58 protein-coding genes and 1 riboswitch (1 of these 59 running past the window's edge) are annotated in these 53537 nt (G+C 69.7%); of the genes, 23 read left to right on the top strand and 35 right to left on the bottom strand.

Features of this window, described 5'->3' with window-relative positions; translation table 11 throughout:
* Positions 1-216 precede the first annotated feature (216 nt).
* The 4 genes from V6S85_RS20780 (at position 217) to V6S85_RS20795 (ending at position 3712) form a co-directional block, all read left to right on the top strand.
* On the top strand, positions 217-951 hold the full coding sequence (locus V6S85_RS20780; RefSeq protein WP_334350104.1) for an ABC transporter ATP-binding protein: 735 nt from the start codon (positions 217-219) through the stop codon (positions 949-951).
* Entirely contained in the window at positions 948-1706 is a 759-nt protein-coding gene (locus V6S85_RS20785) for an ABC transporter permease (RefSeq protein ID WP_334350105.1), read from the top strand. Before V6S85_RS20780 ends, V6S85_RS20785 begins: the two co-directional genes overlap by 4 nt.
* A 123-nt stretch (positions 1707-1829) precedes the next feature.
* Positions 1830-2621: a hypothetical protein gene (locus V6S85_RS20790; RefSeq protein ID WP_334350106.1), complete on the top strand. Its 792-nt coding sequence runs from the start codon at positions 1830-1832 to the stop codon at positions 2619-2621.
* Positions 2621-3712 carry a DUF2336 domain-containing protein gene (locus V6S85_RS20795; protein WP_116568901.1) on the top strand — a complete coding sequence of 364 codons (1092 nt, stop codon included), beginning with the start codon at positions 2621-2623 and terminating at the stop codon, positions 3710-3712. The genes V6S85_RS20790 and V6S85_RS20795 overlap by 1 nt, the downstream gene beginning before the upstream one ends.
* A 116-nt stretch (positions 3713-3828) precedes the next feature.
* Here V6S85_RS20795 and V6S85_RS20800 read toward each other — a convergent pair whose 3' ends face one another.
* The 9 genes from V6S85_RS20800 to trmD all read right to left on the bottom strand — a co-directional run bounded on the left by V6S85_RS20800 (position 3829) and on the right by trmD (position 12472).
* Positions 3829-5751, bottom strand: a complete 1923-nt coding sequence (locus tag V6S85_RS20800) for a methyl-accepting chemotaxis protein (RefSeq protein WP_334350107.1) — start codon at positions 5749-5751, stop codon at positions 3829-3831.
* Between the two features lie 102 nt (positions 5752-5853).
* Positions 5854-6906, bottom strand: coding sequence for a 3-isopropylmalate dehydrogenase (gene leuB, locus V6S85_RS20805; protein WP_116564912.1), 1053 nt, complete (start codon positions 6904-6906; stop codon positions 5854-5856).
* A 1-nt stretch (position 6907) separates the two neighbouring features.
* Positions 6908-7210, bottom strand: a complete 303-nt coding sequence (locus V6S85_RS20810; protein WP_116564910.1) for a putative quinol monooxygenase — start codon at positions 7208-7210, stop codon at positions 6908-6910.
* A 138-nt stretch (positions 7211-7348) separates the two neighbouring features.
* Positions 7349-7957 (bottom strand): 3-isopropylmalate dehydratase small subunit, encoded by a 609-nt coding sequence (leuD, locus tag V6S85_RS20815; RefSeq protein ID WP_334350108.1) that lies wholly within the window; start codon positions 7955-7957, stop codon positions 7349-7351.
* Between the two features lie 12 nt (positions 7958-7969).
* Positions 7970-8899, bottom strand: coding sequence for a hypothetical protein (locus V6S85_RS20820; protein WP_334350109.1), 930 nt, complete (start codon positions 8897-8899; stop codon positions 7970-7972).
* The gene (leuC, locus tag V6S85_RS20825) at positions 8896-10329 is read right to left on the bottom strand and encodes a 3-isopropylmalate dehydratase large subunit (protein ID WP_334350110.1); all 1434 of its coding nucleotides are present in this window, start codon (positions 10327-10329) and stop codon (positions 8896-8898) included. The genes V6S85_RS20820 and leuC overlap by 4 nt, the downstream gene beginning before the upstream one ends.
* 430 nt (positions 10330-10759) lie before the next feature.
* Positions 10760-11224: a hypothetical protein gene (locus V6S85_RS20830; RefSeq protein ID WP_116564904.1), complete on the bottom strand. Its 465-nt coding sequence runs from the start codon at positions 11222-11224 to the stop codon at positions 10760-10762.
* A 124-nt stretch (positions 11225-11348) separates the two neighbouring features.
* On the bottom strand, positions 11349-11732 hold the full coding sequence (gene rplS, locus V6S85_RS20835) for a 50S ribosomal protein L19 (protein WP_109100148.1): 384 nt from the start codon (positions 11730-11732) through the stop codon (positions 11349-11351).
* Positions 11733-11734: 2 nt separating this feature from the next.
* Positions 11735-12472, bottom strand: a complete 738-nt coding sequence (trmD, locus tag V6S85_RS20840; RefSeq protein ID WP_334350111.1) for a tRNA (guanosine(37)-N1)-methyltransferase TrmD — start codon at positions 12470-12472, stop codon at positions 11735-11737.
* A 302-nt stretch (positions 12473-12774) separates the two neighbouring features.
* Between trmD and rlmN the strand changes: the two genes are divergently transcribed.
* The 3 genes from rlmN (at position 12775) to V6S85_RS20855 (ending at position 15425) form a co-directional block, all read left to right on the top strand.
* Entirely contained in the window at positions 12775-13980 is a 1206-nt protein-coding gene (gene rlmN / locus V6S85_RS20845; RefSeq protein WP_334350112.1) for a 23S rRNA (adenine(2503)-C(2))-methyltransferase RlmN, read from the top strand.
* Positions 13981-14128: 148 nt separating this feature from the next.
* Positions 14129-14554 (top strand): DUF350 domain-containing protein, encoded by a 426-nt coding sequence (locus V6S85_RS20850; protein ID WP_116491072.1) that lies wholly within the window; start codon positions 14129-14131, stop codon positions 14552-14554.
* Between the two features lie 28 nt (positions 14555-14582).
* Positions 14583-15425 carry a S1 family peptidase gene (locus tag V6S85_RS20855; RefSeq protein ID WP_116564898.1) on the top strand — a complete coding sequence of 281 codons (843 nt, stop codon included), beginning with the start codon at positions 14583-14585 and terminating at the stop codon, positions 15423-15425.
* On the opposite strand, the gene V6S85_RS20860 is transcribed toward V6S85_RS20855, so the two are convergent.
* Positions 15422-15826, bottom strand: a complete 405-nt coding sequence (locus V6S85_RS20860; protein WP_334350113.1) for a hypothetical protein — start codon at positions 15824-15826, stop codon at positions 15422-15424. The two genes, V6S85_RS20855 and V6S85_RS20860, sit on opposite strands and share 4 nt — an antisense overlap.
* A 152-nt stretch (positions 15827-15978) precedes the next feature.
* Positions 15979-16863, bottom strand: coding sequence for an oxygen-dependent coproporphyrinogen oxidase (hemF, locus tag V6S85_RS20865; protein ID WP_334350114.1), 885 nt, complete (start codon positions 16861-16863; stop codon positions 15979-15981).
* A 232-nt stretch (positions 16864-17095) separates the two neighbouring features.
* Between hemF and V6S85_RS20870 the strand changes: the two genes are divergently transcribed.
* The gene (locus V6S85_RS20870) at positions 17096-17437 is read left to right on the top strand and encodes an endonuclease domain-containing protein (protein WP_334350115.1); all 342 of its coding nucleotides are present in this window, start codon (positions 17096-17098) and stop codon (positions 17435-17437) included.
* A 134-nt stretch (positions 17438-17571) separates the two neighbouring features.
* Here the strand turns inward: V6S85_RS20870 and V6S85_RS20875 are convergent, their stop codons facing one another.
* The gene (locus V6S85_RS20875; RefSeq protein ID WP_334350116.1) at positions 17572-18513 is read right to left on the bottom strand and encodes an electron transfer flavoprotein subunit alpha/FixB family protein; all 942 of its coding nucleotides are present in this window, start codon (positions 18511-18513) and stop codon (positions 17572-17574) included.
* Positions 18513-19259 (bottom strand): electron transfer flavoprotein subunit beta/FixA family protein, encoded by a 747-nt coding sequence (locus V6S85_RS20880; RefSeq protein WP_116564890.1) that lies wholly within the window; start codon positions 19257-19259, stop codon positions 18513-18515. Before V6S85_RS20880 ends, V6S85_RS20875 begins: the two co-directional genes overlap by 1 nt.
* Before the next feature lie 245 nt (positions 19260-19504).
* Here V6S85_RS20880 and V6S85_RS20885 point away from each other — a divergent pair, with 245 nt between their 5' ends.
* Positions 19505-19771 carry a hypothetical protein gene (locus V6S85_RS20885; protein ID WP_116491066.1) on the top strand — a complete coding sequence of 89 codons (267 nt, stop codon included), beginning with the start codon at positions 19505-19507 and terminating at the stop codon, positions 19769-19771.
* 18 nt (positions 19772-19789) lie between these two features.
* Here V6S85_RS20885 and V6S85_RS20890 read toward each other — a convergent pair whose 3' ends face one another.
* The 3 genes from V6S85_RS20890 to V6S85_RS20900 are packed head-to-tail and all read right to left on the bottom strand — an operon-like array spanning position 19790 to position 20586.
* Complete coding sequence (locus tag V6S85_RS20890; protein ID WP_165828711.1) at positions 19790-19951, bottom strand: hypothetical protein; 162 nt, start codon at positions 19949-19951, stop codon at positions 19790-19792.
* 31 nt (positions 19952-19982) lie between these two features.
* Complete coding sequence (locus V6S85_RS20895) at positions 19983-20321, bottom strand: DUF6481 family protein (protein WP_116564888.1); 339 nt, start codon at positions 20319-20321, stop codon at positions 19983-19985.
* 55 nt (positions 20322-20376) lie between these two features.
* Positions 20377-20586, bottom strand: coding sequence for a cold-shock protein (locus tag V6S85_RS20900; protein WP_116564886.1), 210 nt, complete (start codon positions 20584-20586; stop codon positions 20377-20379).
* 300 nt (positions 20587-20886) lie between these two features.
* Between V6S85_RS20900 and V6S85_RS20905 the strand changes: the two genes are divergently transcribed.
* A complete protein-coding gene (locus V6S85_RS20905; RefSeq protein WP_116564884.1) occupies positions 20887-21156 on the top strand; it encodes a hypothetical protein in 270 nt (89 codons plus the stop codon).
* A gap of 198 nt (positions 21157-21354) precedes the next feature.
* Here V6S85_RS20905 and V6S85_RS20910 read toward each other — a convergent pair whose 3' ends face one another.
* The 7 genes from V6S85_RS20910 to V6S85_RS20940 all read right to left on the bottom strand — a co-directional run bounded on the left by V6S85_RS20910 (position 21355) and on the right by V6S85_RS20940 (position 28589).
* Positions 21355-21564 (bottom strand): cold-shock protein, encoded by a 210-nt coding sequence (locus V6S85_RS20910; protein ID WP_116564882.1) that lies wholly within the window; start codon positions 21562-21564, stop codon positions 21355-21357.
* A 66-nt stretch (positions 21565-21630) separates the two neighbouring features.
* Positions 21631-23415: an SLC13 family permease gene (locus V6S85_RS20915; RefSeq protein WP_334350117.1), complete on the bottom strand. Its 1785-nt coding sequence runs from the start codon at positions 23413-23415 to the stop codon at positions 21631-21633.
* 67 nt (positions 23416-23482) lie between these two features.
* Positions 23483-25327 (bottom strand): CHASE3 domain-containing protein, encoded by a 1845-nt coding sequence (locus V6S85_RS20920; protein WP_334350118.1) that lies wholly within the window; start codon positions 25325-25327, stop codon positions 23483-23485.
* A 95-nt stretch (positions 25328-25422) separates the two neighbouring features.
* Positions 25423-26643, bottom strand: coding sequence for a CCA tRNA nucleotidyltransferase (locus V6S85_RS20925; protein WP_442885725.1), 1221 nt, complete (start codon positions 26641-26643; stop codon positions 25423-25425).
* A gap of 167 nt (positions 26644-26810) precedes the next feature.
* Positions 26811-27467, bottom strand: a complete 657-nt coding sequence (locus V6S85_RS20930) for a CoA pyrophosphatase (RefSeq protein ID WP_334350120.1) — start codon at positions 27465-27467, stop codon at positions 26811-26813.
* A complete protein-coding gene (locus V6S85_RS20935) occupies positions 27464-28024 on the bottom strand; it encodes a DUF1285 domain-containing protein (RefSeq protein WP_334350121.1) in 561 nt (186 codons plus the stop codon). The genes V6S85_RS20930 and V6S85_RS20935 overlap by 4 nt, the downstream gene beginning before the upstream one ends.
* A 43-nt stretch (positions 28025-28067) precedes the next feature.
* On the bottom strand, positions 28068-28589 hold the full coding sequence (locus V6S85_RS20940; protein WP_334350122.1) for a GNAT family N-acetyltransferase: 522 nt from the start codon (positions 28587-28589) through the stop codon (positions 28068-28070).
* Between the two features lie 263 nt (positions 28590-28852).
* Here V6S85_RS20940 and V6S85_RS20945 point away from each other — a divergent pair, with 263 nt between their 5' ends.
* The gene (locus V6S85_RS20945) at positions 28853-30115 is read left to right on the top strand and encodes an MFS transporter (protein WP_334350123.1); all 1263 of its coding nucleotides are present in this window, start codon (positions 28853-28855) and stop codon (positions 30113-30115) included.
* Positions 30116-30221: 106 nt separating this feature from the next.
* Here the strand turns inward: V6S85_RS20945 and V6S85_RS20950 are convergent, their stop codons facing one another.
* A complete protein-coding gene (locus tag V6S85_RS20950; protein ID WP_334350124.1) occupies positions 30222-30701 on the bottom strand; it encodes a GNAT family N-acetyltransferase in 480 nt (159 codons plus the stop codon).
* Between V6S85_RS20950 and V6S85_RS20955 the strand changes: the two genes are divergently transcribed.
* Complete coding sequence (locus V6S85_RS20955) at positions 30700-31026, top strand: TfoX/Sxy family protein (RefSeq protein ID WP_116564867.1); 327 nt, start codon at positions 30700-30702, stop codon at positions 31024-31026. The genes V6S85_RS20950 and V6S85_RS20955 overlap by 2 nt on opposite strands.
* A gap of 4 nt (positions 31027-31030) precedes the next feature.
* Here V6S85_RS20955 and V6S85_RS20960 read toward each other — a convergent pair whose 3' ends face one another.
* Entirely contained in the window at positions 31031-32122 is a 1092-nt protein-coding gene (locus tag V6S85_RS20960) for a Fic family protein (protein ID WP_116564865.1), read from the bottom strand.
* 75 nt (positions 32123-32197) lie between these two features.
* Entirely contained in the window at positions 32198-33055 is an 858-nt protein-coding gene (locus V6S85_RS20965) for an SDR family oxidoreductase (protein WP_334350125.1), read from the bottom strand.
* Between the two features lie 135 nt (positions 33056-33190).
* Between V6S85_RS20965 and V6S85_RS20970 the strand changes: the two genes are divergently transcribed.
* Entirely contained in the window at positions 33191-33892 is a 702-nt protein-coding gene (locus V6S85_RS20970) for a class I SAM-dependent methyltransferase (RefSeq protein ID WP_334350126.1), read from the top strand.
* 128 nt (positions 33893-34020) lie between these two features.
* On the opposite strand, the gene V6S85_RS20975 is transcribed toward V6S85_RS20970, so the two are convergent.
* Positions 34021-36375, bottom strand: coding sequence for a TonB-dependent receptor (locus V6S85_RS20975; RefSeq protein ID WP_334350127.1), 2355 nt, complete (start codon positions 36373-36375; stop codon positions 34021-34023).
* 338 nt (positions 36376-36713) lie between these two features.
* Positions 36714-37295: a dihydrofolate reductase family protein gene (locus V6S85_RS20980; RefSeq protein WP_116564857.1), complete on the bottom strand. Its 582-nt coding sequence runs from the start codon at positions 37293-37295 to the stop codon at positions 36714-36716.
* Positions 37296-37507: 212 nt separating this feature from the next.
* On the opposite strand from V6S85_RS20980, the gene V6S85_RS20985 reads away from it, so the two are divergent.
* The 8 genes from V6S85_RS20985 to V6S85_RS21020 all read left to right on the top strand — a co-directional run bounded on the left by V6S85_RS20985 (position 37508) and on the right by V6S85_RS21020 (position 45022).
* Positions 37508-38590 (top strand): site-specific DNA-methyltransferase, encoded by a 1083-nt coding sequence (locus V6S85_RS20985; protein WP_116491050.1) that lies wholly within the window; start codon positions 37508-37510, stop codon positions 38588-38590.
* Between the two features lie 10 nt (positions 38591-38600).
* Positions 38601-38993 (top strand): hypothetical protein, encoded by a 393-nt coding sequence (locus V6S85_RS20990; RefSeq protein ID WP_334350128.1) that lies wholly within the window; start codon positions 38601-38603, stop codon positions 38991-38993.
* Positions 38994-39184: 191 nt separating this feature from the next.
* A riboswitch (glycine riboswitch) is annotated at positions 39185-39276 on the top strand.
* Between the two features lie 158 nt (positions 39277-39434).
* Positions 39435-40547 (top strand): glycine cleavage system aminomethyltransferase GcvT, encoded by a 1113-nt coding sequence (gcvT, locus tag V6S85_RS20995; RefSeq protein ID WP_334350129.1) that lies wholly within the window; start codon positions 39435-39437, stop codon positions 40545-40547.
* Between the two features lie 15 nt (positions 40548-40562).
* Positions 40563-40928 (top strand): glycine cleavage system protein GcvH, encoded by a 366-nt coding sequence (gcvH, locus tag V6S85_RS21000; protein WP_116564851.1) that lies wholly within the window; start codon positions 40563-40565, stop codon positions 40926-40928.
* Positions 40929-41103: 175 nt separating this feature from the next.
* Entirely contained in the window at positions 41104-42447 is a 1344-nt protein-coding gene (gcvPA, locus tag V6S85_RS21005) for an aminomethyl-transferring glycine dehydrogenase subunit GcvPA (RefSeq protein WP_334350130.1), read from the top strand.
* On the top strand, positions 42444-44015 hold the full coding sequence (gene gcvPB / locus V6S85_RS21010; RefSeq protein ID WP_334350131.1) for an aminomethyl-transferring glycine dehydrogenase subunit GcvPB: 1572 nt from the start codon (positions 42444-42446) through the stop codon (positions 44013-44015). Before gcvPA ends, gcvPB begins: the two co-directional genes overlap by 4 nt.
* Positions 44016-44146: 131 nt before the next feature.
* Positions 44147-44560: a hypothetical protein gene (locus tag V6S85_RS21015; protein ID WP_334350132.1), complete on the top strand. Its 414-nt coding sequence runs from the start codon at positions 44147-44149 to the stop codon at positions 44558-44560.
* A 21-nt stretch (positions 44561-44581) separates the two neighbouring features.
* Positions 44582-45022: a hypothetical protein gene (locus V6S85_RS21020; RefSeq protein WP_116564843.1), complete on the top strand. Its 441-nt coding sequence runs from the start codon at positions 44582-44584 to the stop codon at positions 45020-45022.
* A gap of 240 nt (positions 45023-45262) precedes the next feature.
* Here V6S85_RS21020 and V6S85_RS21025 read toward each other — a convergent pair whose 3' ends face one another.
* From V6S85_RS21025 to V6S85_RS21045, 5 genes are all read right to left on the bottom strand, one after another.
* Positions 45263-45769 carry a F0F1 ATP synthase subunit B gene (locus tag V6S85_RS21025; protein ID WP_116564841.1) on the bottom strand — a complete coding sequence of 169 codons (507 nt, stop codon included), beginning with the start codon at positions 45767-45769 and terminating at the stop codon, positions 45263-45265.
* 13 nt (positions 45770-45782) lie between these two features.
* Positions 45783-46316 carry a F0F1 ATP synthase subunit B family protein gene (locus tag V6S85_RS21030; protein ID WP_116491042.1) on the bottom strand — a complete coding sequence of 178 codons (534 nt, stop codon included), beginning with the start codon at positions 46314-46316 and terminating at the stop codon, positions 45783-45785.
* 114 nt (positions 46317-46430) lie between these two features.
* Positions 46431-46655 (bottom strand): F0F1 ATP synthase subunit C, encoded by a 225-nt coding sequence (locus tag V6S85_RS21035; RefSeq protein ID WP_101713756.1) that lies wholly within the window; start codon positions 46653-46655, stop codon positions 46431-46433.
* Between the two features lie 48 nt (positions 46656-46703).
* On the bottom strand, positions 46704-47465 hold the full coding sequence (locus tag V6S85_RS21040; RefSeq protein WP_116564839.1) for a F0F1 ATP synthase subunit A: 762 nt from the start codon (positions 47463-47465) through the stop codon (positions 46704-46706).
* A gap of 5 nt (positions 47466-47470) precedes the next feature.
* The gene (locus tag V6S85_RS21045) at positions 47471-47842 is read right to left on the bottom strand and encodes an AtpZ/AtpI family protein (protein WP_116564837.1); all 372 of its coding nucleotides are present in this window, start codon (positions 47840-47842) and stop codon (positions 47471-47473) included.
* Between the two features lie 314 nt (positions 47843-48156).
* On the opposite strand from V6S85_RS21045, the gene V6S85_RS21050 reads away from it, so the two are divergent.
* Complete coding sequence (locus V6S85_RS21050) at positions 48157-48540, top strand: DUF6481 family protein (RefSeq protein WP_116564835.1); 384 nt, start codon at positions 48157-48159, stop codon at positions 48538-48540.
* Between the two features lie 102 nt (positions 48541-48642).
* Positions 48643-49434 carry a TSUP family transporter gene (locus V6S85_RS21055; RefSeq protein ID WP_116564833.1) on the top strand — a complete coding sequence of 264 codons (792 nt, stop codon included), beginning with the start codon at positions 48643-48645 and terminating at the stop codon, positions 49432-49434.
* Between the two features lie 166 nt (positions 49435-49600).
* Here V6S85_RS21055 and smc read toward each other — a convergent pair whose 3' ends face one another.
* Entirely contained in the window at positions 49601-53047 is a 3447-nt protein-coding gene (smc, locus tag V6S85_RS21060; RefSeq protein WP_334350133.1) for a chromosome segregation protein SMC, read from the bottom strand.
* Between the two features lie 15 nt (positions 53048-53062).
* Positions 53063-53537: the 3' portion of a thioredoxin domain-containing protein gene (locus V6S85_RS21065; protein WP_116564830.1), read on the bottom strand. The gene runs 140 nt beyond the window's last position; only the last 475 of its 615 coding nucleotides appear in the window; its start codon lies off the right edge, out of view; it ends in the stop codon at positions 53063-53065.

Raw genomic sequence — 53537 nt, forward strand, 5'->3', positions numbered from 1 at the left:
GCCGCCCCGGACCAATTGGATCTCCACGTCACGGCCACCCACCTTTTCCCGCACGACCAGAGCCCAACCGGGGTCGGGGGGGGGGGGGGGGGGGGGGGGGGGGGGGCGGGGGGGGGCGGGGGGGGGGGGGGGGTGGGCCCGGCCGGCTTCTGAGCGGCGGTCGCCCCCTCCACCGGCTTCGCCGGTCCCCCTCCCCCGTTGCACGGGGGAGGAGAATTGAACGCGATCGCCTCCCTCTCCGCCGTCGAGGTCGACTACCCGCGCGGCCGGGCGCTGGGGCCAGTCGACCTGTCGCTGGCCGCCGGCGAGGTGGTGGCGCTGGTCGGGCCGTCGGGGTGCGGCAAGTCGACGGCGTTGCGGCTGCTGGCCGGGCTGGAGGCGCCGACGCGCGGCAGCGTCACCCGGGCGGCCGGCAAGGGCGAGACCTCGGTGGTGTTCCAGGCCCCCACCCTGGCGCCGTGGATGAGCGCCGCGGCCAATGTCGCCCTGCCGCTGGAGCTGGCCGGCATGCCCAAGCGGCAGGCCCGGGCCAAGGCGCGCGAGGCGCTGGCGAAGGTCGGCCTGGACGGAGCCCAGGACGCCCGGCCGGCCCAGCTGTCGGGCGGCATGGCCATGCGGGCCTCGCTGGCCCGGGCCCTGGTCACGGCCCCTCGGCTGCTGCTGCTGGACGAGCCCTTCGCGGCCCTGGACGAGATCACCCGCCGAGCCCTGGCCGACGACGTGCTGGCCCTGTGCGCGGCGCTATCGCCGGCCGTGGTGTTCGTCACCCACAATGTCGAGGAGGCCGTCTACATGGCCGGCCGGGTGGTGGTGCTGACCCCGGGGCCGGGCGTCGCGGCCGGCGAGGTGATGGTCGAGGGGCCGCTGGTGCGGCCGGCGGGGTTTCGCACGACGGCGGCGTTCCGCGAGACCGTGGAGGCGGTTTCCGCGCTGCTGGAGGCCGGCCGATGACCCGCCGCCTGGCTCCCATCCTGTTCGTGGCCTTCCTGCTGGCGGCCTGGGAAGGCGCCTGCCGCGCCCTGCACGTGCCGGCCTACCTGTTGCCGGCGCCGTCGCAGGTGGCCAAGGCCCTGGTCGAGGCCGGGCCGCTGCTGGCGCTCAGCGCCTGGGGCACGCTGTCGACGGCGCTGGCGGGGCTGGTCCTGGCCGCCGTCATCGCCCTGGCCCTGGCGTTCTGCGCGGCCCTGAAGCCGATCGTCGAGGACGCCTTCGCCCCCGTCGCGGCGATCCTGCAGGTGACGCCGGTGATCGCCATCGCCCCGCTGGTGACCATCTGGGCCGGCATCGACCATCCCGGCCGGGCGGTGACGGCGCTGGCCGCCGTGATCGCCTTCTTCCCGATCTATTCGGGCGCGATCGCCGGGCTGAAGGCGGCCGACCCGGACCTGTCGCGCCTGTTCGACCTGCACGGCGCCAGCGGCTGGCAGCGGCTGTGGCGCCTGCGCCTGCCCTCGGCCCTGCCGGCGATCCTGGAAGGGCTGAAGGTCGCCGCCGGTCTGGCGCTGGTGGGCGCGGTGGCGGCCGAGTTCGTGGCCGGCTCGGGATCGAGCCAGGGCCTGGCCTGGCGGATGCTGGAAAGCTTCAACCGCCTGCAGACCGCGCGGGGCTTCGCGGCGCTGGCCGTGCTGGCCGCCATGGGCGTGGCGCTGCACGCGGCCCTGGCCGCGGCCGAGGCCCGGCTGCTGGCCTGGTGGCGGGGGCGGTAAATCCCTCTCTCGAAGAGAGAGGGATTTCGGTCGCATCCCCGACCGTGCCCACGGCGCCGTTAGGCGGCGATTAAGCGGCGTCGGCTAGGGTTCGCAGACTGACAAGACTCCGTCCGGACCGGCATGCGCCTCGTTCTGCCCCTGCTGCTGCTCGCCAGCGTCGCCGTTCCGGCGCACGCCGAGGACGCGCGCGAGAGCCGCTACGGGCCGCGCAGCCCGCGCGCCCAGGCCGCCGCTTCGGCCTATCGCGGGCCGATGCTGGGCTGGGCCGGCAAGGTGGAAGCGCCCACGGCGCCGCAAGCCGCGCAGACCGCTTCCCGCGCCGTCGAGCGCCCCGCGCCGATCGCCGCCTGGGCCGGCTACGCCAACGCCCCGGCCGCGCCGCCGCCCCCGCAGCAGGTCCAACCGCAGCCGCGCTACGGTCCGCAAGGCCCGCCGCGGGTTGCGCCTGCGCAGGTTCCCCAAGGCGCCCTGCCGACCAGCCTCTACAGCCCGCCCGTGGCCGCCGCCCCGATCGCGCCCGCCGCGCCGCGCGTCTATCCCTCGAGCGAGCTGGCCGGTGGACCGCCGCCTGTCCAGACGCCGCAGCCCCTTCCCCTCCCCCTCCCCGCCCCGGCGCAGGTCGCCGCCGCGCCGGCCTACGCCAATCCGCGCGCCGCCGAGGGCCTGGCGCCGCGCACCTATTCGGTGGGCCGGATGTTCGGCCTGACCCCCGACCAGATCGCCGCCCCCGGCCCGCCCAACACGGTGCTGATGGCGGTCGACCCGGCCGCCGTGGCCACCGCGCCGGCTGACGACGAGCCCCAGCACGGCTCGGCCGACTGGCTGGCGGAGGCCGCCCGGGACGCCGGCCGGGACATGTCGACCTCGGCGTCGCGGAAGAAGAAGACCACCGCCCAGGAGAGCGATTTCTGATGCTGCAATCGCGGCTGCATGACCTGATCGCCCTGGCCGACGAGCCCTCCAGCGCCAAGCGGCGCGAGCTGCTGCGCGGGGTGACCGACCTGTTCTTCACCGCCGACGACCACGGCGCGGTGGAGATGGGCCTGTTCGACCAGGTGATGGGCCAGCTGGCCGGCGAGATGGAAGAGGCCGTGCGCGTCGAGCTGGCCGAGCGCCTGGGCCAGTCGGCCGCGCCGCCGCCGAGCCTGACCCGCAACCTGGCCGCCGACAGCATCGCCGTGGCCCGCCCGATCCTGACCGGCGCGACCCCGCTGTCGGACGCCGACCTGCTGCACGTGGCCCAGACGCAGGGCCAGGAGCACCTGCGGGCGATCTCCAGCCGGGCCCACGTGCCCAGCGCCGTCTCCGACGCCATCGTCGCGCGCGGCGACGACGACACCCTGGGCGTCCTGATCCGCAACGAGGGCGCGCAGCTGTCGCGCGCCGCCCACGAGACCGTGGTCGACCGCGCCGCCGCCAACCCGGCCCTGCACGAGGCGGTGATCGACCGCCAGAGCCTGCCGATCGACCTGCTCAACGAGATGTATTTCGTGGCCGAGGCGCGGCTGCGCGACCGGATCATGGCCCGCAACGAGAGCGTCGACCCGGCGGTGCTGGAGGCGGCCCTGGCCGCCGGCCGCAACCGCCTGGCCGCCCGCGACGGCGCTCTGCCCGCCGACTACGACGCGGCCATGCACGAGCTTGGCCTGATCAAGGCCCGGGGACGGATCACGCCCCAGGCCCTGGCCAGCATGCTGCGCGCCAAGCAGACCAGCCTGTTCCTCTGCGCCCTGTCGGACATGGCCGACATCGACTTCCACACCGCCCGCAAGATCCTCGAGCGCAAGGAGCTCGACGGCCTGGCCGTGGTCTGCAAGGCGGCCGACTTCGACCGCGCCCTGTTCCTGACCTTCGCCCTGCTGATCCTGGATCCGTCCGACGAGGTAATGGGCAAGGCCAAGGCGTACGGCGAGCTCTACGCCGCCCTGCCCCGCGAAAGCGCCCTGCGCACCATCCGCTTCTGGCGCCTGCGCCGGACGACGGGCGCGGTGGCGGCGGCCTAGGAAAACCTGACCCCTCTCTCGAAGAGAGAGGGGTCAGGAACGAAAAAGGGGAGCGTCCGTAGACGCTCCCCCTCCGGCCCTACGGGCCACCTCCCCCGGAGGGGGAGGATCAAGTCCTAGAACTCTTCCCAGCTGTCGACGGCCAGGGCGGCCGAGCCTTCGGTGGCGAAGGCGGCGGCGCGGGCCTGGGCGGCGCGGGCGGGACTGGCGGCCGGGCGCGAGGCCGGGGTGGCGGCCCGGGGCGCCGAGGCGGCCATGGCGGCGCCGGCGACCTTGAAGCGGCCGACCTGCACGGCCAGCTCGCCCGCTTCGCCCTTCAGCGAGTGGGTGGCGGCGGTGGCTTCCTCGACCATGGCGGCGTTCTGCTGGACCACCTGGTCCATCTGGTTCACCGCGACGTTCACCTGGTGCAGGCCGGTGGACTGCTCCTGGGCGCTGGCGGCGATCTCGCCGACCAGGGCGTCGATGCTGGCCACCTGGTCGACGATGGCGCGCAGGGCCTCGCCGGTCTGGCCGACCAGGGACACGCCGGCCTCGACCTGCTGGGTCGAGGTCGAGATCAGGCCCTTGATCTCCTTGGCCGCTTCGGCCGAACGCTGGGCGAGCGCGCGGACTTCCTGGGCGACGACCGCGAAGCCCTTGCCCGCGTCGCCCGCCCGCGCCGCTTCCACGCCGGCGTTCAGGGCCAGAAGGTTGGTCTGGAAGGCGATCTCGTCGATGACGCCGATGATGTTGCCGATCTGGCCCGAGGACTGCTCGATGCTGGCCATGGCGCCGACCGCCTGGTCGACGATGCGACCCGAGCGCTCGGCGCCGGTGCGGGCGCCGGCCACCAGGCTGGAGACTTCCTTGGCGCCCGAGGCGGTCTTGCGGACCGTGGCGGTGATCTGGTCGAGGGCCGCGGCGGTCTCTTCCAGGCTGGCGGCCTGCTGCTCGGTGCGGCGCGACAGGTCGTCGGAGGCCTGGGCGATCTCTTCCGAACCGGCGCGGATGCCGCCGGCGGCGCCGTTGATGCCGCGCATGGCTTCTTCCAGGCGGGCGGCGGCGGCGTTGAAGTCGGTCTTCAGCTGTTCGGCGTCGGGGGCGAAGGCGGCGGTGATGCGGAAGGTCAGGTCGCCGTTCGACAGGTGTCCGAGGGCCTCGGCCAGGGCCGACACGGCGATGGCGTCCTCCTGGGCCTTGCGGGCCTTCTCGGCCTCGACGCGGGCGCGTTCGGCCTCGGTCAGGCGGCGTTGCTCGACGGCCTCGTCTTCCAGGCGCAGCTTGTGGATGGCGGCGTCCTTGAAGCTCAGCACGGCCTGGGCCATCTGGCCGACCTCGTCCTTGCGGCCGACGGCCGGGACCTCGATGGTGTTGTCGCCCGAGGCCAGGCGGCGCATGGCGGCGGTCATGGCGGCGACCGAGGCGCCGATGGTGCCCGACAGCATCCAGCCCATCAGGCCGGCGATGACCAGGGCGGCGACGCCGCCGATCACCAGCGACAGGATGGCCATGTCCATGGCCTGCTTCATTTCCTTGGCGCGCAGGGCCACGCGCTCGCTGGCGGCGGCCGTCAGCTCGTCCTGGATGGCGCGGATGTCGTTGAGGCTCTTGCGGCCCATCAGCTCGCCGGCGGCGATGCGGCCCATGACCGGGTCGTTGGCCATGGCGGCCTGGGCCGGCTCGGCGATGGTCTTGCGCCATTCGCCCATCGCGCCGCGCAGGCGCTGGATGCGGGCCTTCTGTTCGGGAACCGTGGTCTTGCCCTCGAAGGCGTCGAGGGCCTTGTCGAACTGGTCGACGCTTTCGGTGTAGGTCTTGGCGAAGTCGGCGTCGCCGAGCAGGGCGTAGGCGCGCAGGGCGTTCTGCTGCTCGAGCACCAGGGTCATCATCACCTCGGCCTCGGTGGCCAGGGAGAGACTGCGCTGGTTGGAGACCGAAGCGGCCTCGATGCGCTGCAGGCTGGTGAACACCACCGCCGAGGACACCACGAAGGCGATGATCAGGGCGCTGAACGCGATCCCCAGCTTCGCCGATATCTTCAGGTCGTTGAAACGCATTTCGCCCAGGTCCCGACTTATCATTTGATGAGTGCAGGAACTGGGCGAAAAAACTTAAGCAGAAATTGTAAAACGCCGAAATAACGGCGCTATTCTACTTATTCAGATGCGACACAATACCGCATCACCCATCTGAACAGTAGACAGTTCACCTCCAAGATCACGGGTGCGCGCGCCCGAATCGAGAGCGCCCTTGACCGCGGCGAGCAGGCGGTCGGCGGCTTCGACTTCCTTCAGGGACCAGCGCAGGGCCATCTCGAACGACAGGATGGCGGCCAGCGGATTGGCCAGGCCCTTGCCGGCGATGTCGGGGGCCGAGCCGTGGATCGGCTCGTACAGGCCCGGCTTGTTGGGATCGCCGATGGCGGCCGAGGGCAGCATGCCCAGCGAACCGGTCAGCATGGCCGCGGCGTCCGACAGGATGTCGCCGAACAGGTTGTCGGTGACGATGACGTCGAACTGCTTGGGGGCGCGCACCAGCTGCATGGCGCAGTTGTCGGCCAGGATGTGCTCCAGCTCGACGTCCGGATACTCGCGCTTGTGCAGTTCGGTGATCACCTGCTTCCACAGCAGGCCCGACTCCATGACGTTCGACTTCTCGGCCGAGTGGACCTTGTTCTTGCGGCCGCGGGCCAGCTCGAAGGCCACGCGCCCGGCGCGCTCGATCTCGCTGGTGGTGTAGAGGGCGGTGTCGTAGCCCTTCTTCTGGCCGTCAGGCAGCACATCGATGCCGCGCGGCTCGCCGAAATAGACGCCGCCGACCAGTTCGCGCACGAACATGATGTCCAGGCCCGAGACCAGCTCGGTCTTCAGGCTGGAGGCGCCGGCCAGGGCCTCGAAGCAGTAGGCCGGACGCAGGTTGGCGTAGACGTTCATCGCCTTGCGCAGGTTCAGCAGGCCGGCTTCCGGGCGCAGGTGGCGCGGGGCGTCGGCCCACTTGGGACCGCCGACGGCGCCCATCAGCACCGCGTCGCTGGCCAGGGCGCGGTCGCGGACCTCGTCGGTCAGCGGCGTGCCGTGGGCGTCGTAGCTGGCGCCGCCGTAGATGGCTTCCTCGACCACCAGGCTGGGCACGAGGGCGGCCGCCACGCGGCGCACCTCCGCGCAGACTTCCGGACCGATGCCGTCGCCGGGGAGCAGGAGAAGCGTAGCCATTTCAGATCTCGCGATAGGCGGAAACGTCGAAGGAGGACATGCGGCGCTCGTACACGCCGAGCTCGGCGCAGGCCGCGCGCCACGCGGCCATATGCGGCGAAGCGCGGTGGAAGGCCAAGGCCGCTTCGTCGGTGAAGTGCTCGAAAACCCGGATCAGCCCCGGATCGAGCGGATCCTCGGTGAGCGCATAGGCCAGGCAGTCCGGCTCGCCCCGCGACCCGGCCACCTGGGCGGCCAGGTGCGGACGCAGGTCTTCGAGACGCTCGGGCGCGATGCGGATGGAGCCGGCGAGGATCAGGGTCATTCTGGAGCTCTCCCCCTTCCCCCTTGATGGGGGAAGGGTCGGGGGTGGGGGTGGAAGCCTGTCAGGATGTAGCGCGAACCGAGCCGCCGCAGTCCCCCCCACCCCGGCCCTCCCCCATCGAGGGGGAGGGAGCGCGCCTCAGTTTTCCAGCCAGGGCTGGCCGATGGCGCGCTTGCTCTCGAACACGTCGATGTCGGTCGCGTGCTGCAGGGTCTCGCCGATGGCGTCGAGACCTTTCAGCATCTTCTCCTTGCGCACCGGATCGATCTGGAAGCTGAAGGTCTTGCCCGAGGGCGAGACCACCGTCTGGGCTTCCAGGTCGACGCTGACCATGTGGTTGCCGCCCTTGGCTTCGTCCATCAGCACCGCGACCTCGTCGGCCGCCAGCACCACCGGCAGCAGGCCGTTGTTGAAGCAGTTGTTGTTGAAGATGTCGGCGAAGCTGGTCGAGATCACGCACAGGATGCCGAAGTCCATCAGCGCCCACGGGGCGTGCTCGCGCGAGGAGCCGCAACCGAAGTTGTCGCCGGCGATCAACACCGACGAGCCCTTGTACTCCGGGCGGTTTAGCACGAAGTCGTCGATCGAATTGCCCGCCGGGTCAAAGCGGAAGTCGAAGAACAGCCCCTTGCCCAGACCCTCGCGCTCGACGGTCTTGAGGAACTGTTTGGGGATGATCTGATCGGTGTCGATATTGGCCAGCGACAGGGGCGCCGCGCGGCCGTCGAGACGGGTGAAGGCTTGCATGTCCAGCCTCTCCTAGTTCTTCAGGGTCTGGGTGATCACCCAGCGCTCGGTGCGGCCGCTGAGCCGGCTCGACCGGGGATCGGTGATGGCGGTCTTGCTCTCGCAATCGGCCCGGACCGGCAGGCCGGTCTTCAGGTTAATCTCGTAGAGGCAGCCGCTGGTGTTCTCGAGCTTGGCGTTGGCCATCATCGCCTTGAAATCGGGCTTTGGCGTCTCGGCCGGCATCTGGGCGATCAGCCCCTGAATGAGCTGGGTGATGACCGCCGTGGCCGATTCCGGATCGATCGACTGGCTCCAGCGCACCACGCCGACGCCACGCGGCTCGTCGATCCGCTCCACGACGACGACGCCATTGGCCTTGATGGGACCGCCGCCCAGCGGGCTGGCGACCTGATCGTCATAGGTGAACGGCTTGCCCACCTCGAGCTCGATGTTGACCGCCGCGCTCAGCATGCCGTCTTCCTTGAGCATCAGGTCGGCCGCCTGCTCGGGGCTCATGCGACCGAACATGCTGGTCATGCCGCCCATCACCTTGACCACGTCGGGGTCGTTCCCGGCGAGGGCCTGCAGGACCTTGGTCATGTCGGCCACGACGGCGGGCCAGTCCTCGATCGCGGTCGGGGCCAGGCTTTCGTCGGCCTTGTAGACATAGGTGCGTGACAGCATGCCTTCGAGCGCCGACTGCACCTTGGCCTGGTTCTCGGCCGGGCCGATCTTGGGCAGCTCGGTCGAGGTCGGCTTCAGGGTGACGCGATAGCCCTCGCCGTCGGCCTCGACCGTCTTGGCGTAGACCGTCCGGCTGGTCAGGGGCTGGCCGGCCTCGCCTTCGCGGAGGTCCTCGCGGGTCTTGACCACGGTCATCTCGATCTGCGCCTTGGCGGGCAGGTCGAGCGGCGCGGCGAAGACCTGGGCCGCGGCGAGGGCCAGGGTCAGCAGACTCATTCGAACAGCGTCCGCACGTCGACCAGGTGACCGGCGATCGCCGCCGCCGCCGCCATGGCGGGCGAGACGAGGTGCGTGCGGCCGCCGCGGCCCTGGCGGCCCTCGAAGTTGCGGTTGCTGGTCGAGGCGCAGCGCTCGCCCGGCTCCAGGCGGTCGGGGTTCATCCCCAGGCACATCGAGCAGCCCGGCTCGCGCCAGTCGAAGCCGGCGGCCTTGAAGATGGCGTCCAGGCCTTCGGACTCGGCCTGTTCCTTGACCAGGCCCGAGCCCGGCACGACCATCGCCTTGACGTGCGGCGCCACCATGCGGCCGTGCAGGAAGGCTTCCTGCACCACGGCGGCGGCGGCGCGCATGTCCTCGATGCGGCTGTTGGTGCACGAGCCGATGAAGACGCGGTCGATGCGGGCTTCGCTGATCGGCTGGCCGGCGGTCAGACCCATATAGTCCAGGGCCCGGTGGGCGGCGGCGCGCTTGTCGGCGGTGCCAAAGCTCTCCGGCTCGGGAACATTGCCGGTGATCGGCACGACGTCCTCGGGGGACGTGCCCCAGGTGACCATCGGCACGAGGGCCGCGCCATCGATGACGACGGTGCGGTCGAAGACGGCGCCTTCGTCGGAGAAGAAGGTCTTCCAGTGGCTGACGGCCATGTCCCAGGCCGCGCCCTTCGGCGCGGCGGGCTTGCCCTGGACATAGGCGAAGGTGGTCTCGTCGGGCGCGACCAGGCCGGCCTTGGCGCCGCCCTCGATGGTCAGGTTGCAGAGGGTCATGCGGCCCTCCATCGTCAGGCCGCGCACGGCCTCGCCGGCGTATTCGATGACGTAGCCGGTGCCGCCGGCCGTGCCGATCTCGCCGATGACGGCCAGGGCGATGTCCTTGGCGGTGACGCCGGGGCCCAGCTGGCCGTCGACGCGGACCAGCATGTTCTTGGCCTTCTTCTGGCGCAGGGTCTGGGTGGCCAGCACGTGCTCGACTTCCGAGGTGCCGATGCCGTGGGCCAGGGCCCCGAAGGCGCCATGGGTCGAGGTGTGGCTGTCGCCGCAGACGATGGTCATGCCCGGCTGGGTGCGGCCCTGCTCGGGACCCACCACGTGGACGATGCCGTTGCGGATGTCGCCCATCGGGAAATACTCGATCCCGTTGTCGGCGACGTTGCGGCCCAGCGTCTGAAGCTGAAGACGCGCCTCCTCGTCGGCCACGGCGTCGACGCCGGCGGCCTGGTTCTCGGTCGGCACGTTGTGATCGGCCACGGCGAGCGTGCGGTCGGGCCGGCGCACGGGGCGACGCGCGGCGCGAAGGCCGGCGAAGGCCTGTGGCGTCGTCACCTCGTGGATCAGGTGCAGGTCGATGTAGAGGATGGCCTCGCCGTCGGTTTCGTTGACGACGTGGGCGTCCCAGATCTTGTCGTAGAGGGTCTTTGTTGCGCGGGTCATAGCGATCCGCATCTAGGCCCGATGGGCGGGCGCGTAAAGCGATGAAACGCCGAAAATCCGCTGTGTGACCGCCACGCAGCGATCGATCCTGCCCCGAGGGGACGCGGAAACAACGTCCAGGCGCACATTTCTTGCCCCGAAGCCTGTCCTGGAGGCGGGAACGCGACGGTCGCCTTGGTCCCCATCCCGGCAGGACGAGGACCATTGAACGCAACCTCGAACGACTAAGGGCGCGCCGGTCGTAGTGACCTGTCGGCGCGCCCTGGCATCGTTTGTACACTCCAGGGGCCGATGGCTCCGCCTGAAGAGGGCCGTCCACTAGAAAGGAGACGGTCTGGAAGCCCGCCGTGTCTGAACAGCGAGGGTGAAATCATCATGCCACAGAACGACGATCCGTCAAGATGCGTGCTTATGCACAAAGCTTGGCCGTTCAGCGGGCCGAGGCCTTGCCGTCCTCCTCGCGGACGCGCTTGAGCAGGCCTTCCCAGGTTCCCTTGGGCACGGGCCGCATGCTGAGCAGGATCTGATCGCCCCGGCCGTCGCAGTTCCAGTCGGCGATCACCAGCCCGGTCTTGGGCACATAGAAGGCGCCGGCGTCGATGACGCGGTCGCCGTCGCGGTCGACATAGAGCCGACCATTGACCTTGTAGAAGGTCATGCCGTGGATCGCCCGGACGAGGTTCATGTTCGAGCGGCGGATCCAGGCGCCGTCGTAGCCGCCGGCGAAGAAGATGCGGATCTCGTTGAGGTCGATCTCCATCCCGCGCCGGCCGTTGGGCGCCAAGAGCTCGGGCTCGTCCCGGGTCCTGGGCAGGTCGGGAAGCGTCACCGGCGCTCCGGCCGCGGCCAGAACCGCGACCGCCAGCAGGCCGGCCGCCTTCGTCATGCGCCGCATGGTCCCCTCCCCGAAGCTCACCCCAGGATTGCACGCAACCCTGGCGAGGAGGCAACCGCAAAAGCAAAAGGCCCCGGCGTTTCCGCCGGGGCCTTCGAACACTTCGCCGTAGCGAGCGAGCTGCTTATTCGGCGTCCTTGCGGACGTTGACGCGCTCGGCGATACGGGCCGACTTACCGCGACGGTCGCGCAGGTAGTACAGCTTGGCGCGACGGACGACGCCGCGACGCTTGACTTCGATGCTTTCGATGCTCGGCGAGAGCAGCGGGAACAGACGCTCCACGCCTTCGCCGAACGAGATCTTGCGGACCGTGAAGCTCTCGTGGACGCCCGTGCCCTGGCGGGCGATGCAGACGCCTTCGTAGGCCTGAACGCGCTCGCGCTCGCCTTCCTTGATCTTCACGTTGACGCGCAGGGTGTCGCCGGGACGGAATTCCGGGATCGCGCGGACGGCCAGCAGACGGGCCGATTCTTCTTGCTCGAGCTGAGCGATGATGTTGATCGCCATGATCATTTCTCCTTGGGCTTACCCGTTTTCGGGCCGCCTTTTGCCTGTTGATTGGCGAGATGCGCTTCCCAGAGATCGGGACGCCGCTCGCGGGTCGTTTCTTCACGCATACTGCGCCGCCACTGGTCGACCTTCTTGTGGTCGCCCGACAGCAGCACCTCGGGGATGTCGAGCCCTTCGAACGTCCGCGGCCTGGTATACTGCGGATGCTCGAGGAGACCGTCCTCGAAGCTTTCTTCCAGCGTGCTCTCGATGTTCCCCAGCACACCCGGGGCCAGCCGAACGCACGCCTCGATCACCACCATCGCCGCCGCCTCGCCACCGGCGAGAACCGCGTCTCCGACGGAGACCTCCTCGAACCCGCGGGCGTCGAGCACCCGCTGGTCCACCCCCTCGAAGCGGCCGCACAGCACCACGACGCCAGGCGCCTTGGACCACTCGCGAACGCGCGCCTGGGTCAGGGGCCTGCCCCGGGCGCTCATGTACAAAAGCGGCCGCCCGCCGATGTCCACGCTGTCGAGCGCAGAGGCGATGACGTCCGCTTTCAGTACGGCTCCCGCGCCGCCACCCGCGGGGGTGTCGTCGAGGAAGCCGCGCTTATCCTTGGAAAAGGCGCGAATGTCCAGTGTTTCCAAACGCCACAGGTCGGCCTCCTTCCAGGCGGTCCCGATCATCGAGACGCCGAGCGGGCCGGGAAAGGCCTCGGGGAACATGGTCATGACGGTGGCGGTGAACGGCATGGGCGCGGTTTAGCGGGATGAGGGCCAATTGTCGAAGGGGGCCGAAGTCGCACGCGAAGATCCTCCCCCTGTGGGGGAGGTGTCCGCGAAGCGGACGGAGGGGGGAGCAGCTGACGACGATCCACCGCCTCGAAAGCTGAAAACGCCCCCCTCCGGCCCTCCGGGCCACCTCTCGCGCAGGGGGAGGATCTTCGTGGACCGGGCTCGCCAGCCGCGACCAACCGCCTTTTTGGAAAACCGGCCCACATCTGCTATATCCCCGCCTCGACCCCGCACATTCCTCGAATTTCCCGGACCGCCCCTTGAGCGTCACCCTCGACCTGTCCCGCGTTGCGCCCGCTGAAAAGGCCGACGCGGCCAAGCCGCCCGTCAACCTGTCGGGCCTGACCCGCCCGCAGCTGATCGCCGCCCTGACCGAGAGCGGCGTGGTCGAGCACGGCAAGGCCAAGATGCGCGCCACCCAGGTGTTCCGCTGGATCCACCACCGCGGCGTCACCGACTTCGCCCAGATGAGCGACGTGGCCAAGGAAACCCGCGCGCGGCTGGCCGACACCTTCACCATCGCCCGCCCCGAGGTGGTCGAGCGCCAGGTCTCCAAGGACGGCACCCGCAAGTGGCTGATCCGCATGGCCCCGGGCATCGAGGTCGAGACGGTCTATATTCCGTCGGTCGGCCGGGTCGGCGCCCTGTGCGTCTCCAGCCAGGTCGGCTGCACGCTGAACTGCAGCTTCTGCCACACCGGCACCCAGCCGCTGGTGCGCAACCTGACGACGGCCGAGATCGTCGCCCAGGTGCAGATCGCCAAGGACGACCTGGCCGAATGGCCGTCGGACAAGGAAGACCGCCTGCTCAGCAACATCGTGTTCATGGGCATGGGCGAGCCGCTCTACAATCTGGGCCAGGTGTCGGACGCCATCGAGATCATCAGCGACAACGAGGGCATCGGCATCTCGCGTCGCCGGATCACGGTGTCGACCTCGGGCGTCGTGCCGATGCTGGAGAAGCTGGGCGAGGCGACCCAGGCCATGCTGGCCATCAGCCTGCACGCCACCAATGACGACCTGCGCGACGTGCTGGTGCCGCTGAACAAGAAGTACCCGATCGCCCAGCTGATGGAGGGCATCCGCGCCTATCCGGGCCTTTCGAACGCCCGCCGGGTGACCTTCGAGTACGTGATGCTGAAGGGCGTCAACGACAGCCCCGACGAAGCCCGCGCCCTGGTGAAGCTGATCAAGGGCATCCCCGCCAAGATCAACCTGATCCCGTTCAACCCCTGGCCGGGCAGCCAGTACGAGTGTTCGGACTGGGGCGCGATCGAGACCTTCGCGGCGATCCTCAACAAGGCCGGCTACTCCTCGCCGATCCGCACCCCGCGCGGCCGCGACATCCTCGCCGCCTGCGGCCAGCTCAAGAGCGAGAGCGAGAAGGTCCGCGCCAGCGCCCTGCGCAAGCTGTCGATGGCGGCCATGGCCGGCATGCTGGAAGACGACGCCGACGACGCGGCGTAACGGCCGCCCCCAGACTTCCCATCATTCCCGCCCTTGTGGCGGGAATGACGGGAGGACATGGCGGGTCCCCCGCCACGCGAGCCCTCTACGCAAAGCTCGCACACCCGTGTTAGAGCTTGCCCCTCAAGTCCCAGGGGGTCGCGTAAACATGCCTCAGATCCAGTCGCCCGAGATCCAGGCCTTCGCCAACGGCCTGCTGACGACCCTGACCCATGTGGGCGTGACCATGGCGATGCTGGTCGCCGGGGCCGCGATCTACATCCTCCTGACCCCGCATCGCGAGATCAAGCTGATCCGCGAGGGCAACGCGGCCGCCGCGCTGTCGCTGGGCGGGGTGCTGACCGGTCTGGCCATTCCGCTGGCCGCCTCGCTGGCGGCCTCGACCTCGGTGATCGAGATCCTGCTGTGGGGCGTGGCCACCCTGGCGCTGCAACTGCTGGTCTTCCGCCTGACTGACATGATGTTGAAGGGCCTGCCCGAGCGGATCAACGAAGGCGAGGTCTCGGCCGCCGCCCTGCTGGTCGGCGCCAAGCTGGCCACCGCCATCATCATCGCCTCCGGCGTGGCGGGCTGAGGCGAAAGGAACGGGCGGAGCGGGGCGCGTGCATTTCCCCAAGCTTCCAGACTGGCTGGTCTACGGCGCCGTGGTCGCCGCCCTGCTGGTGGTCGCCGTCGGCCGCCAGGAGCGCGCCGACGCGCCGCCGCCGCCGCCGCCGGTGCCCGGCGAGGAAGGCGTGCCGCTGGGCCCGGCCTCGCCTTTCGACCCGTCGATCGTGGTGCAGGTGCCCGACAAGCAGGAGCCGGCCTCGGGCACGGCCTTCTCGGTGGGGCAGAACGGCGTCTGGCTGACCGCCCGCCACGTGGTCGACGGCTGCAAGCAAGCCGCCATCCTGGTCGCCGACGGACGCGGCGTGGCCGCCCGGGTGACCATCGACCCGCGCTTCGACGCTGCTATCCTGACCACAGAGGGCGGCGCCCCGGCCATGCCGGTCAACCTGGCCGACCCGCGCAAGGGCATGCGGGCCTTCCACCCCGGCTTCCCGCAGGGCCACGCCGGCGAGGTGGCCTCGCGCCTGATCGGCCGCGAGAACCTGGTGATCCACGGGCGCGGCGCCCGCACCGAACCCGTCCTGGTCTGGGCCGAGGTCGGCCGCACCGACAACCTGAAGGGCACGCTGGCGGGCCTTTCCGGCGCCCCGGCGCTGGACAGCGCCGGCCGCGTGATCGGCGTGACGGTGGCGGAATCGCCGCGTCGCGGCCGCATCTACACCACCGCGCCCGAGAGCATGCGCACCCTGATCGCCCGCACGCCCCGCCGGGGCGGCGACGCCAACGTCCCCGAGTTCGCCCCGGGCGAGGCCATCACCACCGACAACTACGGCCGCATCGCCGACGGCCTGCGCCGCGACCTGCGCGTGGCCCAGGTGGTGTGCCTGGCGGTCTAGGGGGCCTCGCAGCGCAGCGTCGTGCCCGTGAACGAGCCGCGCGGCACGCGCAGCCTGCGCTCGACGAGCCAGGCCGGGGAATTGCCGCGGAGATTGCGCTGGAACCGCGCCGAGCAACTCAGCCGGTCGGGAACCGTCTCGCCGCGCAGCTCGACCGGCCCGCCGTCGCGGACCAGCGTGAACTGGCACGTGCGACGGCCCACGGGCTGGTCGCACTTGAAGTCGGCGACGTGCAGCCGGCTGCGGTCGCCGCCGGCCGCCCGATACCAATTGACCTCCACGGACCGGCTGCGAAGCGTCTCGTGATGGCTGATCTCGGCCAGGACGCTCTCATGAAACAGCTCGACGTCACGCGGCGCGACGAAGGCTGTGGACAGGGCGAGGGCGAGCAGGAGGACCATAAGGTCAAGCTAAGGCTGAAAGGCCAGGCGACGCAACCCTGGGATAACGACGTTCGCGAAGAAGGGCGATCGACAGACCTCTGCGCCTGGCCCCGCCCCCTCCACCACTTCGTGGTCCCCCTCCCCCGCCTTGCGGGGGAGGATCTAGCGGCTCAAGGCCACTTCACCTCGGGGGGCATGGAACTGAGGATCGACTCGGTGTTGCCGCCGGTCTTCAGCCCGAACATCGTGCCGCGGTCGTAGAGCAGGTTGAACTCGACGTAACGGCCGCGCTGGACCAGTTGCTGCTCGCGCTCGTCGGCGCTCCAGGCCTCGTTCATGCGGCGGCGCACCAGGGTCGGATAGATCTCGAGGAAGGCCCGGCCGACATCTTGCGTAAACTCGAAGTCCTTGGACCAGTCGCCGCTGTCGTGGTGGTCGTAGAAGATGCCGCCGACGCCGCGCGGCTCGTTGCGGTGCGGCAGGAAGAAGTACTCGTCGCACCAGGCCTTGTACTTGGCGTGCCAGTCCGGATCATGCTTGTCGCAGGCCCGCTTGTAGGCGGCGTGGAAGTCGATGGCGTCGGGGAAGTCCTGCTGGCGCTGGTAGCCCAGCAGCGGCGTCAGGTCGCCGCCGCCGCCGAACCAGCCCTTGGTGGTTGCGATGAAGCGGGTGTTCATGTGCACGGCCGGCACGCGCGGATTGGTCATGTGCGCGATCAGGCTGATGCCGGTGGCGAAGAAGCGCGGGTCCTCGGCGGCGCCCGGCATGGTCTTGGCCATCTCGGGCGGGAAGGTCCCGAACACCGTCGAGACGTGCACCCCGACCTTCTCGAACAGCCGCCCGCGCATCATGCCCATCACCCCGCCGCCGCCGGCCGGACGGTCCCAGGGCTTCAGCTCGAAGCGGCCCGGCTGGTCGCCGTAGAGCTCGGCGGGGGCCTCGTCCTCCAGGGTCTCGAAGGCGGCGCAGATCTGGTCGCGCAGGCTCTCGAACCAGGCCCGGGCGCGGGCCTTCTTGGCGTCGAGATCGGAAAGGGTGTCGGCTTGTTGCGTCATGGGATCGGCTTAAGCCCAAGCCCGATCCCGCGCAAATCCGGGGCCGCGCATAAGGGGTATTGCGGAAGATATAGATCAAAAACGGGAGCTGGCTCCTCCGAGGAAACCCTCTCTCTTTGAGAGAGGGAGGGGCCCGCCGCGCAGCGGTGGGAGGGTGAGTGGTTTCGCCCTCACAGAGAAATCCTAATTCCTTTGATTGAAAAGGCAGGAGCGAAGCGCCCAGGCTTTGCTGATGGACAGGACCGCCTACGCCCGCCGCCTTCGCCAGAAACAGACCCTGGCGGAAAAGACGCTTTGGGCCCTTGTCCGCAACCGCCGCCTCGCGGGCTTCAAGTTCATGCGGCAGATTGCGATCGACCGCTACTTCGCGGACTTCGTCTGCGAGGCGGGCAAGCTGATCGTGGAGCTCGACGGCGCGGCTCATGACGGTCGCGAAGACTATGACCACCAGCGCACCGAAACGTTGGAGCAGCTTGGATACGTGGTTTTGAGGCTCCACAACGAGCGGTTCCTGGCCGATCCCGGCGGGACCGCCGACGAGATCCTGGCTGCGCTCCGGTCGGCCAGGCCGTAACCACTCACCCTCCCACCGCCTGCGGCGGCGGGCCCCTCCCTCTCTCTAAGAGAGAGGGATTGCGGATGGCGCCTGAAAAGCAAAAAGGCCCGGGATTGCTCCCGGGCCTTCCGTTCTCGACGAAGCGAGAAGCCTTACTTGCCGGCGGCGGTGAGCGCGCTCATCAGCTCCGGCACGGCCGACTTGTAGTCGGCGACCAGGCCGTAGTCGGCGACCTGGAAGATCGGCGCGTCGGCGTCCTTGTTGATCGCGACGATCACCTTGGAGTCCTTCATGCCGGCCAGGTGCTGGATGGCGCCCGAGATGCCCACGGCGATATAGAGCTGCGGGGCGACGACCTTGCCGGTCTGACCGACCTGGTAGTCGTTCGGGGCGTAGCCGGCGTCGACGGCGGCGCGCGAGGCGCCGACGGCGGCGCCCAGCTTGTCGGCCAGGGGCTCGATGACCGCCTGGAACTCTTCGGCCGAGCCCATGGCGCGGCCGCCCGAGACGACGATCTTGGCCGCGGCCAGTTCCGGACGGTCGGACTTGACCATCTCTTCGCTGACGAAGCGGGTCTTGGCCGCATCGGCGCCCGAGACGCTTTCCACCGAAGCCGAGCCGCCTTCGCCGGCCGCCGCGAAGGCGGTCGGACGCACGGTGATCACCTTCTTGGCGTCGGACGACTGGACGGTCTCCAGCGCGTTGCCGGCGTAGATCGGGCGCACGAAGGTGTCGGCCGAGACCACCTCGACGATGTCGCTGATCGGGGCGACGTCGAGCTTGGCGGCGATGCGCGGGGCGAAGTTCTTGCCGCCGGCGGTGGCCGGGACGAGGATCGCGTCGTAGCCGCCCGCGAGCGCCAGGGCCGCGTCGGCCTGGGCTTCGGCGATGCCGTGACCCAGGGCGTCGCTCTCGGCGGTCAGCACCTTGCGGACGCCGGCGATCTTGGCGGCGGCGTCAGCCACGGCCGAGACGCCCTTGCCCAGCACCAGCACGTCGACGTCGCCCGACAGCTTCAGGGCGGCGGTGACGGTCTTGTGGGTGCCGTCGCGCAGGTGCGCGTTGTCGTTGTCGGCGATGACGAGAACGGCCATTACAGCACCCCCGCGGTGGTCAGCTTGGAGACGAGGTCGGCGGCGGATTCGACCTTGATGCCGGCCGAGCGCTTCGGCGGCTCGGTGACCTTGACGACGGTCAGGCGCGGAGCGACGTCGACGCCGTAGTCGGCGACGGTCTTCTGCGCGATTTCCTTCTTCTTGGCCTTCATGATGTTGGGAAGGCTGGCGTAGCGCGGCTCGTTGAGGCGCAGGTCGGCGGTGATCACGGCCGGCAGGTCGACATCGAGGGTCTGAAGACCGCCGTCGACTTCACGGGTGACCTTGGCGGCCGAACCCGAAATCTCGATCGCCGAGGCATAGGTCGCCTGCGGCCAGTCGAGCAGGGCCGACAGCATCTGGCCCACGGCGTTGTTGTCGCCGTCGATGGCCTGCTTGCCCATCAGGACGAGGCCGGGCTGCTCCTCGGCCACGACGGCCTTCAGCAGCTTGGCCACGGCCAGCGGCTCGAGGTCGGCGTCGCTGGTGATCAGGATGCCGCGGTCGCCGCCCATGGCCAGGGCCGTGCGGATGGTTTCCTGAGCTTGAGCCGGGCCGATCGAGACGATGACGACTTCGGTCGCAGCGCCCTTTTCCTTGAGGCGCACGGCCTCTTCGACCGCGATCTCGCAGAACGGGTTCATCGACATCTTGACGTTCGCCAGGTCGACGCCCGTCTGGTCGGCTTTCACCCGAGCCTTCACGTTGTAATCGATAACCCGTTTGACCGGGACCAGAACCTTCATCGGTCTACGCCGCCTCCTGGCTGCTTCTCTTTCGAGGTTTCCCCTGCTTGGACAATCGACTTAGCGCGTCCTCCCAGGTTTGCAAGTTTCCCCTGACGTAAGCGTAATGCGCTTTTTCAAGGATCATTCAAACAACTGTACGACACCTTTCGCGAGCCGTCTGCGCCCTCGCGCGCTCCTCCCGCGAAATGGCGCCCACGAAATGGGGCTAGCCACATAGCGCGGCCGGTGCTTAAGACGCCGCCATGAACCGCGCCATCAACCGCCTGAAGATCATCTTCATCGGAATCTTCCTCGCCAGCATCGTCGGCGTGTTCGGCTACCATTATCTGTGGGTCTGGCCGAAGGCGAAGTGCGAGGCGCGCGGCGGCGCCTGGGCCGGCAAGTGGCTCAAGTGCGCCACGGTCTATCCGATCGAGACCCTGACCGGCCGCCCCTCGGGCCTGCCGGCCATCAACACCGACACCTCCAAGATGGAAGGCCCGTCGGTCCGGAACCCGGAAAAGAAGTAACCGGGTTCCGAAATCGTCTCAGGTGGAGGGTTCGTCGTCGGCGCGCTCGGCGCCCTCGCCGGCTTCCGCGCGCCTGGCGGCGCGCTCGGCGGCCTTCTCGGCGGCTTTTTCCGCGGCCTTGGCCGCCTTCAGGCGCTCGCGTTCCTGGCGTTCGAAATTGTAGTTCGGCTTGCGGGCCATTGGCGGTTCCCCTGAACAGAAGGTCCGCGCGTCAGGCCCGGGCCTTACGCGCGGCGTAGCGGGCGTCGCGCTTCGCCTTGGCTTCAGCGTTGGTGAGCGCCTTGCGTTCCTTACGCGCCCCACGCTTTGCTGCAAGTGCTTCTTCGACCAGGGCCTCCTGGCGGCCGATGTTCCCGGCACGGACGAGAGCCCGCGCGGCCGAGCGTTCCTTGCGGACGGCGGCGAGTTCGGCCGCGCGCAGAGCGGCGCGATCTTCGAACTGGGGATCGGTGACGGTCGCCTTCGGCTTGAACTTGGCCAGCAGGGCCGCCTTGGCCCGGGCGGCGGTCTGGAGACGTTCGGCGTGGCCGACGTTTTGCGGTGAGCTCATAAGATCCTTTCGAGAACGCCCGCGGGAGGATCCCGCGGGCGAGACGGCGTATGGATCAGGCGGCCTGGAGCTGGCCGGCCGACATCTTGCCGCTGCGCTGGTCGCGCTCCAGCTCGAAAGCGACCTTCTGGCCTTCGTTCAGCGAGCCGAGAGAAGAGCGCTCGACGGCCGAGATGTGGACGAAAACGTCCGCGCCGCCGTCGTCGGGCTGGATGAAGCCGAAGCCCTTGGTGGAGTTGAACCACTTCACGGTGCCGGTGGTCATGGGAGATATCCTTGCAAACAGGAGCAGCCGCACGGCCAAGATGGTCCGCGCGATCAAATTGTCGGTGAGGTTTTGGATGGACTCGGGCGCTCGATCCTAAGAACAAGCGTGGAGAGCGGCCGAACCGTGTCGATATTCGATGGATCCATAATGCCCGCCTGTGGATAACAACACAAGCGATTTCATTTCTTCAGCGATAGATCGGAGACCCAAGCAGCCCGTTTTTCTTTTTCACGTCCGCCCTGTCCGGATCTTTTTCTGGCGACGGGAGCAAAAGGCCAAGCTCGGCGTTATCGTTCCATGCGTAAAGTTCCAGCCGTTCCGCGTACGGGCCAAGGCGCCCTGACCATCGCCCGCCAGAGCCAGGAGATCGTCTTCTCGCTGCTGGTCTCGGGCGGCCCAGCGGGCCGCCGCACCGGCAAAGGCAGCCTGACCGGCGAGCCCGAAGCCATGCGCCAGGCCTTCCGCGCCGGCGACGCCCGCCTGACCCTCGACGACGGAACCGAGCACCTGATCGCCATCGTCGCCCACACCGAAGGCGACGGCACGGCCTATTTCGAGCTGCGCTGACGCTCAACGTCCCCATTCGCCGTCATCCCGGAAAGCGCGCAGCGCTTATCCGGGACGTAGGGGACTGGGCTCAGCAGTCAGTTCAAACGCCCGGCGACGGCCGGGTCGATGCGGCGGCCCCTGGGTCCCGGCTCCACGGCTCGCTGCGCGAGCCTTCGGCCGGGATGACGAGGTGAGGCGAACTTAGGCCCGCAGAACTCAGGCCCGCAGCTTGCCGGCCACCATCTGGCCGCTGAACGGGTCGCGCTCCAGTTCATAGGCGATGGCCTGGCCGTCCTCGAGCGGCGGCAGGCCGGCCCTCTCGACCGCGACGGCGTTGACCCGGATCTCGGCCCCGTCGTCGCCGTCGGGCGCGATGTAGCCAAAGCCCTTGGCGGTGTCGAACCACAGCACAGTGCCCGTCGCCATGACGCTCCCCGTCAGCCCTTGCTACAGGCGCGACTAGATCGGAGGTTTGCCGGCTCCGCAAGCGCCTCAACGCGCGGCGAGCGGCCAGACCAGGGCGATCAGGCCCGGCGCCGTCAGCAGGATCAGCAGCGACAGCGGCGCGCCCAGCCGGGCGTAGTCGCCGAACCGGTAGCCGCCCGGCCCCAGCACCAGGGTGTTGCACTGGTGGCCGACCGGAGTGAGGAAGTCGCAGCCGGCCCCCACCGCCACGGCCATCAGGAACGGGTCGGGGCTGAGGCCCAGGCGCTCGGCCAGGCCCAGGCCGATGGGCGCGACGATCAGCACGGTGGCGGCGTTGTTGAGGAACGGCGTGGCCAGCATCGCCACGGCCATCATCGCCGTCAGGGTCAGAAGCGGCGGCATGCCGTCGAAGGCGCCCGACAGCCAGGCCGCGATCAGGTCCGTTCCGCCGCTCTTCTGGATGGTGTCGCTGACCGGGATCATCGCCGCCACCAGCACCAGCACGGGCGCCTCCAGCGAGGCGTACGCCTCGCGCATGCGCAGGGCGCCCATGGCCACCACCAGCACGGCGGCGGCGAAGAAGCCGGCCGCCACCGGCAGCACGCCCAGCGCCACCAGCACCATGGCGCCGGCCAGGATGGCGGCCGGAAGCAGCGCGTGGCGCACGCCGCCCAGCCGCACCTCGCGCTCGGCCAGCGGCAGGCAGCCCAGGGCCTGCAGCGCGCCCGGCAACTGCTGCTCGCCGCCCTGCAGGACGAGGATGTCGCCGGCCTTCATGCGGATGGTCGCCAGGCGTCCGGCCAGGCGGTAGCCCGCGCGGCTGACGCCCAGCAGGTTGACGCCGTAGGTCTCGTTCAGCGCCAGCCCCTTGGCGGTCTTGCCGATCAGGTCGCTTTGCGCGCCGATCACCGCCTCGACCACCCGAACCTCGTCGGTCGGCTCGTCCATCACCACCGGCCGGGCGGCGTCGGACAGGCGCAGCCTGGCCTTGAGGATCAGCTCGTTCAGCGCCTGCTGCTGGCCCTCGAGCAGCAGGACGTCGCCGTGCCGGATCTTGCGGGCGGCGTGCGGCGAGGCGATCCGCTCGCGGCCGCGCAGGATGGCCACCACCGCCACGGCGTCGCCCGCGGCGCGCTTGAGGTCGCCGACCCGGTTCTGTTCGAAGCTCCAGTCATCGGGGATCTCGACCTCGGTGACATAGGCGTTGGCCGCCAGGGCCGCGTCGATGTCGACCGCCGCCTCGCGCCCGGCCGGCAGCAGGCGGTAGGCGAAGGCCAGATAGGCGATGGCCATCACCGTCAGGGCCGCCCCCACCGGCATGAAGTCGAACATGGCGAACGGCTTGCCCAGCGCCTCCTGCCGCACCTCCGAGACGATGATGTTGGGCGAGGTGCCGACCAGCACCGCCAGCCCGCCGACCAGCGAGCCGAACGACATCGGCATCAGGATGCGCGAGGGCGGCACGCCGGTGTTCCTGGCCATCCGCAGCGCCGACGGCATCATCAGGGCCAGCGCCCCGACGTTCTTGGTGGCCATCGACAGCACCGCGGTGATCGCCGCCATCACCGGCGCCTGGCTGCGGGCGGTCTTCAGCCGCGGCAGCAGCGGGGCCATCAGGGTGTCGACTATGCCCGAGCGCGACACCGCCGCGCTGAGCACCAGGGCGCTGGCGATGATGATGACGATGTCGTTGGAAAAGCCCTCGAAGGCGCTCTTCACCGGGATCAGGCCCGACACCACCCCCACCGCCAGGGCCCCGACGGCGACCAGGTCGTAGCGCCAGCGGCCCCAGACGAAGCAAAGCACCGTGGCGCCCACCAGCGCGAAGGACAGTCCCTGCTGCAACGTCACGCCCCGCGCCCTCCCCCAAGCTTGGCTCTTGGGAGAGAACGGACGGAGGCGCGATCCGTTCAGCGCCTCAGTGCAGCGCCTGGGCCACCTTGGCGGCCAGCTGCTCCACCGTGAACGGCTTGGGCAGCAGGGCCACGCCCGGATCGACCACGCCGTTGTGGACCACCGCGTTGCGGGTGTAGCCCGTGGTGTAGAGCACCTTCAGGTCGGGCCGCAGCAGGGCCGCGGCGTCGGCCAGCTGGCGGCCGGTCATGCCGGGCATGACGATGTCGGTGAACAGCAGGTCGACCGAACCCAGTTCCTCGATCAGCCGCAGGGCCGTCTCGCCGTCCGGCGCGTGGCGGACGGTGTAGCCCAGCGAACGCAGGCTCTCGACGCTGACGCGGCGCAGGCTGTCCTCGTCCTCGACCACGACGATCAGGCGGTCGGGCGAGCCGGGCGCGGGCTCGGCGGCCAGGGTCTCGACCGGCTCGACCCGGCCGACGGCGTAGTCGCGCGGCAGGTACAGCTTCACGCTCGTCCCGGCGCCGGGTTCGGAATAGATGCGGGCGTGGCCGCCGGTTTGCTTGGCGAAGCCGTAGATCTGCGACAGGCCAAGCCCCGTGCCCAGGCCCGGCCCCTTGGTGGTGAAGAACGGCTCGAAGGCCTGGGCGGCCACGTCCGGCGACATGCCATGGCCGGTGTCGCTGACGCTGACCATCACGTACTGGCCCGCGCTCGCCTCGGGATGCAGGGCGGCATAGTCGTCGTCGAGATAGGTGTTGGCGGTCTCGATGGTCAGGCGGCCGCCTTCCGGCATGGCGTCGCGGGCGTTGACCACCAGGTTCAGCACCGCGCTCTCGACCTGGGCCGGATCGGCGAAGGTGCGCCAGAGGCCGCCGGCCAGCACCGTCTCGATGCGGATCGTCTCGCCCAGGGTGCGCAGCAGCATGTCGGACATGCCGGCGACCAGGCCGTTGATGTCGATCGAGCGCGGCTCCAGCGCCTGGCGGCGCGAAAAGGCCAGCAGGCGCTTGGTCAGGGTGGCGGCGCGCACCGACGCGTCCTGGGCGGCCAGCAGCCGGCGGTCCAGGCGCACGGCGTCGTCGCTGTGGCGGCGGGCCAGCTCGATATTGCCGATGATCACCGCCAGCATGTTGTTGAAGTCGTGGGCGATGCCGCCGGTCAGCTGGCCCACGGCCTCCATCTTCTGCAACTGGCGCACCTGCCCCTCGGCGGACTCGCGCTCCGCCGCCTCCTGGCGCAGGCGGGCGTTCGCGTCGACCTCGGCCAGGTGCGCGCGCTCCAGCGCCCGCGCGTCGCGGCGGGCCTGGCCCAGCCACAGCAGCACCACCGCGAAGGCCGCGCCGACCAGCACCGCAAGGCTGGCGAACAGGCCGTAGCTCAGCCGCCGGCTGGCGGCGATGCGCTCGCGCAGCAGCACCGTCTCGCGCGCCGACATGCCCGCCAGCTGCGAGCGCAGCTCGTCCATGGTGCGCAGGCCCTGGTCGCGGCGGATAATGTCCAGCGCCTCGCTCTCGCGGCCCTGGCGGCGAAGGGCGACGGTGGCGTCCAGCTCCTCGAACTTGCTCCGCATCAGCGGCCGCAGCGCGTCGACGGCCCGCACCTGCTCGGGATTGTCGGCGACCAGCTTCTCCAGCTCGGCGACGTCGATGGCCACCTGGTCGCGCGCGGCGCGGTAGGGCGAAAGATAGATTTCCTTGCCGGTGAGCAGGTAGCCCCGCTGGCCGGTCTCGGCGTCCTGCAGGTCCGACAGCACGACCATCAGCTTGCGCTGGACGTCGACGGTGTGGCGCACGCTGTCCAGGCGCTGTTCGTAGCTGCGCGCCGCCAGGATCGTCGCCCCGCCCAGCACCAGCAGGGCCAGCACCGACAGCGCCATGATCCGGTTCGGACGAAACACCAGCGCCATACTCTCGGCCCCCACCCGCGTCCGCGACAGCGGCGCGCTCAGCTTCCACGACAGTTGGACGAGTTGCCGCCGGGGAGCAAGCGCGCGGAGGCCTTCTACACCGCCATGCCCTGGACCACCGCCTTCAGGCGCTCGATCACCGACAGCTTGTCCTCGATGAAGTCCTGGTCGATCCACCAGATCTCGACCTCGCGCATCACCTCGCCGACCAGCGGGCCCTTGGGCACGCCGGCGCGCATGACTTCCTCGCCGGTCATCGGGAAGCTCGGCGGATCCCAGTTCTCGGCAAGAGCCAGCAGGGCGCGCCACTGCGAGGTGGTGGCTGGGCGGGTCGTGCCGGCCCAGGCCAGCTTCACCCGGTCGGTGAAGGTGCGCAGGCTGAGCGCGTAGACGGCCCGGCGGGCCTCGCGCGGGCTCATCCAGGAGACGATGCGCGGCGAGGTCCCGACCGCCTCGATCAGCCGCTCCTTCAGCGCGTTGGACAGCCGCAGCCGTTCGGCCAGCTCGCGGGCCAGCACCGGATCGTCAGGGATCAGGGCGGCCAGGCGCAGCTCGACGTCGTTCTCGAACAACTGCTCGGTCTCGATGGCGACCAGGCCGTCGAGGCGGGCCAGGGACTTCACGAACGGCAGGATCGCCCCCAGCACGCCGGTGGCCGCCATCAGCCGCAGGGCCGGACGCGGGTCCTCGGCCGCCAGCAGCTTCAGGATCTCCTTCTGGGTGCGCTCGGCGGCGCGGCCCGAGACCAGGCCCTTGAGCGCCTTGCAGGCGGCCAGGGCCTTGGCGTCGGGCTCGCCCCGGCCGTACCAGGCCTGGAAGCGGAAGAAGCGCAGGATGCGCAGGTAGTCCTCGCGGATGCGGGTCATCGGCTCGCCGACGAACACCACCTTGCCGTCCTTGGCGTCCTGCACCCCGTGGCCGGTGGGGTCGTAGAGCCGGCCCTCGCCGTCGACATAGAGGGCGTTGAAGCGGAAGTCGCGACGCTGGGCGTCCTCTTCCCAGGCATGGGTGAAGGCCACGACCGCCCGGCGGCCGTCGGTGGAGACGTCGCGGCGCAGGGTGGTGATCTCGAACGGGATCTTGCCGGAGACGGCGGTGACCGTGCCGTGGTCGACGCCGGTGGGGATCGCCTTCAGACCCGCCTCGCCCAGGGCCTCGATCACCTGGTCGGGCGTCAGCGTGGTGGCGATGTCGATGTCGTCGACCGGCTTGCCCATCAGCGTGTTGCGCACGCAGCCGCCGACGAAGCGGGCGCAGCCCGGACGGCCCTTGGCCTCCAGGGCGGCGATCACCGCCTTGGTCTCGGGCCATGCCATCCACGGCGGCCGGCCGATGGTCTGGGTTTCCACGCGACATCCCCCTTACGCAACGGCAGTCCGCCGCCCGTTGGCGCGAGCGGTACGTCCTGCTTTCAAACGACTATTTCAGGGAATGGACGCTCACGCCAAGTGCGGAAACGCGCTCGTCCCCAACTGTCGGAGCCCTAAGCCTCGACGGTGGCGCTCTCGGGGTGCAGCCGCTCGTACAGCGCCCGCAGCATGCCGGCCGTCGCGCCCCAGATGAACCGCTCGTTCCACGGCATGGCGTAGAAGAACCGTCGGCCGGTGGGCGTGTCGCGGTGCTGGCGCTGGTGGTTGGCCGGGTCCATGAGAAAGTCGAACGGCGTCTCGAACACGTCGGCCACCTCGTCGGGGTTGGCGACCAGCTCGCAGTTCGGATCGACGAACCCGACCACCGGCGTGACGTGGAAGCCGGTCACCGTGGCGTAGCCCTGGATCAGGCCGGCCACCTCGACGAAGCGGGGATCAAGGCCCACCTCCTCGTTGGCCTCGCGCAGCGCCGTGCCCCACGGCGTCTCGCCCGGATCGCAGCGGCCGCCCGGAAAGGCGATCTGGCCGGTGTGGCTGCGCAGGGTGTCGGACCGGCGGGTGAGGATGACGTTCAGGCTCTCGGGCCTCTGCACCAGGCCGATCAGCACGGCGGCCGGGCGCAGGGCGTGGGGATTGTCGATCCGCAGGCCCGGATTGAGGTCGAAGTCCGAGCGCCAGTCGTTCTTCAGGCAGGGGTCGTAGGCCTCGATCGGGTCGAGCCGGCTCTTGATGAAGGCCCGCCGGGCCGCCGCGTCGGTCTGGGGGATCATGCGGGCCCCACCGAAAACCAGGCCCCATTCGAGGCCACGCCGAACCGCCGGCCGTCCGGGGTGTCGCGCTCGCTCGCCATCTCGACCAGCTCGTAGAACACCGGCCGGGCGATCAGGGCCTCCAAGCCCCGGCGCACGTGCAGGTAGGGCCGCGGCTCGCCGGTTTCCGGATCCTCCACCACGCGGATGGCGTGTTCGGGACCGGCCACGACCTCGTCGCCGACATTGGTCTGGAAGCGCAGGGCCTCGCCGTCGCGGTCGACCCGCACGGCGATGAACGGCGCGTCCTCGACCGTGATCCGCATCTTCTCCACCGGGGTGACCAGGTGGAAGCCGTCGGGATCGCGTCGCAGGATGGTCGAGAACAGGCGCACCAGCGCCTCGCGGCCGATCGGCGTGCCTTCGTGGAACCAGACGCCGTCCTTGCGGATGCGGATGTCGATGTCGCCGCAGTGGGGCGGGTTCCACAGGTGCACCGGCGGCAGGCCCTTGCCGCCCGCGGCTTTGGCGGCCTGGGCGACGCCGTCGAGTCCGGTGCGGGCTGTGTCGGAGGGCATGGACCTCAGTTAGGTCATGCGCGCCCCCGGCTCAAGCGAAGCCTCAGGCGACGGCGACCTTGCCGTCGAAGCCTTCGTCGCCGCCGGGAACCAGGGCCTTGAGCAGCACCCGGCGCTGGTCGGCCGGGCCGGGCATCAAGACCTTGGCGGCGGGGGCGGCCGAAAAGCCGATGCGGGTGAAGTAGGGCGCGTCGCCGACCAGCAGCACGGCGCTCCAGCCGGCCTCCGTCGCCGCCTGGCAGGCGGCCTCGACCAGGGCCTGGCCCAGGCCCGCGCTGCGCTGCTCGGAATCGACGGCCAGCGGGCCCAGGAACGCGGCGGGCTTGCCGCCGATGGTCACCGGCCACAGCCGCACGCTGCCGATCACCGCCCCGCCGCGCAGGGCCACGAACGAACAGTCGTCGAGCTTGCGATTGGTCTCGCGCAGCCGCTCGGACGACTTGGCGAAGCGGCCGGGCCCGAAGGCGCGGTCGACCAGCGCCTCGACGGCGGCGGCGTGATGCGGGGCCTCGAGCTCGATCGAGGGAGCGTCTTGCGGAAGAAGAGCGGCGGAGGAAGCGGTCATGAGGCGACGAGGATCCGGGTGCGAACGGGGAATTATCCCCGGCGCGTGACGCGGCCACGACGGCCGCCGTTCCCGGGGGGCGTTAGGCGCGGAAGCAGGTCCGCGCGGCGCAGGTTCGTCGTTGGCGTCGCATCGGCGGCGCTCTCCCCGTGGCAGAGGCGCGCGGCATAGGGCGCTATGACCCCCGCGTCAACGAAATCGACGACCTTATGAGACAAACGCGATTGCGACGCTTCGTCTCAAGGAGCAGGGTCCGCGCCGAAATGTCAGACCCCGCCGCCCTCCCCGCCGATCCCGACACCTCCACCCGCGCCCTGCTTCGCCAGCGCGACTACCTGCTGTTCTGGGGGGCGCGGTTCACGGGCACCCTGGGCGTGCAGGTCCAGGCCGTGGCGCTGGGCTGGTACGTCTACAACATCGCCCGCATGACCCGCCCGGTCGGGGAGTCGGCCCTGCTGGTCAGCATGATCGGCCTGGCGCAGTTCGTGCCGCTGTTCCTGCTGACCCTGATCGCCGGCGAGACGGCCGACCGCCGCAGCCGCAAGCACATCGCCATGATCACCTTGGGCGTCGACATCGTCAGCGTGTCGGTGCTGCTGGTCATGGCCGTGCGGGGCGTCCACACGCTGTGGCCGATCTTCACCATGGCGGTGTTCTTCGGGGCCAGCCGGGCCTTCATGTCGCCGGCCGTCAGCGCCATGGGGCCGATGCTGGTGCCGCGGCCGCTGCTGCCGCGCGCCATCGCCTGGAACTCGCTGGCCTGGCAGGGCGCCTCGATCGCCGGCCCGGCCCTGGGCGGCGCGCTGCTGCACTTCTCGTCGGGCGTGGCCTTCGGCGGCGCGGCGGCGCTGTACGTGGTCGGCCTGCTGCTGCTGTCGGCGATCCGCAAGTCCACCACGCCCGAGGCCCAGAGCGGCTCGCGCCTCGAACTGATCAAGGAGGGGCTGGCCTATGTGTGGAACAACAAGATCGTCTTCGGCTCGATCTCGCTCGACCTGTTCGCGGTGATCCTGGGCGGGGCCACGGCCCTGCTGCCGGTCTTCGCCCGCGACGTGCTGAACATCGGCCCCAGCGGCTTTGGCCTGCTGCGCGCCTCGCCGGCCATCGGCGCGACCCTCGTGGCGATCTACCTGGCCAGCAACCCGATCCGCCGCCACGCCGGCCGGATCATGTTCGCGGGCGTGGCGGTGTTCGGCGCGGCCACCGTCGTCTTCGGCCTGTCCAACCTCGTCTGGCTGTCGGTGGCGGCGCTCGCGGTGCTGGGCGGGGCCGACATGCTGTCGGTCTATGTGCGCCAGACCCTGGTGCAGCTGGTCACGCCCGACGCCATGCGAGGCCGGGTCTCGGCCGTCTCGGGGGTGTTCATCAGCGCCTCCAACGAACTGGGCGAGGTCGAGAGCGGCGCGGTCGCCTGGCTGCTGGGCCCGGTGCGGGGCGTGGTGTTCGGCGGCCTGGGCGCCATCGGCGTCACCGGCCTGTGGGCCTGGCTGTTCCCGGCGCTGAGGAAGGCCGACCGGCTGGAGTAGGCGGCGTGTGACCCTCGTCCTTCGACAAGCTCAGGATGAGGGTCAGGGCAGGCGTCGGCATTCGAAATCCTCACCCTGAGCCTGTCGAAGGGCTAGGATTTCGTGCTCAGGCCTGGGCCAGCTTCGCCAGCGCCTCCCCGGTCATCCGCCGCACGGTCCACTCGTCCATCGCCGCCGCGCCGAGGCTGTCGTAGAAGGCGATCGACGGGGCGTTCCAGTCGAGCACGGCCCATTCCAGCCGGCCCAGGTTCTCGGCCACACAGCGGCGCGCGAGGCCCGCCAGCAGCGCCTTGCCCGCGCCCGCGCCCCGCGCGGCCGGCCGCACGAACAGGTCCTCCAGATAGATCCCGTGGCGGCCGACGAAGGTCGAGTAGTTGTAGAACCACAGGGCCATGCCCACCGGCTCGCCGTCGATCAGCGCGATGTCGCAGAAGGCCTTGGGCGCGTCGCAGAACAGCGCCGCCTCGATGTGGGCTTGCGTGGCCTCCACCTCGTGCAGCAGCTTCTCGTATTCCGCCAGGTCGCGGACGAACGACAGGATCAGGGCGGCGTCTTCGGGCGCGGCGGGACGGACGGTGACGGGCATGGCGGTTTCGGAAGACTTCCTGGAGTTCGTGCTGGAGCAGTTGGCGCCCCTGGGAGCGCTGAAGCCCAAGCGGATGTTCGGCGGGGTCGGGATCTACGCCAATGGTCTGTTCTTCGCGATCCTCGACGACGACACCCTCTACCTGAAAGGCGACGCCGAACTCAAACCCCGGTTCGAGGCGGCGGGCAGCCACGCCTTCGACCCCTTCGGCGAAGGCAAACCCATGGCCTACTGGAGCGCCCCGGCCGAGGCCATGGACGATGCGGAACTGCTGGTCGAATGGGCCCACAGGGCGCTGGCCGTGGCGGGGCGGAAGAAGCGCTGAAGCGTCAGCCGCCGGACACGCGAAGCAGCAAATCCACCAGCGGCCGGTTGACGTAATAGTTGCTGCGCCCCTGACTGTGCTTCTCCAGAAGCCCGCCGACCGCCAGTTCGTCCAGGTACTTCGCCGCCGTCTGGCGCACGACGCCCAGGTCGTGCTGAAGGAACTCGATCCTGGTGTAGGGGTGGCGGAACAGGTTGTTGAGCAGATCCTGCGAATAGATCTTGGGGTGCCCCGTTCGTAGGCGCGTCTTGTACTCCGCCATCAGCACGGCGACGCCCTGCACCAGCGACAGCGTCTGGATAGAGGTCTCGGCGACCGCGCGCAGCATGTAGAGCAGCCAGGCCTCCCACGCCCCGTCGTCACGCACCCGCTGCAGCAGGCGATAATACTCGGCCTTGTTCGTGATCACATAACGGCTGAGATAGAGGATAGGAATCTCCAGCAACCCGACCCTGGTCAGGTACAGCACGTTGAGGATCCGACCCAGACGGCCATTTCCATCCGGGAACGGATGGATGCTCTCGAATTGGTGATGGATCAGCGCCATCTTGATGAGCGGATCCAGATCGCTGGCCGCATCGTCGTTCACGAAGCGCTCCAGCGCGGTCATATGCGCGACGATTGCGTCGCGATCCTGCGGCGGGACATAGACGATCTGGCCAGTGACGTCGTTGTAGAGCGCGGTTCCCGGCGTCGCGCGAAAGTCGCCGCCGGTGCGTTTGAGCACCTGGAACATCTCGACCAGCATATTGTTGGTCAACAACCCGCCGCTTTCGCGCAACCGGTCAAAGCCGCGCTTCAGGGCGTCCCTGTAAAGCGCGACCTCCTTGGCGGGACCGCCCTGCCCGGATTCGAGCATCAGCGTGGCTTGGAACATCTCGTCCTGGGTGGTGACGATGTTCTCGATTTCCGAACTCGCGCGCGCTTCCTGCAGCGACAGGGTGTCGATCAGGATACCCTGGTTAGGGATCGTGCCCGCGCGCCCCTTCAACTCAGCCAGATAGCGATGCGCCCGCGCCGCTTCGCGCAGCACCGCCGTCGTTTCCAGCTCCGCCAGGGGCGGAAGCGGGGGGATGGCATAGGTCGGCCTTAACATGTCGCCCCATCATGTTAAAGAAATCGCATTTCGATAACACATTTGGCGCGACATGTAAAAGAAAGCCGCGCCGTCCTAACCGATCACCACTCCCGGCGGCGGGACGCTGTCTTCGGGCACGAAGAAATCGGGCATCAGGGTGGCGGTCGGGTCGACGCGGTACTTGTCGAACTCGCGCACGCCCTCGCCGTAGAGGAACGTATCGTCGATCAGGAACTGGCCGGTGAACTCGCGCGACGGCTTTTCGAAGATCGCGTGGGCGGCGTCGGCCATGATCTCGGGGGTGCGGCAGTGGCGCAGGCCCTCCTCGCCGGTCAGGGCGAACTGGATGGCGGCGGTGGCGATGCCGGTGCGCGGCCACAGGGCGTTGAAGGCGATCCCGTCGGCCTCGAACTCCTTGGCCATGCCCAGCACGCACATCGACATGCCGAACTTGGCCATGGTGTAAGCCACGTGGCCGCCGAACCACCGCGGGCTCATGTCGAGCGGCGGCGACAGCATCAGCACGTGCGGGTTGGCGGCCTTCTTCAGGTGCGGGATGCAGGCCTTGGAGGTCAGGAACGTGCCGCGCGTGTTGACCTGGTGCATCAGGTCGTAGCGCTTCATGTCGGTCGACAGCGTGCCGGTCAGCGAGATGGCCGAGGCGTTGTTGACCAGGATGTCGATGCCGCCGAACCGCTCGACCGCCTGGTCGACGGCCGACTGCACGCTGGCCTCGTCGCGCACGTCGACCACCAGCGGCAGGGCCTGGCCGCCGGCCGCGGCGATCTCGTCGGCGGCGGTGTAGATGGTGCCCGGCAGCTTGGGGTGCGGATCGGCGGTCTTGGCCGCGACCACGATGTTGGCCCCGTCGCGCGCGGCCCGCAGCGCGATGGAGAGGCCGATGCCCCGGCTGGCCCCGGTGATGAACAGCGTCTTGCCCGAGAGGCTCATGGCGCTCCCTCCTTGTTGATTGCCGCCACCCTAAGGCCGATCGGGCGCCTCTTGCAGCCCCGCGATTCTCGAAACATATAAAGTTACGTGAGTGACGACCGACCGGCGGGCGTCGACGACGGCGGAGCCCTGCCCATGCGCATCGAAGACGGATCCAAGCCTTTCCTGGCGGCCTTCTCCGACCCGGCGGCGGTGGCCCGCTACGCCGAGGGCCCGCCGCGCTTCGTGCCGGGCTTCCACGACCTGCACCGGATGTGCGGCGTGATGCTGGCCGAGCGCGCGCCCGCAAACGCCCGCGTGCTGGTGGTCGGGGCCGGCGGCGGGCTGGAGCTGAAGGCCCTGGCCGAAGCACATCCCGGCTGGACCTTCGTCGGCGTCGATCCGGCCGCCGAGATGCTGCGCGGGGCCGAGCGCCTGTTGGGCCCGCTGAACGACCGGGTCGAACTGGTCGAGGGCTATGTGGAAGACGTGGCCGACGGCGATTTCGACGCCGCGACCTGCCTGCTTACGCTGCACTTCCTGGGCCACGACGAGCGCCTGCGCACCGAGCGTGAGATCCGCCGGCGCCTGAAGCCCGGCGCGCCCTTCGTCGCCGCCCACGGCAGCTTCCCGCAGGATCCCGACCAGCGCGACGCCTGGCTCGACCGCTACGCCGCCTTCGCCGTCGCCTCGGGCTTCGACCCCGTCCAGGCCAGGAGCGCCCGCGACGCGGTGTCGGCCAGCGTCAACATGCTCGACCCGCAGGAGGACGAGGCCATCCTGCGCAAGGCCGGCTTTACCGACGTCACCCCGTTCTACGCGGCCTTCTCCTGGCGGGCGTGGGCGGCGTACGCGTAAGCGCCGCCGGCCAGGGTCGCGGCGGCGAAAGCCAGCAGGATGGAACGGCGCAGCGGGTATCCTTGCCTCAGGCCGGCGGACGACCGCCGGCCTGAGGCCCATGCAAGGTTCAGATCAGCCGACGCCCCCTAGAAGTCGAAGCCGATCGTGGCGAAGAACTGCCGCGGCGCCGACGAGTGGAACACCAGGATGCCGCCCGCCGCGTCGTCCGGCGCGAACACGCTGCTGTCGAAGTTCGAGGCATAGCGCTTGTCGGTCAGGTTGGTGACGTTCAGCGAGGCCTTGGCGCCCTTCATGAAGCCGACTTCGCCGAAAGCGTAGCTGACGCCCAGGTCGAAGGTCGTGTAGCCGCCGAAGCTCTGGTCGTTGGTGTAGGTGTAGTAGCGGCGGCCGGTGTACTTGCCCTGCAGCGAGGCCGAGAACGGACCGCGCTTGAGGCTGACCACGCTGGCGAACATCTCCTTGGGCGTATCGACCTGCTGTTTGCCGGCCGTCTTCTTGACCACGCAGGTGGTCGTGCACCAGTTCAGGTCCTCGTCGTAGGTCGACTTGTTGTACGAGGCCGAGTTGTACCAGTTCAGCCACGACAGCGGCTTCCACAGCACGCCCAGTTCGGCGCCCTTGCTGGTGACGCTGCCGGCGTTGTGGAAGGAGTTGCCGCAACCGGGGTTCTGCTGCTGATTGGTCGGGCAGGGATTGTATTGCAGCAGGCGGTTGTCGAAATCGACCTCGTAGGCCGACACCGACACCTGCAGGGTTTCACCCACGTAGCGATAGCCGGCGTCGAAGCTCTTGGAGGTTTCCGGCTGCAGATACTTGCCCTGGGCGTCCCAGACGGCCTGCGACACCGATTGCGGACCCAGTTTGAAGCCGCCCTGGAACATCGCCATGTTCTCGGCGTAGCTGGCGAACACCTCGTGGCCGGGGGCGATGCGCCAGCGCGCGCCGGCTTCCGGCAGGAAGCTGTCCGACGCCTTCAGCGAACCGCTGGCGAACTGGGTCGAGGCCGCGGCCGGGGCCTTGGCGATGCCCGGAAGGGCCGTGGCGGTCGACTTGGCGTTGGTGCTCTTGAAGCCGAAGTCGATGCTCAGCGCGTCGTCCAGCAGAGTGATGGTGTCCTGCACGTAGAACTGCTGGGTGGTCCAGTCGGTCTTCTGCACCCACTGGGCGGTGTCGGGACGGCCCTTCAGGTACCGCGCCAGGCTGAACGGACCGGTGACGTTGGTCCAGATGTAGCGGGCGGCGCTGCTGGTGTTCTGCTCCAGCCACAGGCCGGCCTGCAGGTGGTTGAAGCCGTGGGTCCAGGCCAGGCTGGCGATCACGCCGTCGCGGTCGATGGTGTAGCGGGTGTCACGGATCTGCACCGGCAGGTCGTCGGCCGTCGACGCCGTACCCTGGTTCGACAGGCCGGTGATGAAGTTGTTCCCCGCGCCCTTGTTCTCGTGCTTGTAGACTTGGCCGTGGACCTTGAGGCTGTCGGTCACGTCGAAGTCGGCCGCGACGTAGAACAGGTCGTCGTTGCGCAGGATCTGGCCGTTGGTGAAGGTGACGTCCGACAGCTTTTCCGGCGCCGTCGAGGTCACGCACTTGGAGGCCAGCGAGGCCACCGAGCAGGCGGCTCGCGAGACGTAGGCGTCCCAGTTGGGCGCATAGCCGCCCCAGTCCCAGCCCAGGCGGTTCAACATGTCCTTCGACAGATAGGCGTCGTCGGCCTGGTTGGTGCGCGAGATGTCGGCGAAGGCCGTGACCTGGCCGCGCTCGCCCTTGTAGGTCAGCTTGCCGTTGAACTGCTTGCCGGTCGACTTGTTGTAGACTGGCTGGTTCACGAACAGGTCCTGCTCGCTGTACTGGCCCGACAGATAGGCCGACCAGCCGTTGCGCTCGCCGGTGTCGAAGCGGGCGAAGGTGCGCAGGGTGTCCTCGCTGCCGAAGCTCTGGCTGATCGACAGGCCCATGGCCTTCTTCGGATCGCTGGAGCTGTAGATCAGCGCGCCGCCGAGGTTGCTGGTCGACGGGATCGACAGGCCGGCGATGCCGGTCGCCAAGTCGGCGCGACCCAGGTTCTCGGAGATCAGCGCCCGGCTGATCGTCAGGCCATTGTAGTTGTTGTAGGCGCCGTCGCCCAGCGGCATGCCGTCCAGCGTGTAGCCGAGGTGGGTGGTGTTGAAGCCCCGCACCTGCAGCGACAGCGACTGCTCGTTGACGCCCAGGGCGTCAATCGACTGGGCCATCACGCCAGGCAGGAAGTTCAGCGCCTTCTGCACGCTCGTGCCCGGGGGCAGCACTTCCAGGCTGGCCGGCGTCAGGGTCGAGACCGAGCGGGTCTGGCCGCTGCCGACCACCACCACGCCGTCCAGTTCGTCGGCCGCCGCAGCCGAGGCCGTGCCGGCCGTGGCGATCGCGGGCGCTTCGGCCGCGTGCACCTGGCTGGCGAGCATAAGACAGGCGGCGATAGCGAGCGCGCTCGCGGACCTCTGCAACATTCCGGCGTCCCCCCAAAGAAAAACGCCGCGGGGACTCGTGCCCACGGCGCCGTTACTCAGACGCCGCGTCTATTTCACAGGTTGATGACACTTTTTCTGCAACAGCAAAGATCGCGCCATCTACAGTCATCAGCCGCCAAAGCCGCGCGAAGACGGGACGACAACTGTTTGCGCGGGCGATGACGGTCGCCCTCACCCGCTCCCCACCGAGCTTCCCCGCGAAGGCGGCGATCCAAGCTGACGTCCAGGCCAAGGCCCGGCCGCGGAGAACCTCGCCATCACAGGGGAAGGCGGGGCGCCGAGAGAGGCAGGGAGAGCGTTCAGGCTGTGAATGCAGCTCAGGGCCCCGAAGGCCGCGCCTCCCTGGAGCGCTCCCTCCCCCGCCCCGCCTTGACCGGCAAGAGCTCGTAGTCCAGCCGCACCACCCCCATGGCCAGCGAGGCCGCGCCGCGCAGGACGAGACCCCTGGGCGGCCCCGTGCGTTCGGGAAACAGCGGCGCGCCCTCGCCCAGCAGCACGGGCGCGATCAGCAGCGACAGGCGATCCAGCGCCCCGTGCTCGGCGAAGGCGGCCAGAAGGCCAGCGCCGCCGACCACCCAGGCGTCGCCGTCGTCGAGATCGCGCAGGCGGTCGACCAGGGCCGGCAGGCCTTCGCGCCAGAACCGCACCCCGCGCTGCACCGGGTCGCCCCGCCGCGAGGTGACGACGAAGCCGCGCTTGCCGGCATAGGGCCAGCCCATGCCCAGGCTGGGGATCTGGTCATAGGTCGCCCGGCCCATGACCACCGTGCCGACAAGGTCGATGAAGGCGCCGTAGCCGGGATCCACCTTGCGGAACGGCGCCAGCCACTCGACCCCGCCGCCGGCGTCGGCGACGCGGCCGTCGAGGCTGGACGCGATGAACCCACGGATCAGCGCCATGCCCCCTCACGTCCCCCAAGGTTCTCGAACGATCCCAGCGCGGCCGAGCCCTGCGCGTCTCGGTCGAGTCCACGATAGAGAACATTTGCGGAACATCAACCACCATTAACCGCTTTTCGAATCGCGATTAACCAGTGGCTAACCATGACCGTTCATTCCCGGGTAACCACGGGACTCCATGATTCCGTTGGGTGTTTTGCAAGGAAGCGGACATGTCGTTCGGGCCGGAAACCATCATTCAGGGCGATTGCATCGAGGCGATGAACGCCCTGCCCGAGAAGTCGGTCGACCTGATCTTCGCCGATCCGCCCTACAACCTCCAACTCGGCGGCGACCTGCTGCGTCCGGACAATTCCAAGGTCGACGCGGTCGACGACCACTGGGACCAGTTCGAGAGCTTCGCCGCCTACGACAAGTTCACCCGCGAGTGGCTGAAGGCCGCCCGCCGCGTGCTCAAGGACGACGGCGCGATCTGGGTGATCGGCAGCTACCACAACATCTTCCGCGTCGGCGTGGCGGTGCAGGACCTGGGCTTCTGGATCCTCAACGACGTCATCTGGCGCAAGACCAACCCGATGCCCAACTTCAAGGGCACCCGCTTCGCCAACGCCCACGAGACCCTGATCTGGGCCTCCAAGAGCCAGAACGCCAAGCGCTACACCTTCAACTACGACGCCCTGAAGATGGCCAATGACGAGGTGCAGATGCGCTCGGACTGGACCATCCCGCTGTGCACCGGCGAGGAGCGCATCAAGGGCGCCGACGGCCAGAAGGCCCACCCGACCCAGAAGCCCGAGGCCCTGCTCTACCGGGTGATCCTGTCGACCACCAAGCCGGGCGACGTGATCCTGGATCCGTTCTTCGGCGTGGGCACCACCGGCGCCGCCGCCAAGCGCCTGGGCCGCAAGTTCGTCGGCATCGAGCGCGAGGCCGAATATATCGAGCACGCCAGGACCCGCATCGCCCAGGTGACGCCGATCGCCCCGCAGGACCTCGAGGTCATGGGCTCCAAGCGCGCCGAGCCGCGCGTGCCGTTCGGCACGATCGTCGAGGCCGGCCTGCTGCATCCGGGCGACACGCTCTACTGCGCCAAGGGCGCCCACGCGGCCAAGGTGCGCCCCGACGGCTCGATCGCGGTCGGCGACCTGACCGGCTCGATCCACAAGATCGGCGCCATGGTGCAGTCGGCCCCGGCCTGCAACGGCTGGACCTACTGGCACTTCAAGACCGACGCGGGCCTGGCCCCCATCGACGTGCTGCGCGCCCAGGTGCGCGCGGCCATGCCGCACGCCTAAGATATCAGGCGTGAAAGAAGGCCCCATCGGCGTTCGCCGCTACTGGACGATCGGCTGCCTGGCCGTCGTGCTGACCATGCTGTGCACCTCGGCCCTGCCCGACAAGGCCGGCTTTCCGCTGAACCTGGCGGGCCCGCTGGTGCAGATCGTCGGCTGCGCCGTCCTGGTGCTCATCGGCCGCCGCCGGCTGGGCGGCAAGGCCAACCTGGCCTTCATCGGCCCCGCGGCCGGCGCGATCATCGTCTGGGGCGTCTATCTGTGGACGGCGAGCTCGGGCATGGGCCCGACGGCCGGACCGGCCGCCTGGCTGGGCGTCACCCTGCTGGGCGTGGCCATGGGCGCGACACTACAGTTCCTGGTGCTGGGCTTCGTGGGCCAGGGCGGCGCGGTGAAGAAGGGCTGAGCTCCCTTCTCCCCTTGCGGAAGGTGGCGGCCGAAGGCCGACGGATGAGGGGTCTAAAGCCCTCTCCGCCAACGTCTGAGAGACCCCTCACCCGACCCGCCGCGCGGGCCACCCTCTCCCACAAGGGGAGAGGGATCCGGCGGACGACTCCGCCGCGCTTGACTCGCCGCCGACCGTCGCTCATTGAGCCCCTGACCCTCGCGGGAGACGTCGGGATTCGTGTCCCGAGGCCGAAGGCGCAACCGCCCCGGAAACGCTCAGGCAAAAGGACCGCGCGGGTTTAGGAACGCTGGAAAGAAGCCGCTCGAAAGGGCGGCTCGCCGAAGGAGCAAGGCCACTCTCAAGCAGAGGCCGGAATCTCTCAGGCCAAAGGGACAGCGGGGGCGCGACCAACCGGCGGAAGCCGGAACCGTCGCCGACCCCGTTTCGGAGCCCCGCCGCGTGTCCACCGACGATCTCAAGAAGACCCCGCTGTTCGACGCCCACGTGGCGGCCGGCGCCCGCATGGTCCCGTTCGCGGGCTATTCCATGCCCGTCCAATACAAGGACGGCGTGCTGAAGGAGCACCTGTGGACCCGCGAGCATGCGGGTCTGTTCGACGTCTCGCACATGGGCCAGGCGCGCATCCGGGGCGAGAACCCGGCCAAGAGCTTCGAGAAGGTGGTCTCGGCCGACTATCAGGGCCTGAAGGCCGGCAAGCAGCGCTACGGCGTGCTGCTGAACGCCGAAGGCGGCGTCATCGATGACCTGATGACCGCCCGCCCCGACGACGACGGCCTGTTCGTCGTGGTCAACGGCGCCTGCAAGGACAACGACTACAAGATCATCGCCGAGGCGCTGGCCGGCGAGGCCACGGTGGAGCGCCTGGAAGACCGCGCGCTGCTGGCGCTGCAGGGCCCTGAAGCCGCCGCCGTGCTGGCCGCCCACGTGCCGGAAGCCGCGCAGATGGTGTTCATGGACGCCAAGGCCCTGACCGCCTTCGGCGTCGATGCGATCATCTCGCGCTCGGGCTACACCGGCGAGGACGGCTACGAAATTTCCGTGCCCGCCGACGCCGCCGCCCGCATCTGGAACACCCTGCTGGAAGACGAGCGCGTCAAGCCGATCGGCCTGGGCGCCCGCGACAGCCTGCGCCTGGAAGCGGGCCTGCCGCTCTACGGCCACGACCTGGACGAGACCGTCTCGCCGATCGAGGCCGGCCTGAACTTCGCCGTCGGCAAGAGCCGCCGCGAGGCCGGCGACTTCCTCGGGGCCGAACGGATCGCCAAGGAGCTGGCCGGCGACTTGGCCCGCGTCCGCGTGAACCTGAAGGTGCTGGAAGGCGCCCCGGCCCGCGAAGGCGCCGAGATCGCCGACGCCGACGGAAACGTCATCGGCAAGGTCACCAGCGGCGGCTTTGGTCCCAGCTTCGGCGGCGCCATCGCCATCGGTTTCGTGCCCCCGGCCCACGCGGTGATCGGGTCCACGCTGAAAGTCATCGTCCGGGGCAAGCCGGCGGCCGCAGAGGTCGTCGCCTCCCCGTTCGTTCCCACCCGTTACGTCCGCAAACTCTAGATCCAGGGCCAGACCATGCGCTTCACCAAGGACCATGAATGGGTCGCCGTCGAAGGCGACATCGCCACCGTCGGCATCACCGCCTACGCCGCCGAGCAGCTGGGCGACGTGGTGTTCGTCGAAGTTCCGGAAGTCGGCAAGACCGTGGCTCAAGGCGAAGGCCTGGCCGTCGTCGAGAGCGTCAAGGCCGCCTCGGACGTCTACGCCCCGGTGTCGGGCGAAGTGGTCGAGGCCAACGCCGAGCTGGGCGATGCGCCCGAGACCGTCAACGCCCTGCCGGAAAGCGGCGGCTGGTTCGCCAAGCTGAAGCTGTCCAACCCGGCCGAGGTCGACGCCCTGATGGACCGCGACGCCTACGAGGCGTTCCTGGCGACGCTTTAAGGAAGAACCCTTCCCCCTTGATGGGGGAAGGGCAGGGTTGGGGGTGACCCCACCGACTCTAGACTTGGAGCGTGGCGGACGCCGAAACCGCTGACACTTTCGGCTGCCACGCTCTGGAGACACCCCCATCCCCGCCCCTTCCCCCATCAAGGGGGAAGGGAGAAGGACCTGATTGATGCGCTACCTCCCCCTGACCCCCGAAGACCGCGCCGACATGCTCGGCGTGATCGGCGCGGGCTCGATCGACGAGCTGTTCGTCGACGTGCCGGCCGTCGCCCGCCGCAGCGAGCCTGTGGACCTGCCCCATCACGCCGGCGAGATCGAGGTCGAGCGCGAGCTCCTGCGCCTGTCGCGCCGCAACCGCTCGGCGGCCGAGGGGCCGTTCTTCGTCGGGGCCGGGGCCTATCGCCACCACGTGCCGGCCACGGTGGACCACATCATCCAGCGGTCGGAGTTCCTGACCAGCTACACGCCCTACCAGCCGGAAATCGCCCAGGGCACGCTGCAGGTGCTGTTCGAGTTCCAGAGCCAGGTCGCCGCCCTGACCGGCATGGATGTGGCCAACGCCTCGCTCTATGACGGCTCGACCGCCACGGCCGAGGCCGTGATGATGGCCCAGCGCGTCACCCGCAAGAACAAGGCCGTGCTGTCGGGCGGCGTCCACCCGCAATATGTCGGCGCGGTCGAGACCCTGGCCCACGCCGCCGGCGTCACCACCCTGCGCCTGCCGGCCGCCATCGACGCCGAGGACGCGGTGATCGCCGCCATCGACGCCGACACCGCCTGCGTCGTCGTGCAGACCCCCAACGTGTTCGGCACGGCCACCGACGTTTCCAAGATCGCCGAGGCCGCCCACGCCGCCGGCGCCCTCCTGATCGTGGTCACCACCGAGGCCGTCTCCTACGGCCTGCTGAAGTCGCCGGGCGCCATGGGCGCCGACATCGCCGTGGCCGAGGGCCAGTCGATCGGCAACGGCCTGAACTTCGGCGGCCCGTATGTCGGCCTCTTCGCCTGCCGCGAAAAGTTCGTGCGCCAGGCCCCCGGCCGCCTCTGCGGCGAGACGGTGGACGCCGACGGCAAGCGCGGCTTCGTGCTGACCCTGTCGACCCGCGAGCAGCACATCCGCCGCGACAAGGCCACCAGCAACATCTGCACCAACAGCGGCCTGTGCGCCCTGGCCTTCTCGATCCACATGAGCCTCTTGGGCGAGCAGGGCCTGCGCCAGCTGGCCTCGCTGAACCACCAGAAGGCGCTGGCCACGGCCAAGGCCCTGGCGGCCATCCCGGGCGTCGAGATCCTCACCCCGCGCTTCTTCAACGAGTTCGCCGTGCGCCTGCCCAAGGACGCCGCCGAGGTCGTCGAGACCCTGGCCGCCCACGGCGTCATCGCCGGCGTGCCCTATTCGCGCCTGGAGCCGGGCGCGGGCCTGGACGACGTGCTGCTGGTCGCCACGACCGAGACCACGCTCGACACCGACATCACCTTCTTCGCCAAGCTGCTGGCCGGAGCCGTCCAATGAGCATGAACAATGTCGGACGTCCCACCCGTCCCGAAGCCTCCAATGACGACGCCGGCTTCGCCTCCCTGTCGGGCGGCCGCGGCCTGCTGCAGGACGAGCCGCTGATCTTCGAACTGGGCGGCTGGACCAAGACCGGCGTCGACCTGCCGGACGCCGTCACCGCCGACGGCGCCCTGGCCGGCCTGACCCGCGACGACGCCATCGGCCTGCCGGGCCTGTCGGAGCCGGAAGCCGTGCGCCACTACGTGCGCCTGTCCCAGAAGAACCACGCCATCGACCTGGCGCTCTATCCGCTGGGCTCGTGCACGATGAAGCACAACCCGCGCCTGAACGAGAAGATGGCGCGCCTGCCGGGCCTGTCGGACATCCACCCGCTGCAGCCGCAGTCGACGGTGCAGGGCGCGATCGAGCTGATGGACCGCCTGGCCCACTGGCTGAAGACCCTGACGGGCATGCCCGCGGTGGCCCTGAGCCCCAAGGCCGGCGCCCATGGCGAGCTGTGCGGCCTCCTGGCCATCCGCGCCGCCCACGAGGCGGCCGGCAACGGCCACCGCAAGACCGTGCTGGCCCCGACCAGCGCCCACGGCACCAACCCGGCCACGGCGGCCTTCTGCGGCTACACGGTCGTCGAGATCGCCCAGACCGACGACGGCCGCGTCGACCTGGCCGACCTGGAGTCCAAGCTCGGCGACCACGTGGCCGCGATCATGGTCACCAACCCCAACACCTGCGGCCTGTTCGAGCGCGACGTGGTCGAGATCGCCCGCCTGACCCACGCGGCGGGCGCGTACTTCTACTGCGACGGCGCCAACTTCAACGCCATCGTCGGCCGGGTGCGCCCAGGCGACCTGGGCGTCGACGCCATGCACATCAACCTGCACAAGACCTTCTCGACGCCCCACGGCGGCGGCGGTCCGGGCGCGGGTCCGGTGGTGCTGAGCGAGGCTCTCGCCCCGTTCGCCCCCACCCCGTGGGTGGTGCATGACGAAAACGGCTACAAGCTGATCGAGGAAGCCGAAGGCGTCGCCGCCCAGGCCTTCGGCCGGATGAGCGCCTTCCACGGCCAGATGGGCATGTACGTGCGCGCCTACGCCTACATGCTCAGCCACGGCGCCGACGGCCTGCGCCAGGTGGCCGAGGACGCGGTGCTGAACGCCAACTACGTCAAGGCCCGCCTGTCGGACCTGATGAGCCCGGCCTTCCCGGAAGGCCCGTGCATGCACGAGGCGCTGTTCGACGACGCCTGGCTGGAAGACACGGGCGTCACCACGCTCGACTTCGCCAAGGCGATGATCGACGAGGGCTTCCACCCGATGACCATGTACTTCCCGCTGGTGGTGCATGGCGCGATGCTGATCGAGCCGACCGAGACGGAGTCGAAGGCCGAGCTCGACCGCTTCATCGACGCCCTGCGCCTGCTGGCGGAGGCGGCCAAGGCGGGCGACACGGCCCGCTTCAAGAACGCCCCGCACCTGGCGCCGCTCAAGCGCCTGGACGAGACGCTGGCGGCCCGGAAGCCGAAGTTGAAGTGGAAACCTGTGGCCCCCGCGCCACTCGCCGCGGAATAGCTGCAACAGCAGCACGAAAGCGGAACGGGGCGCCTTTACGGAAGGGCGCCCCGTTTCCATATGCAGCTTGTGAGACGAGGGGGCCGGTCTTTTTCCGGAAACCGGCGGACCACAAGCCCCGTTCAGCCCCCATGAACTTCGCCATCGCCATGACGCCCGTGCGCTTTTCCGCCGCCGACGAACTCGCCCGCGAGCTTCTCGGGCGGATCATTCGCGCGGCCCTGGTGCTGCTGGGCCTGGTGTTCATCGCCGCGGGCTTTCTGATCGCGCCCCTGCCCGGCCCGATGGGCCTGCCGCTGACGGTCATCGGCCTGATGCTGGTGCTGCGCAACTCGTTCAAGGCCCGCAAGCAGTTCGTCCGCTTCCAGCACGCCCACCCCAAGCTGGTGTTCCCGCTGCGCCGCCTGCTGCGCCGCGAGCCCGAGGTGGTGCTGGTGGCCTGGCAGCAGGCCCTGCGGATCGAGAAGCTGGTCATCCCGCGCCGCTGGCGCGTGGCCAAGCGCTGGCGCAAGGCGCTCAAGCGCCGGGGCCAGCGCGCGGTCTAGGGCCCCCGTGAGCCCGCTCCAGTGACCCGGCGCGACCCCAGGGTCGTCCGCCGCCTTTCCAGCCTCCGTCGCCGCCGGCTGGCGTTCGTCGTGCGCGAGACCTTCGCCCGCGTGGCCCGGATCCTGCTGATCGCCCTGGGCGTGCTGATCCTGCTGGCCGGCGCGGTGCTGACGCCGCTGCCCGGCCACGTGGGCCTGCCCCTCCTGGTGATCGGGCTGATGGTGGTGCTGCGCAACTCGTTCCAGGCCAAGCGCCGCTTCATCCGCTGGCAGCGCCGTCACCCCAAGCTGATCTTCCCCATCCGCCGCCTGATGCGCCGAGAACCGGAGATCCTGCTGGTGGCCTGGCAGCAGCTGCTGCGGTCCGAGAAGGTGGTGCTGAGGCGGCCGGGCTGGCGAGTGCTCAAGCGGGGACGCAAGGCTGTGAGGAAGGCGCTGAGGCGGCGGCAGGCGGCGGGCTGAGGCCCAGCCCCAACCGCCCGTCATTCCCGCCCTTGTGGCGGGAACCTCTGGTTCCGTCCGCACGTGAAGCGCCAGCGGCGTGCTCAGCACGCCGCCCCTACCGCCCTTGCGACTGACAGAGGGTTCCCGCCACAAGGGCGGGAATGACGGGAGAAGGTCGAGCCTTCACCACAGGGCCCAAAAGAAAAAGGCGCGGCCCTTGCGAGCCGCGCCTTTCGATCTTTCAGCCGTCCGGAAGGACTACTGCAGCTTGCCGCCGATCTGGCCGATGGCCGCATCGGCCAGCGGGTCCGAGCCGGTCGCGACGCGGGCCAGCAGGACCGCCTCGGCCGCCTGGGCGGCGAGGTCGACGGCCGCGGCCTTGACGTCCGCGGCGGCCTGGGCCTCGGCCTGGGCGATCTTGCGCTCGGCCATTTCGGCGCGGCGCGTGATCTGCTCCTCGAGCTTCTCCTTGGCCTCGGCTTCCAGACGGATCGCGTCCGCCTTGGCCGCCTCGATCATGGCCAAAGCCTGGCGCTCGGATTCCTCGCGCTGGGCCTTGACCTCGGCGAGCAGGGCCTGGGCCTCCTCGCGGAGCTGCTGGGCCTCGGCGAGCTCGGCCTGGATCTTGGCGGCGTAGCCGTCAAGCGCGCCGAACAGGGCGCCGGGCAGGACCTTCAGCACGACCAGCAGGCCGAAGAAGATCACCAGGGCCGCCAGAACCCAGAATTCCGGGTTGGAGAAGCTGAACAGGGATTGGTGTTCCATGGTCGGCTACTCCTTAGGCCAGAGCCGCTTTGAGCTCGGCGGCCGAAGCCGCCTTGCCCGTCAGCTTCTCGACGATGGCGCCGGCCGTCTCCTCGGCCACCGTGCGGACGTGGCTCATGGCCTCGTCGCGGGCGGTGGTGATCGAGGCTTCGGCCGCGGCCAGCTTCTCGGCCAGCACGGCTTCTTCCTTGGCCTGACGCTCGGCGGCTTCGGCCGAGGCCTTGGCCTTGGCGTCCGCGGCGGTCTTCTGGGCCTTGGCGCGAGCCTCGGCCACCTCGGCCGCGGCCGCGCGGGCCTGGGCTTCGGCTTCGTCCTTCAGACGACGGGCGTCGGCGATGTCGCCGGCGATCTTGGCGCCGCGTTCGTCGATCGCGCCGCTGACGCGGGGCAGAAGACCCTTCGACAGCACGACGTAGAGAACGGCGAAGATGAGCAGCAGCCAGACGATCTGACCGCCCCAGTGCTGGAACTGGAGCTGCGGAAGACCGCCGCTCTCGTGCCCCGGGGCTTCAGTCGACTCGACCGTGCCGTGATTTTCCGTCGCCATGGGCGAGGGCGCCTCTCAGCTAACGCCTGCCATCCGGAGACGGACGGGCAGGCTCGGTTCTAGAAGATCAAAGCGCGGCTTGGGCCGTGAACCGGCCCCGCCGCGCTCTGGGGATTACGAGAAGAGGATCAGGAAGGCGATGACCAGGGCGAAGATGCCCAGGGCTTCCGTCAGCGCCATGCCCAGGAACAGCATCGGACGCTCTTGAGCGGCCGCGGTCGGGTTGCGCAGCGCGCCTTGGAAATAGTTGCCGAACATGACGCCCAGGCCGACGCCCGCGCCGATCATGCCGAGCATGGCCAGGCCAGCGCCGATGTACTTAGCGGCTTCCGCTTCCATTGTGAGGCTCCTTGAGAATTCAGAGATAGGTTGAAGAGAAAAGGGTGATCAGTGGCTGTCGAGGTGCACGACGTCGTTGAGATAGACGCAGGTGAGCACCGCGAACACGAAGGCCTGAAGGAAGGCCACCATGAACTCGAGCGCCGTCAGGGCGATGACGGAGGAGAGGGCCAGGGCCGCGCCGGCCCAGCCCAGAACGCCGAGGCCGCCCAGGGCGACGACGAAGCCGGCGAAGATCTTCAGGACCACGTGGCCGCCCAGCATGTTGCCGAACAGACGAAGGCCCAGGGTGATGGGGCGGATCAGGAACGAGAGGATCTCGATCGGCACCAGCAGGAAATACAGCGGCCACGGCACGCCCGACGGGGCGAACAGCTTGAAGAACTTGATGCCGTTCTTGGCGAAGCCGACGCCGACCACCGTCAGGATGACCATGATGCCCAGCGTCAGGGTCACGGCCAGCTGCGAGGTGGCGGTGAACACCAGGAACATGCCCTGCAGGTTCATGAACAGCACGAACGCGAACAGGGTGAAGACGAAGGGCAGGAACTTCTTGCCGTCGTGGCCGATGATCGACTCGGCCAATCCGTCGACCAGCCCGTAGAGCATCTCGCCCACCGTCTGCAGGCGGCCCGGCACCACGGCCTTGCGGGCGGCGGCGGCGTAGAAGACGACGATCAGCGTCGCGGCCAGCAGCATCGCGAACACCGAGTTGGTGATCGACAGGTCGATAGCGCCCAGGCCCGGAACGGTCACGGTCGGCAGTTCCACGATCTTCTGGATCTGGAACTGGTGCATCGGATCGGCCATCGGCCCTAGTCTCTCTTCTGCTTGGGGGCGGTTGGCCCGTCCCCGTTGTCTACATCCTCGGCCTTCGCCTTGGACGCCTGCGCGCTCAGTTTCGTCGCCTTGCGGACGACGGAGAATATCGCGAGACCCGTGCCGATCAGCAGACCGCCGACCATCCCCCAAGGCCCCGTGCCGGCATAATGATCGAGCAGCCAGCCGAAGCCGAGCCCCACCAGAACGCCCCCGATCAAATCCGCCAGGAGGCGATAGCCGTCCTGGGAAGCTTTCTCGCCCGCCGCCTTGACGGGCTTTTCCGCCGCCTTCCGCGCCTCGAAAGCGTCGAGCCGAGCGTCGAGGCTTTCAAAAGCCTTGTCGTTCGGTTCGTCGGCCTTGGGCATGGGAAGCGGTCAGGTCCGAAAGCGCCCGCAGACGCGCCTGAAGAAGGCGCTTTTTCGGCCGGCTTGATCGCGGCGGAACCTATAGGGCGCGCTGCGGTGCGTCAAGATTGTGGAGAAACTACGCAAGGCGCTGTTTTCGCGAGGGAATTTCCGCAGGGTCAGCTGAACCACGGAATCCGGGTCTCCCAGGCGGCCCCGCCCCTCGCCGGTCGCTCGCGCGCGACATTCCGTCCGTCGGCAAGCGGGGCCTGTCCAATTGCTTTTTCAGCCGTTTTGGGGTTTAGAGACGCGCCTCTCCAACAGCACGAAGTTTCATGTCCTATCTGAAGAACACCGGATTCGCCGACCGCATCACCGCCCAGCAGGAAGCCAAGAAGGCGATGCTGGCCAAGTTCAAGCCGAAGGTCGCCATTCAGGATCCTGATTTCGACAAGCGCGACGAGCAGCGCGCCGCCGAGCTGGAAGCCGTCCGCGCCGCCCGCGCCGAAGCCAAGGAAATCGCCCGCCTCGAAGCCCTGGCCCGCCAGGAAGCGATCGCGGCCGTCAAGCGCGCCGAGCGCAAGGAACGCAAGACCGCCGAAGCGGCCGAGCAACGCGTCCGCAAGGAAGAAAAGGCCGCCGCCCGCGAAGAACTGAAGGCCCTGGGCCGCAACAGCAAGGCCTCGCGCGCCCACCAGTGGGCCCACCTGATCGGCTGATCGAACGATGGGGAGACGCGCCATGGCCGCCTCCCCTTCCTTCCCACGCCGCCTGCCGCCGCCCGGCTCCCGGGCGGCTTTTCGCGTTTGTAGGGCCCTGCCATGGAACATCTGAGCGTCCAGCTGCTCGTCATCCTGTTCGGCGTGGCCTTCGTGGCCGGGACGCTGGACGCCATCGCCGGCGGCGGCGGCCTGATCACCCTGCCGGCGCTGCTGCTCTCGGGCCTGCCGCCGATCGCGGCGCTGGGCACCAGCAAGCTGCAGAGCACGTTCGGTTCGGTCTCGGCCACGCGGGCCTTCGCCAAGCGCGGCCTGATCGACTGGAAGACCGCATGGCCGATCGGCCTCGCCGCGGGCCTGGCGGGGATCGCCGGCGCCCTGTGCGCCAGCCTGCTTTCGCCGAAGTTCCTGGCCGCCCTCGTGCCGGTGCTGCTGATCGTCATCGCCGTCTATTTCGGCCTGTCCAAGGCCCTGAAGGCCGAGGACGGCCCCGCCCGCCTGGCCCTGCCGGTCTTCGCCGGGTTCATCGCGCCGATCGTCGGCTTCTATGACGGGATCTTCGGTCCCGGCGCGGGGGCCTTCTACATGGTCGCCATCGTCACCCTGCTCGGCTACGGCGTGCTGAAGGCCACCGCCCACACCAAGCTGGCCAACGCCGCCAGCAATGTCGGGGCGCTGGCGCTGTTCATCCTCAAGGGCGCGGTGATCTGGCCCATCGGCCTGGCCATGGCCGTCGGCGCGTTCCTGGGGGCGCAGCTCGGCTCGCGCCTGGCCGTGCGGTTCGGGGCGCGGCTGATCCGGCCGCTGCTGGTGACGATCTCCTGCGCCATGGCCGTGAAGCTGCTGGCCGATCCGACCAATCCGCTGCGGCAGATGGCGGCGGGGTTGTTCTAACCCGCTTCCGGAGAGGCCGGAGGAACCCTCACCCCGTAAAATCCCCGCGAAAGCGGGTCCCCCAGGAGTTTTATCGTCGAGCGCCGCGGGTTTCAGAAAAAGCCTGGGTCCCCGCTTTCGCGGGGATTTTACGGATATTTTTCAGTCCTAACGGGAACCCTCGCCCCTACTGCGCCGCCACCAGCTCTTCGGCGGTGCTCAGGTCGACGCTGACCAGCTGGCTGACCCCGCGCTCGGACATGGTCACGCCGAACAGACGGTCCATGCGGCTCATGGTCACCGGGTTGTGGGTGATGGCGATGAAGCGCGTCAGGGTGCGGCGGCGCATCTCGTCGAGCATGTTGCAGTAGCGGTCGACATTGGCGTCATCCAGAGGCGCGTCGACTTCGTCCAGCACGCAGATCGGGGCCGGATTGGCCAGGAACACGCCGAAGATCAGGGCGCTGGCGGTCAGGGCCTGCTCGCCGCCGCTCATCAGGCTCATGCTGGCCAGGCGCTTGCCGGGCGGGCAGGCGAAGATCTCCAGACCGGCTTCCAGCGGATCATCGCTCTCGATCAGCCGCAGCTCGGCCTGGCCGCCGCCGAACAGCGCCTGGAACAGGGTCTGGAAGTGGTTGTTGATGACGTCGAAGGCGGCCAGCAGGCGCTCGCGCCCTTCGGCGTTCAGCTCCTCGATGCCGTCGCGCAGCTTGGCCACCGCGCCCGACAGGTCGGCGCGCTCGATGCGCATGGTCTCGAGCCGCCCGGCATATTCCTGGGCCTCTTCTTCGGCGCGCAGGTTCACCGGACCGATCGCATCCCGCTCGCGTTCGAGAGCAAACAGGTGGGCCTCGACGCCGGCGGCGTCCTTCGGGACAGCCACGGCCTCGCCGGCCAGGTGGCGGCCCAGGGCCTCGGGCTCCATGCGGGCGCTCTCGCGGATGTTCGAGGCGATCTCGGCGAAGCGTTCGCGGGCGGCGTCCAGGCGGGCGACCAGGGCGGCGCGGCGCTCGCGGGCCTCGCCGGCGGCCTGGTCGGCGGCGCGGGCGGTGCGGTCGGCGGTGATGCGGGCGGTCTCGGCCGCCTCCAGGGCGTCGCTGGCCTTGGCCCGGCGCTGCTCGGCGGCGTCGAACTGGTCGACGAGGACCAGCAGCTTTTCTTCCAGCTCGGCGGGCGCGGCGCGGGCGGCCTCCAGGGCGGCGGCGGCCTTGGCGCGGTCGGCCTCCAGCCCCTCGGCGCGCTTGGCGGCGGCGTCGCGGCGGCGGGTCCAGTCGCCGAGATCACGCTCCAGGCTCTCCAGCCGGCGCTGGCGGCCCGCGCGCTCGCGGTTCTCGAGGTCGAGCGCCGATCGCGCCGCCGAAGCGGCTTCGCGGGCGGCGGCGGCGGCCTGGCGGGCGGCCGCCAGCTGCGGGGCCAGGTCGCCGACGCTTTCGGCCGCCGCCTGCTCGGCGCGAACGGCCGCCAGGGCCTCGTCGGCCTCGGCCCGCTCGGCCTCGAAGCGGGCGATGGTGTCGTCCAGCGACTGGGCGCGGGCCTCGCGCTGGGCGGCCTCGCGCTCGTAGCGGGCCACGGTCTCGCGCGCCTGGGTGAGCAGGCGCTCGGCGTCGGGCGGACCCCGGCGCTTGTCGCGCAGCGCGTCCTCGGCGGCGCGCAGGCGGTCGGCGGCGGTCTTCAGGGCGGCCGTCGCGGCCTCGGCCTGGGGCGCGACCGCGTCGATCTCGGCCTCGACCTCGGCCAGGCGCGTGCGCTGCTCCAGCCGGACGGCGGCCGGCTTGGGGGCGTCGGCCTTGGCGACGAAGCCGTCCCAGCGCCACAGGTCGCCTTCCTTGGAGACCAGGCGCGCGCCGACCGGCAGGTCCTTGGCCAGGCGCGCGGCGTCGGCGCGATCCACGAGGCCCACCATGGCCAGGCGCGCGGCCAGTTCGGGCGGCGCCTTGACCAGCGGGGCCAGCGGCTGGACGCCGTCGGGCCAGGACGTCGCCGGAGCGTCGGCGCCCGCCCAGTGCGAGGGCGCGCGGGCGTCGAGCGCGGCTTCCAGGTCGTCGCCCAGGGCGGCGGCCAGGGCCGCGCCATAGCCCTTGTCGGGCGTCACCGCGTCGAGGGCGGGCGAGAAGCCGCTCTTGGCGCGCGGGGCGGTCAGCTGGGCCAGGCCCCGGGCCTCGGTGCGCAGGCGGCCCAGCTGGTCCTCGGCCTTGCGGGCCAGGTCGCGGGCCGCGCCCTCGGCTTGGGCGGCCGTCGTGCGCTCGGCCTCGGCGGCCTCCAGGGCGGCGCGGGCGGCGGCAAGGGCGGCCTCGGCGTTGGAAAAGCGCTGACGAGCCTCGGCCGCGGCGGGATCGACGGCCGGACCGACGGCGGCGCGCTCGGCCTTGGCCTGGTCCAGAGCGCGGACGGTGCGGGCCAGGCGGCTTTCGGCCTCGGCCAGGCGCTGGGCGGCGGCGCGGGCGCGGGCTTCCTCGGCGGCGGACTGGGCGGCCAGGCGCTCGACGGCCCCATCGGCTTCCGCCCGTGCGGCCTCGGCGGCCTTGGCGGCGGTCTCCAGCTCGGGGCCGCGCTCGGGAGCGGCGGAGATCAGGCCGCGCACCTCGGCCAGTTCCGGCTCGATGCGGGCCAGGCTGGCGCCCGCGTCCTCGGCGGCCTGCTGCTCGCGGGCGCGGTCGTCGTCGATGCGGGAAAGGTCGGCCGACAGGCGCTGGAACTCGGCGGCGGCGGCGGCGGCGTCGCGCTCGGCGCGGTCCTTCTGGATCGCCAGCTGGCCCAGCACCGCCTGGGCGATGGCAGCCTCTTCGCGCAGCGGCGGCATGGCGGCCTCGGCCGTGACGATCGCGCCCTGGCCGGCGGCGGCGGCGCGGGCCGTTTCCTCGACCTCGCGGGCCGACTGGGTCGCCTCGGACTGGGTGCGCTCCAGCGTGTCGCGGGCCTCGGCCCAGCGGGCGAACAGCACCGCCCCCTGCACGGCGCGGATCTCGGCCGACAGGCGCTTGTATTTCTCGGCCTGGCGGGCCTCGCGCTTGAGGCGGTTCAGCGCCGTCTCCAGCTCGCGGGCCACATCCTCAAGGCGGGTCAGGTTGCTCTCGGCGGCCCGCAGGCGCAGCTCGGCCTCGTGGCGGCGGGTGTGCAGGCCCGAGACCCCGGCGGCCTCTTCCAGGATCCGGCGACGGTTCTGCGGCTTGGCGCCGATCAGCTCGCTGATCTGGCCCTGGCGCACCAGGGCCGGCGAGTTGGCCCCGGTCGAGGCGTCGGCGAATAGCAGCTGGACGTCGCGGGCGCGCACCTCGCGGCCATTGATGCGGTAGGTCGAGCCGGCCCCGCGGTCGATGCGGCGCACGACCTCCAGCACCGGATCGTCGTTGAAGCTGGCCGGCGCGGTGCGGTCGCTGTTGTCGATGGTCAGGGTGACGTCGGCGTGGTTGCGCGGCGGGCGGTTGCCCGATCCGGCGAAGATCACGTCGTCCATGCCGCCGGCCCGCATGGCCTTGGCCGAGTTGGCGCCCATCACCCAGCGCAGGGCTTCCAGCAGGTTTGACTTGCCGCAGCCGTTGGGCCCGACGATGCCCGTCAGGCCAGGCTCGATCCGGAACTCCGTCGGCTCGACGAAGGACTTGAAGCCGGAGAGGCGCAGACGCTGGAACTGCACGGCCGCGCCCGCCCGCTAGCCCTTCAGGGCCTTGTCGATGGCTTGGGCCAGATCGTCCACGGTGACCTCGCCGACCAGCTGGGCGCCGTTGACGAAGAAGGTCGGGGTGCCCTCGATCCTGTCGCGCTTGGCGGCGGCCTCGACACGGGTGTTCAGCGCGGCCAGCGCGGCCTTGTCGTTCAGCGTCGCTTCCAGCTGGGCCTCGGTCAGGCCGAAGCGCTTGGCCACGCCCAGCAGGCCGCCCCAGTAGTCGCCGGTCTGGTACATGGTCTTCTGGGCGGCGAAGATCGCGTCGACCGCCTCGAAATAGCGGGCCGGCGGCACGCGGTTGGCCAGCAGGAAGCCGGCGCCGGCCAGGTCGTAGGGCGGGGTCAGGAACTCGCGGAACACCAGCCGGGCCTTGCCCGTGTCGATGTAGCGCTTCTTGATCGCCGGCATGACGTCCATGGCCGTGTGGGCGCAGTGGCCGCAGCTCATCGAGGCGTACTCG

This window comes from Caulobacter sp. CCNWLW153 (assembly GCF_036889365.1).
GTDB classification, from domain to species: domain Bacteria; phylum Pseudomonadota; class Alphaproteobacteria; order Caulobacterales; family Caulobacteraceae; genus Caulobacter; species Caulobacter radicis.

What these genes read in the sequence shown, in the direction of transcription:
- V6S85_RS21015 (WP_334350132.1), top strand. Translation starts at nt 44,147, where the DNA reads ATGAACTTCGCCATCGCCATGACGCCCGTGCGCTTTTCCGCCGCCGAC.
- V6S85_RS21030 (WP_116491042.1), bottom strand. Translation starts at nt 46,316, where the DNA reads ATGGCGACGGAAAATCACGGCACGGTCGAGTCGACTGAAGCCCCGGGG.
- V6S85_RS20955 (WP_116564867.1), top strand. Translation starts at nt 30,700, where the DNA reads ATGGCGGTTTCGGAAGACTTCCTGGAGTTCGTGCTGGAGCAGTTGGCG.
- V6S85_RS20790 (WP_334350106.1), top strand. Translation starts at nt 1,830, where the DNA reads ATGCGCCTCGTTCTGCCCCTGCTGCTGCTCGCCAGCGTCGCCGTTCCG.
- V6S85_RS20810 (WP_116564910.1), bottom strand. Translation starts at nt 7,210, where the DNA reads ATGACCCTGATCCTCGCCGGCTCCATCCGCATCGCGCCCGAGCGTCTC.
- rplS (WP_109100148.1), bottom strand. Translation starts at nt 11,732, where the DNA reads ATGGCGATCAACATCATCGCTCAGCTCGAGCAAGAAGAATCGGCCCGT.
- V6S85_RS20850 (WP_116491072.1), top strand. Translation starts at nt 14,129, where the DNA reads ATGCCTCAGATCCAGTCGCCCGAGATCCAGGCCTTCGCCAACGGCCTG.
- V6S85_RS20930 (WP_334350120.1), bottom strand. Translation starts at nt 27,467, where the DNA reads ATGATCCCCCAGACCGACGCGGCGGCCCGGCGGGCCTTCATCAAGAGC.
- V6S85_RS20900 (WP_116564886.1), bottom strand. Translation starts at nt 20,586, where the DNA reads ATGACCACCGGCACCGTGAAGTGGTTCAACTCCACCAAGGGCTTCGGC.
- V6S85_RS20935 (WP_334350121.1), bottom strand. Translation starts at nt 28,024, where the DNA reads ATGCCCTCCGACACAGCCCGCACCGGACTCGACGGCGTCGCCCAGGCC.
- gcvPB (WP_334350131.1), top strand. Translation starts at nt 42,444, where the DNA reads ATGAGCATGAACAATGTCGGACGTCCCACCCGTCCCGAAGCCTCCAAT.
- hemF (WP_334350114.1), bottom strand. Translation starts at nt 16,863, where the DNA reads ATGACGCAACAAGCCGACACCCTTTCCGATCTCGACGCCAAGAAGGCC.
- leuD (WP_334350108.1), bottom strand. Translation starts at nt 7,957, where the DNA reads ATGCAAGCCTTCACCCGTCTCGACGGCCGCGCGGCGCCCCTGTCGCTG.
- V6S85_RS20800 (WP_334350107.1), bottom strand. Translation starts at nt 5,751, where the DNA reads ATGCGTTTCAACGACCTGAAGATATCGGCGAAGCTGGGGATCGCGTTC.
- V6S85_RS21045 (WP_116564837.1), bottom strand. Translation starts at nt 47,842, where the DNA reads ATGCCCAAGGCCGACGAACCGAACGACAAGGCTTTTGAAAGCCTCGAC.
- V6S85_RS20895 (WP_116564888.1), bottom strand. Translation starts at nt 20,321, where the DNA reads ATGAGCTCACCGCAAAACGTCGGCCACGCCGAACGTCTCCAGACCGCC.
- V6S85_RS21050 (WP_116564835.1), top strand. Translation starts at nt 48,157, where the DNA reads ATGTCCTATCTGAAGAACACCGGATTCGCCGACCGCATCACCGCCCAG.
- V6S85_RS20925 (WP_442885725.1), bottom strand. Translation starts at nt 26,643, where the DNA reads ATGGCATGGCCCGAGACCAAGGCGGTGATCGCCGCCCTGGAGGCCAAG.
- V6S85_RS21040 (WP_116564839.1), bottom strand. Translation starts at nt 47,465, where the DNA reads ATGGCCGATCCGATGCACCAGTTCCAGATCCAGAAGATCGTGGAACTG.
- V6S85_RS20960 (WP_116564865.1), bottom strand. Translation starts at nt 32,122, where the DNA reads ATGTTAAGGCCGACCTATGCCATCCCCCCGCTTCCGCCCCTGGCGGAG.
- V6S85_RS20970 (WP_334350126.1), top strand. Translation starts at nt 33,191, where the DNA reads ATGCGCATCGAAGACGGATCCAAGCCTTTCCTGGCGGCCTTCTCCGAC.
- V6S85_RS21055 (WP_116564833.1), top strand. Translation starts at nt 48,643, where the DNA reads ATGGAACATCTGAGCGTCCAGCTGCTCGTCATCCTGTTCGGCGTGGCC.
- V6S85_RS20885 (WP_116491066.1), top strand. Translation starts at nt 19,505, where the DNA reads ATGAACCGCGCCATCAACCGCCTGAAGATCATCTTCATCGGAATCTTC.
- V6S85_RS20880 (WP_116564890.1), bottom strand. Translation starts at nt 19,259, where the DNA reads ATGAAGGTTCTGGTCCCGGTCAAACGGGTTATCGATTACAACGTGAAG.
- V6S85_RS20975 (WP_334350127.1), bottom strand. Translation starts at nt 36,375, where the DNA reads ATGTTGCAGAGGTCCGCGAGCGCGCTCGCTATCGCCGCCTGTCTTATG.
- trmD (WP_334350111.1), bottom strand. Translation starts at nt 12,472, where the DNA reads ATGCCGTTCACCGCCACCGTCATGACCATGTTCCCCGAGGCCTTTCCC.
- V6S85_RS20875 (WP_334350116.1), bottom strand. Translation starts at nt 18,513, where the DNA reads ATGGCCGTTCTCGTCATCGCCGACAACGACAACGCGCACCTGCGCGAC.
- gcvH (WP_116564851.1), top strand. Translation starts at nt 40,563, where the DNA reads ATGCGCTTCACCAAGGACCATGAATGGGTCGCCGTCGAAGGCGACATC.
- V6S85_RS20820 (WP_334350109.1), bottom strand. Translation starts at nt 8,899, where the DNA reads ATGAGTCTGCTGACCCTGGCCCTCGCCGCGGCCCAGGTCTTCGCCGCG.
- V6S85_RS20920 (WP_334350118.1), bottom strand. Translation starts at nt 25,327, where the DNA reads ATGGCGCTGGTGTTTCGTCCGAACCGGATCATGGCGCTGTCGGTGCTG.
- V6S85_RS20985 (WP_116491050.1), top strand. Translation starts at nt 37,508, where the DNA reads ATGTCGTTCGGGCCGGAAACCATCATTCAGGGCGATTGCATCGAGGCG.
- V6S85_RS20870 (WP_334350115.1), top strand. Translation starts at nt 17,096, where the DNA reads ATGGACAGGACCGCCTACGCCCGCCGCCTTCGCCAGAAACAGACCCTG.
- V6S85_RS21035 (WP_101713756.1), bottom strand. Translation starts at nt 46,655, where the DNA reads ATGGAAGCGGAAGCCGCTAAGTACATCGGCGCTGGCCTGGCCATGCTC.
- V6S85_RS20905 (WP_116564884.1), top strand. Translation starts at nt 20,887, where the DNA reads ATGCGTAAAGTTCCAGCCGTTCCGCGTACGGGCCAAGGCGCCCTGACC.
- V6S85_RS20795 (WP_116568901.1), top strand. Translation starts at nt 2,621, where the DNA reads ATGCTGCAATCGCGGCTGCATGACCTGATCGCCCTGGCCGACGAGCCC.
- V6S85_RS20890 (WP_165828711.1), bottom strand. Translation starts at nt 19,951, where the DNA reads ATGGCCCGCAAGCCGAACTACAATTTCGAACGCCAGGAACGCGAGCGC.
- V6S85_RS20965 (WP_334350125.1), bottom strand. Translation starts at nt 33,055, where the DNA reads ATGAGCCTCTCGGGCAAGACGCTGTTCATCACCGGGGCCAGCCGGGGC.
- V6S85_RS20910 (WP_116564882.1), bottom strand. Translation starts at nt 21,564, where the DNA reads ATGGCGACGGGCACTGTGCTGTGGTTCGACACCGCCAAGGGCTTTGGC.
- V6S85_RS20860 (WP_334350113.1), bottom strand. Translation starts at nt 15,826, where the DNA reads ATGGTCCTCCTGCTCGCCCTCGCCCTGTCCACAGCCTTCGTCGCGCCG.
- V6S85_RS21025 (WP_116564841.1), bottom strand. Translation starts at nt 45,769, where the DNA reads ATGGAACACCAATCCCTGTTCAGCTTCTCCAACCCGGAATTCTGGGTT.
- leuC (WP_334350110.1), bottom strand. Translation starts at nt 10,329, where the DNA reads ATGACCCGCGCAACAAAGACCCTCTACGACAAGATCTGGGACGCCCAC.
- V6S85_RS20950 (WP_334350124.1), bottom strand. Translation starts at nt 30,701, where the DNA reads ATGCCCGTCACCGTCCGTCCCGCCGCGCCCGAAGACGCCGCCCTGATC.
- V6S85_RS20945 (WP_334350123.1), top strand. Translation starts at nt 28,853, where the DNA reads ATGTCAGACCCCGCCGCCCTCCCCGCCGATCCCGACACCTCCACCCGC.
- V6S85_RS20940 (WP_334350122.1), bottom strand. Translation starts at nt 28,589, where the DNA reads ATGACCGCTTCCTCCGCCGCTCTTCTTCCGCAAGACGCTCCCTCGATC.
- gcvPA (WP_334350130.1), top strand. Translation starts at nt 41,104, where the DNA reads ATGCGCTACCTCCCCCTGACCCCCGAAGACCGCGCCGACATGCTCGGC.
- leuB (WP_116564912.1), bottom strand. Translation starts at nt 6,906, where the DNA reads ATGGCTACGCTTCTCCTGCTCCCCGGCGACGGCATCGGTCCGGAAGTC.
- V6S85_RS20785 (WP_334350105.1), top strand. Translation starts at nt 948, where the DNA reads ATGACCCGCCGCCTGGCTCCCATCCTGTTCGTGGCCTTCCTGCTGGCG.
- V6S85_RS20980 (WP_116564857.1), bottom strand. Translation starts at nt 37,295, where the DNA reads ATGGCGCTGATCCGTGGGTTCATCGCGTCCAGCCTCGACGGCCGCGTC.
- V6S85_RS20830 (WP_116564904.1), bottom strand. Translation starts at nt 11,224, where the DNA reads ATGCGGCGCATGACGAAGGCGGCCGGCCTGCTGGCGGTCGCGGTTCTG.